The organism is Collinsella sp. CLA-ER-H4, from assembly GCF_040092395.1.
Lineage (GTDB): Bacteria > Actinomycetota > Coriobacteriia > Coriobacteriales > Coriobacteriaceae > Collinsella.
In genome coordinates, this window is record NZ_JBBNLQ010000014.1 from 1 (window position 1) to 54,177 (window position 54,177).

The 54,177-nt window shown below is 59.1% G+C and carries 44 protein-coding genes and 1 tRNA gene; 20 read left to right on the forward strand and 25 right to left on the reverse strand.

The window, feature by feature from the left end; translation table 11 throughout:
• Positions 1 to 485: 485 nt before the first annotated feature.
• From rplT to recJ, 9 genes are all read right to left on the reverse strand, one after another.
• Entirely contained in the window at positions 486 to 845 is a 360-nt protein-coding gene (gene rplT / locus AAAX34_RS08255; protein ID WP_006234421.1) for a 50S ribosomal protein L20, read from the reverse strand.
• A gap of 46 nt (positions 846 to 891) precedes the next feature.
• Positions 892 to 1,083: a 50S ribosomal protein L35 gene (rpmI, locus tag AAAX34_RS08260; protein WP_006234422.1), complete on the reverse strand. Its 192-nt coding sequence runs from the start codon at positions 1,081 to 1,083 to the stop codon at positions 892 to 894.
• 32 nt (positions 1,084 to 1,115) lie between these two features.
• Complete coding sequence (infC, locus tag AAAX34_RS08265; protein WP_006234423.1) at positions 1,116 to 1,685, reverse strand: translation initiation factor IF-3; 570 nt, start codon at positions 1,683 to 1,685, stop codon at positions 1,116 to 1,118.
• Between the two features lie 432 nt (positions 1,686 to 2,117).
• Positions 2,118 to 2,204 (reverse strand) — tRNA-Leu (locus AAAX34_RS08270).
• A 39-nt stretch (positions 2,205 to 2,243) separates the two neighbouring features.
• Positions 2,244 to 3,677, reverse strand: coding sequence for a transglutaminase-like domain-containing protein (locus tag AAAX34_RS08275; protein WP_349110821.1), 1,434 nt, complete (start codon positions 3,675 to 3,677; stop codon positions 2,244 to 2,246).
• 254 nt (positions 3,678 to 3,931) lie between these two features.
• Positions 3,932 to 4,798, reverse strand: a complete 867-nt coding sequence (gene fba, locus AAAX34_RS08280) for a class II fructose-1,6-bisphosphate aldolase (RefSeq protein ID WP_035137086.1) — start codon at positions 4,796 to 4,798, stop codon at positions 3,932 to 3,934.
• Positions 4,799 to 4,992: 194 nt separating this feature from the next.
• A complete protein-coding gene (locus AAAX34_RS08285; RefSeq protein ID WP_349110822.1) occupies positions 4,993 to 5,676 on the reverse strand; it encodes an MBL fold metallo-hydrolase in 684 nt (227 codons plus the stop codon).
• Positions 5,677 to 5,764: 88 nt separating this feature from the next.
• Positions 5,765 to 8,125, reverse strand: a complete 2,361-nt coding sequence (locus tag AAAX34_RS08290; protein ID WP_349110824.1) for a bifunctional (p)ppGpp synthetase/guanosine-3',5'-bis(diphosphate) 3'-pyrophosphohydrolase — start codon at positions 8,123 to 8,125, stop codon at positions 5,765 to 5,767.
• A 15-nt stretch (positions 8,126 to 8,140) separates the two neighbouring features.
• Positions 8,141 to 11,428 (reverse strand): single-stranded-DNA-specific exonuclease RecJ, encoded by a 3,288-nt coding sequence (gene recJ / locus AAAX34_RS08295; protein ID WP_349110825.1) that lies wholly within the window; start codon positions 11,426 to 11,428, stop codon positions 8,141 to 8,143.
• A gap of 274 nt (positions 11,429 to 11,702) precedes the next feature.
• On the opposite strand from recJ, the gene AAAX34_RS08300 reads away from it, so the two are divergent.
• On the forward strand, positions 11,703 to 12,701 hold the full coding sequence (locus AAAX34_RS08300) for a bile acid:sodium symporter family protein (protein ID WP_349110827.1): 999 nt from the start codon (positions 11,703 to 11,705) through the stop codon (positions 12,699 to 12,701).
• 30 nt (positions 12,702 to 12,731) lie between these two features.
• Here AAAX34_RS08300 and AAAX34_RS08305 read toward each other — a convergent pair whose 3' ends face one another.
• From AAAX34_RS08305 to AAAX34_RS08335, 7 genes are all read right to left on the reverse strand, one after another.
• Positions 12,732 to 13,529 (reverse strand): DUF4931 domain-containing protein, encoded by a 798-nt coding sequence (locus AAAX34_RS08305; protein ID WP_349110829.1) that lies wholly within the window; start codon positions 13,527 to 13,529, stop codon positions 12,732 to 12,734.
• Positions 13,530 to 13,532: 3 nt separating this feature from the next.
• Positions 13,533 to 14,210: a copper homeostasis protein CutC gene (locus AAAX34_RS08310; protein ID WP_349110831.1), complete on the reverse strand. Its 678-nt coding sequence runs from the start codon at positions 14,208 to 14,210 to the stop codon at positions 13,533 to 13,535.
• Between the two features lie 175 nt (positions 14,211 to 14,385).
• Complete coding sequence (locus AAAX34_RS08315; protein ID WP_035137222.1) at positions 14,386 to 15,087, reverse strand: ABC transporter ATP-binding protein; 702 nt, start codon at positions 15,085 to 15,087, stop codon at positions 14,386 to 14,388.
• Between the two features lie 12 nt (positions 15,088 to 15,099).
• On the reverse strand, positions 15,100 to 15,960 hold the full coding sequence (locus AAAX34_RS08320) for an ABC transporter ATP-binding protein (RefSeq protein ID WP_006234439.1): 861 nt from the start codon (positions 15,958 to 15,960) through the stop codon (positions 15,100 to 15,102).
• On the reverse strand, positions 15,950 to 17,029 hold the full coding sequence (locus tag AAAX34_RS08325; RefSeq protein WP_349110833.1) for a branched-chain amino acid ABC transporter permease: 1,080 nt from the start codon (positions 17,027 to 17,029) through the stop codon (positions 15,950 to 15,952). The genes AAAX34_RS08320 and AAAX34_RS08325 overlap by 11 nt, the downstream gene beginning before the upstream one ends.
• A gap of 9 nt (positions 17,030 to 17,038) precedes the next feature.
• A complete protein-coding gene (locus tag AAAX34_RS08330) occupies positions 17,039 to 17,920 on the reverse strand; it encodes a branched-chain amino acid ABC transporter permease (RefSeq protein ID WP_040358647.1) in 882 nt (293 codons plus the stop codon).
• A gap of 139 nt (positions 17,921 to 18,059) precedes the next feature.
• Positions 18,060 to 19,247, reverse strand: coding sequence for an ABC transporter substrate-binding protein (locus tag AAAX34_RS08335; protein ID WP_349110834.1), 1,188 nt, complete (start codon positions 19,245 to 19,247; stop codon positions 18,060 to 18,062).
• 540 nt (positions 19,248 to 19,787) lie between these two features.
• Between AAAX34_RS08335 and AAAX34_RS08340 the strand changes: the two genes are divergently transcribed.
• The 7 genes from AAAX34_RS08340 to AAAX34_RS08370 all read left to right on the forward strand — a co-directional run bounded on the left by AAAX34_RS08340 (position 19,788) and on the right by AAAX34_RS08370 (position 27,363).
• Positions 19,788 to 21,131, forward strand: coding sequence for a homoserine dehydrogenase (locus tag AAAX34_RS08340; RefSeq protein WP_349110836.1), 1,344 nt, complete (start codon positions 19,788 to 19,790; stop codon positions 21,129 to 21,131).
• A gap of 214 nt (positions 21,132 to 21,345) precedes the next feature.
• The gene (locus tag AAAX34_RS08345) at positions 21,346 to 22,095 is read left to right on the forward strand and encodes an SDR family NAD(P)-dependent oxidoreductase (protein WP_349110838.1); all 750 of its coding nucleotides are present in this window, start codon (positions 21,346 to 21,348) and stop codon (positions 22,093 to 22,095) included.
• Positions 22,096 to 22,493: 398 nt separating this feature from the next.
• Entirely contained in the window at positions 22,494 to 23,426 is a 933-nt protein-coding gene (locus AAAX34_RS08350) for an FHA domain-containing protein (RefSeq protein ID WP_349110840.1), read from the forward strand.
• 19 nt (positions 23,427 to 23,445) lie between these two features.
• Entirely contained in the window at positions 23,446 to 24,552 is a 1,107-nt protein-coding gene (locus AAAX34_RS08355; protein ID WP_117774286.1) for an SPFH domain-containing protein, read from the forward strand.
• A complete protein-coding gene (locus AAAX34_RS08360; RefSeq protein WP_349110842.1) occupies positions 24,552 to 25,226 on the forward strand; it encodes a hypothetical protein in 675 nt (224 codons plus the stop codon). The genes AAAX34_RS08355 and AAAX34_RS08360 overlap by 1 nt, the downstream gene beginning before the upstream one ends.
• Positions 25,226 to 25,885 carry a TIR domain-containing protein gene (locus AAAX34_RS08365; RefSeq protein WP_117774097.1) on the forward strand — a complete coding sequence of 220 codons (660 nt, stop codon included), beginning with the start codon at positions 25,226 to 25,228 and terminating at the stop codon, positions 25,883 to 25,885. The genes AAAX34_RS08360 and AAAX34_RS08365 overlap by 1 nt, the downstream gene beginning before the upstream one ends.
• Positions 25,882 to 27,363: a hypothetical protein gene (locus tag AAAX34_RS08370; protein ID WP_349110843.1), complete on the forward strand. Its 1,482-nt coding sequence runs from the start codon at positions 25,882 to 25,884 to the stop codon at positions 27,361 to 27,363. The genes AAAX34_RS08365 and AAAX34_RS08370 overlap by 4 nt, the downstream gene beginning before the upstream one ends.
• A gap of 127 nt (positions 27,364 to 27,490) precedes the next feature.
• On the opposite strand, the gene AAAX34_RS08375 is transcribed toward AAAX34_RS08370, so the two are convergent.
• The gene (locus tag AAAX34_RS08375) at positions 27,491 to 28,732 is read right to left on the reverse strand and encodes a Fic family protein (protein ID WP_349110844.1); all 1,242 of its coding nucleotides are present in this window, start codon (positions 28,730 to 28,732) and stop codon (positions 27,491 to 27,493) included.
• Between the two features lie 426 nt (positions 28,733 to 29,158).
• The gene (locus AAAX34_RS08380; RefSeq protein WP_349110846.1) at positions 29,159 to 30,721 is read right to left on the reverse strand and encodes a cation:proton antiporter; all 1,563 of its coding nucleotides are present in this window, start codon (positions 30,719 to 30,721) and stop codon (positions 29,159 to 29,161) included.
• A gap of 184 nt (positions 30,722 to 30,905) precedes the next feature.
• Here AAAX34_RS08380 and AAAX34_RS08385 point away from each other — a divergent pair, with 184 nt between their 5' ends.
• Positions 30,906 to 34,652: a phosphoribosylformylglycinamidine synthase gene (locus AAAX34_RS08385; RefSeq protein WP_349110849.1), complete on the forward strand. Its 3,747-nt coding sequence runs from the start codon at positions 30,906 to 30,908 to the stop codon at positions 34,650 to 34,652.
• Positions 34,653 to 34,751: 99 nt separating this feature from the next.
• Complete coding sequence (locus AAAX34_RS08390; protein WP_349110851.1) at positions 34,752 to 35,687, forward strand: DMT family transporter; 936 nt, start codon at positions 34,752 to 34,754, stop codon at positions 35,685 to 35,687.
• A gap of 112 nt (positions 35,688 to 35,799) precedes the next feature.
• On the opposite strand, the gene AAAX34_RS08395 is transcribed toward AAAX34_RS08390, so the two are convergent.
• The 4 genes from AAAX34_RS08395 to AAAX34_RS08410 form a co-directional block, all read right to left on the reverse strand.
• A complete protein-coding gene (locus AAAX34_RS08395) occupies positions 35,800 to 36,942 on the reverse strand; it encodes a diguanylate cyclase (RefSeq protein WP_349110853.1) in 1,143 nt (380 codons plus the stop codon).
• 188 nt (positions 36,943 to 37,130) lie between these two features.
• Positions 37,131 to 38,153, reverse strand: a complete 1,023-nt coding sequence (locus AAAX34_RS08400) for a 2-keto-3-deoxygluconate permease (RefSeq protein ID WP_349110855.1) — start codon at positions 38,151 to 38,153, stop codon at positions 37,131 to 37,133.
• A gap of 150 nt (positions 38,154 to 38,303) precedes the next feature.
• A complete protein-coding gene (locus AAAX34_RS08405) occupies positions 38,304 to 38,627 on the reverse strand; it encodes an AzlD domain-containing protein (protein ID WP_227790247.1) in 324 nt (107 codons plus the stop codon).
• Positions 38,617 to 39,309: an AzlC family ABC transporter permease gene (locus tag AAAX34_RS08410; protein ID WP_349110857.1), complete on the reverse strand. Its 693-nt coding sequence runs from the start codon at positions 39,307 to 39,309 to the stop codon at positions 38,617 to 38,619. Before AAAX34_RS08410 ends, AAAX34_RS08405 begins: the two co-directional genes overlap by 11 nt.
• Before the next feature lie 126 nt (positions 39,310 to 39,435).
• On the opposite strand from AAAX34_RS08410, the gene AAAX34_RS08415 reads away from it, so the two are divergent.
• The gene (locus tag AAAX34_RS08415) at positions 39,436 to 40,248 is read left to right on the forward strand and encodes an HD domain-containing protein (protein ID WP_349110859.1); all 813 of its coding nucleotides are present in this window, start codon (positions 39,436 to 39,438) and stop codon (positions 40,246 to 40,248) included.
• Here AAAX34_RS08415 and AAAX34_RS08420 read toward each other — a convergent pair.
• From AAAX34_RS08420 to AAAX34_RS08430, 3 genes are read right to left on the reverse strand one after another with little or no spacing between them, the layout of a single operon-like run.
• On the reverse strand, positions 40,245 to 41,450 hold the full coding sequence (locus tag AAAX34_RS08420; protein WP_349110860.1) for an electron transfer flavoprotein subunit alpha: 1,206 nt from the start codon (positions 41,448 to 41,450) through the stop codon (positions 40,245 to 40,247). The genes AAAX34_RS08415 and AAAX34_RS08420 overlap by 4 nt on opposite strands.
• Positions 41,451 to 42,266 (reverse strand): electron transfer flavoprotein subunit beta/FixA family protein, encoded by an 816-nt coding sequence (locus AAAX34_RS08425; protein WP_349110862.1) that lies wholly within the window; start codon positions 42,264 to 42,266, stop codon positions 41,451 to 41,453.
• 2 nt (positions 42,267 to 42,268) lie between these two features.
• Complete coding sequence (locus AAAX34_RS08430) at positions 42,269 to 43,870, reverse strand: FAD-binding oxidoreductase (RefSeq protein ID WP_349110863.1); 1,602 nt, start codon at positions 43,868 to 43,870, stop codon at positions 42,269 to 42,271.
• Between the two features lie 345 nt (positions 43,871 to 44,215).
• Here AAAX34_RS08430 and AAAX34_RS08435 point away from each other — a divergent pair, with 345 nt between their 5' ends.
• From AAAX34_RS08435 to AAAX34_RS08475, 9 genes are all read left to right on the forward strand, one after another.
• Entirely contained in the window at positions 44,216 to 44,512 is a 297-nt protein-coding gene (locus AAAX34_RS08435) for a hypothetical protein (RefSeq protein ID WP_346963594.1), read from the forward strand.
• Positions 44,509 to 45,018: a hypothetical protein gene (locus AAAX34_RS08440; protein WP_349110864.1), complete on the forward strand. Its 510-nt coding sequence runs from the start codon at positions 44,509 to 44,511 to the stop codon at positions 45,016 to 45,018. The genes AAAX34_RS08435 and AAAX34_RS08440 overlap by 4 nt, the downstream gene beginning before the upstream one ends.
• 89 nt (positions 45,019 to 45,107) lie before the next feature.
• A complete protein-coding gene (locus tag AAAX34_RS08445; RefSeq protein ID WP_349110866.1) occupies positions 45,108 to 45,707 on the forward strand; it encodes a hypothetical protein in 600 nt (199 codons plus the stop codon).
• On the forward strand, positions 45,691 to 45,972 hold the full coding sequence (locus AAAX34_RS08450) for a hypothetical protein (RefSeq protein ID WP_349110867.1): 282 nt from the start codon (positions 45,691 to 45,693) through the stop codon (positions 45,970 to 45,972). The genes AAAX34_RS08445 and AAAX34_RS08450 overlap by 17 nt, the downstream gene beginning before the upstream one ends.
• An 18-nt stretch (positions 45,973 to 45,990) precedes the next feature.
• On the forward strand, positions 45,991 to 47,421 hold the full coding sequence (locus tag AAAX34_RS08455) for a hypothetical protein (protein WP_349110869.1): 1,431 nt from the start codon (positions 45,991 to 45,993) through the stop codon (positions 47,419 to 47,421).
• A gap of 49 nt (positions 47,422 to 47,470) precedes the next feature.
• Positions 47,471 to 48,256: a DUF554 domain-containing protein gene (locus tag AAAX34_RS08460; protein ID WP_349110871.1), complete on the forward strand. Its 786-nt coding sequence runs from the start codon at positions 47,471 to 47,473 to the stop codon at positions 48,254 to 48,256.
• Positions 48,257 to 48,344: 88 nt separating this feature from the next.
• A complete protein-coding gene (locus tag AAAX34_RS08465) occupies positions 48,345 to 50,105 on the forward strand; it encodes a TerB N-terminal domain-containing protein (RefSeq protein WP_349110872.1) in 1,761 nt (586 codons plus the stop codon).
• A complete protein-coding gene (locus AAAX34_RS08470) occupies positions 50,098 to 51,402 on the forward strand; it encodes an ATP-binding protein (RefSeq protein ID WP_349110874.1) in 1,305 nt (434 codons plus the stop codon). Before AAAX34_RS08465 ends, AAAX34_RS08470 begins: the two co-directional genes overlap by 8 nt.
• Positions 51,403 to 51,517: 115 nt before the next feature.
• Complete coding sequence (locus AAAX34_RS08475; RefSeq protein ID WP_349110876.1) at positions 51,518 to 53,962, forward strand: DEAD/DEAH box helicase; 2,445 nt, start codon at positions 51,518 to 51,520, stop codon at positions 53,960 to 53,962.
• Positions 53,963 to 54,177 lie beyond the last annotated feature (215 nt).

The following is a 54,177-nucleotide window of genomic DNA, read 5'->3' on the forward strand; positions in this document are numbered from 1 at the left end:
TCCGTTCGATTCATATGGTTTTAGTATAGGAAAAGGAATTTCTCGGGGCCGCCTCTCGGCGGCCTTGCGAAAAACAAATCCAAGTTAGACCATTTCAAATGGTTCGATGTCTGCCCGGATGCGACACAACTGGTGTGTCCATCCTCGCAGTATCCGGTTCTCAAGGTGCACGCCTGCGCTGGTTCCCGGTTCCACCGGGCCGCGCGGCAAGGAGATATATTGCCAGACCGGAGGGGCCCCGTGGGCGGGAATCTGGCTGTACACATTTCCTACACAATACATCGCTTCCTATATAAGTCATAGAAAGGCTGGTGCAGAAATACTGCACGTATCAGATGATGACCCTTCGGTTAAGAGATATATAAAGATCGGTCACCTGTAAGTGTCTATCTACCCGCGCTTTTGCTATATAAACCAGCGCTTCAGATAAAAAGAGGGAGCGCCGCGCACAACGCGACACTCCCCTAGCGATTCAAGAGAATCTATTAGGCCTCGAGAGCCTTCTTGGCGATGGTAGCCAGCTCGTTGAAGGACTCGATGTCCTCGTAAGCCATCTGGGCCAGGACCTTGCGGTCGAGCTCGATGCCGGCAACCTTCAGGCCGTGCATGAACTGAGAGTAAGAGATGTCATTCAGGCGAGCAGCAGCGTTGATACGAGTGATCCAGAGAGAACGGATCTCGCGCTTCTTGTTGCGGCGATCACGATACTGATACTGCAGGGAGTGCTGGACCTGCTCTTTAGCATGCTTGTAAGTACGCGAAGCGGCACCGTAGTAACCCTTCGCACGGTGCATAACGGTACGGCGCTTCTTCTTGGCGGCAACAGCGCGCTTAATACGTGCCATGTTCTATCAACTCCTAGACGGTAAAACGAAAAACGGGAACGCGAACTTAGGCGAGACGCGACTTGATGACCTTGCGGTCGGCAGCGGCGATCTCGGTCTCCTGACGGAAGCCACGCTTACGCTTGGTGGACTTCTTGCTCAGGATGTGGCTCTTGAAAGCCTTGGCGCGCATAAGCTTGCCGGTACCAGTCTTGCGGAAACGCTTCTTGGTGCCGCTGTGGGACTTCATCTTAGGCATGAAATACTCCTTAATCGGTTACAGAACACTAGTTACTTGGTATCGCTTGCCGCTTTATCCTCATCGAAGGCGCCCTTAATCGGGGCGAGCAGCATAAGCATGTTACGGCCTTCCATCTTAGGCTTGGACTCGACCGTAGCGTAAGGCTTGAGATCCTCGGCGAGACGCTCGAGAACGTTAAGGCCCTGCTCCGGGTGAGCCATCTCACGGCCGCGGAACATGATGGTGATCTTAACGCGTGCGCCCTTCTTGAGGAAACGCAGAACGTGGCCCTTCTTGGTCTCGTAGTCGCCAACGTCGATCTTGGGTCGGAACTTCATTTCCTTGACCTCGACCTTGGACTGGTTCTTACGAGCAGCCTTGGCCTTCATGGCCTGCTGGTACTTGAACTTACCGTAGTCCATGACCTTGCAGACCGGCGGCTCCGCGTTGGGAGCGATCTCGACCAGGTCGAGACCCTGATCGTCGGCGACGCGCTGAGCATCGCGGATGGCGAACAGGCCGAGCTGAGAGCCATCGACGCCAATCAAACGGCACGAAGATGCAGTGATCTCGTCGTTGATGCGGGTGTCATCAGACTTAGCTATTTTCCCTACCTCCATTCATAAAAAAATAACCCGGCGCTTCTCAGCAACCAGGTCGTACACATAGACATCCTCGATTTGAGGAAGAGAATCTAATTTGTATGACCAGTCAGCTGCTCATTGGCGCCAAAAGGTGGGAACCCTCGGGTTCCTCTTTAGGGCATTGCGGGAACAACGCCTTGCGAATAATAACACGTACAGCGCGTTATCACATTACGTACACGAAAAAGGGGCTTTGACCCCCTTGAACGCTCACTTGCATGTATGGTGCCCGAGGCGAGACTCGAAGGGCCTTCGCTTCGCGAAGCCCCGGGCTTCGGGCGCGCGGCGCCCTCGCCACGCTCCGCTACAAACAGGCCACAGGCCTGTTTGCTTAACGCTTCGCGCGCTCACGCGAGTTCGGCACGAAAAAGGGGGCCGCAACCCCCCTTGAACGCTCGCTTGCATGTATGGTGCCCGAGGCGAGACTCGAACTCGCACGTTGTTGCCAACGGTGGATTTTGAGTCCACTGCGTCTGCCAATTCCGCCACTCGGGCACGCAATGCGTGAGTTAGTTTATCACAGCTTTCTACCGATTAGTCCGAAAATGGAACTTCGAGCATTTCCATGAGTTCGACCGTACGGAGCATCTCGCGCTGACGGCATCCACGACCTTCGACCGAAGCCTCACCCATCTGGTTATCGTAAGGATCCTCGCGCATGCCGTCGAAAGAGGGCTCAAACTCTGCCTGGAATCGATCGTTGGCCACCATACGCCACGGATCGAGATTGCCAAAGTAGTGACGGCGGCGCCACTCCTCCCCCATCCTGCGAGCAGAAGATCCAAATGACACGTCGGCGTTGAGCCAACCGGTCTGCGGCGTATAGAACTCTGCCCAGTCGTGCGACCCCACCGAATCGGGCGCAACATACAGGCCGCTCTGCCAACGGGCAGGCACGCCCGCGATACGGCACATGGTGATAAACGTGAGCGCCATAACGCCGCAATCGCCGCGGAGCGAATGCGCACAGTCATCGGCAATAGATCCCAAAAGCAAGTACGGCGGTTGATAGCGATAGTCGATATGCTGCGTCAGGTAATCATAGATAGCGCGGGCGCGGTCGAGCGGATCCACGAGTCCGTCAACAACACTGGCCGTCAGCTGCTGCAGATACGGCGTGAATGCAATATGCGGACGGTCCTCGGAAATATCCTCGGGCAGAGGCGCGTCCATACGCGGATGAACCGGAAGTGTGCCACCGTAGACATCACAATAAGCAGCATCGATGTGATAACGATAGGTCACCGAGAATGAGCGTTCACTCGAAGAAGACCACGAGGCGGTACGCGCCGAAGCGTTCGCGGGAGCAACAGCACCCTCCGGCGTCATGTCGAGAATCTCGACCCGAGACTGCTGACGGCAGGCAGCCGCGACGGGAAGCCAAGCGCAAACGGTCTCCCCCTCCAGAGCGCCGGGGACAGACACGGACGCTTTAAGCGTAATGACGCGAGCCAATCCGTTTTGCGACTCCATCTCCTTGAGCATCTCGTTGCGCAGTGCAATTCCGTCCGTAGGATCGGGCCGCATGCCGGGGACCTCATTGGGATATACGCGAAGCGAATCGAGGAAGTTGTCGAGAACGAACAGCTCGCCATCGATAAAGCGCCAGTCAATACGCTTACGGTCAATCAGATCGTCAAACTGCTCCTCGGTAAACCCAGGCCACTCCTCGCGGATCATCGCAATAGCTCGATCGCGCGACACCGAAAAATGAAGCGGCGTCTCAAGCATGCGATACCGCTCGGCACGAACGCAGGCAGCAAGCGAGGGATCGGGATTTTGGGCAAGTAGACGGTCGCAGGCCTCAATAGCCTGCGAAAGATACCCCGCGTCCTTTAAACGCAGAATCTCGGGTGGCAAGCCAACATCTAGAAAACGGAAGTCATCATTGCAAACATCAACAGAGCAACCAACAGGACCCTCGTCAATAACCTTCCCATCCGAAGGCAACACATTAACAACAGCCATACCAAACTCCAAGTCATTAGAACTCTTGAAGCCCATTGTAGCGAGATAAAAAGAAAGCCCCAATAAAGGAACCCTCAACACCGATAAACGGTACCTCTAAAAATGAATTCAGCCCAGTAACCCTGTAGCGAGTTAACAAAGGAGGCCCCGTTCACCCGGAGCTTTTCCCATTGCGCGACTTCTGGCAAAGCCAGGTGAGCGCAAGGGAAAAGCGTAGGGTGAACGGGGCCTCCGGCGGGAAGTTAAACCGCTACTTACGCCTTGTTGACGGAGCCAAACTCCTCCATAAGCTCTTTGGTGCGGGCAACGATGTTGTCGCGACCAGGCTTGAGGAGCTTGCGGGGGTCAAAGCCCTTGCCCTGCTGATCCTTGCCAGCCTCGATGTACTCGCGAACGCCCTTGGCGAAGACGAGCTGCAGGTCGGTGTTGACGTTGATCTTGGAGATACCCAGGGAGATGGCCTTCTTGATCTGATCCTCGGGGATGCCGGTGCCACCGTGCAGGACGAGGGGCAGGTCGCCGGTCTGAGCCTTGATCTCGCCCAGACGCTCGAAGGAAAGGCCAGCCCAGTCGGCAGGGTACACGCCGTGGATGTTGCCGATACCGCATGCGAGGAAGTCGACGCCCAGGTCAGCAATCTGCTTGCACTCAGCAGGATCAGCGAGCTCGCCGCTGGAGGTCACGCCGTCCTCGGTGCCACCGATGCCGCCGACCTCGGCCTCGATGGACATGCCCTTGGAGTGGGCAAGCTCAACGAGCTCCTTGGTGCGGTCGAGGTTAAGCTGGAAGGTCTCCTCGTGAGAGCCGTCATACATGATGGACGTAAAGCCGGCCTCGATGCACTTGAAGCAGTCCTCGTAAGAACCGTGATCGAGGTGAAGGGCGACGGGAACGGTAACGCCCGTGGCCTCGACGGCAGCCTTGACCATGTCGGCGCAGACCTTGAAACCGCCCATCCACTTAGCGGCACCAGCGGTGCACTGAAGGATCAGCGGAGACTTGGCCTCCTCGGCGGCCTGGAGAATAGCCAGGGTCCACTCGAGGTTGTTGGTGTTGAAGGCACCGAGACCGTACTTGCCGGCCTCGGCCTTCTTGAGCATGTCTGCTGCGTTGACGAGCATAAAAGAAACCTCCTGTAAGGTTGCTCCGATAACGCCTGAGATTTTACCACGACATACCCGAGCATAAACGTTCGTTTGTTCACGAATACCATCCGATTGGACAAATTTTGACCGTTTGCCCCACAGAATCGACCCACTGGGGAAAATAGCTTGACGATTGACCGGTCTTCGTGGTTCGAAAGACGGCTTCGAGCCTACATCTGCATAAACGGGTTCTGCATAAGTTCGCGCGCCATCGTGGTCGAATCGCCATGGCCCGTCAAGCAAACGGTATCGGGCGGAAGCGTCTTGGCAAGTTTGGAGAGCGAGCGCATAATCGCCGCCTCGTCACCGCCGGAAAGATCGGTACGACCGTGACTGCCCGGGAAAAGCGTGTCGCCCACAAAGGCGATGTTCCCCTGCTCGGTCGCGGCGAACAGGACGATGCCGCCCGGCGTATGCCCCGGCGTCTCGATCACCTGCAGGCAGACGTCGCCCACCTCGATTGTATCGCCCTCGGCAAGCAAACGCGTCGGCTCACCCGGATTGGGCGTCTCGATACCCCACATGGCGCGCTGCTCCTCGATATTTGCGCGAGGTACCGTCACGTCCTTAGCGCACAACTCATATAGTGCGCTGTCGCCAACGACAGCTCGAACCCCGGCAACCCCGCCAACATGGTCGGCATGACCGTGCGTGCAGACAGAGCCGAGTACGCGCACCTCGGGATGCGCGGTGCGGATATGCTCCACAAGACGCTCTCCCTCCCACGCCGGATCGACGATTAAGCACTCGTCATTCGAAATCACGGCGTAGCTGTTGGTCTGAATCGGGCCGTTGACGAGTGCCTCAATCGAAGCCGCACCTCGGGGTGTCAGGTCCAAAGTCATATCGCCCATGCGCATACCCTCCTTCTAAAATACGTTCGAGGCACCAAACGATGCCTCGAACGTAACCAATATCTATGATGCTGAGAGGCTCTCGCACCTACACACGGCGCTTGAGTTGCGCTCCGCCCTCGCCGGGCATAAGACGGCGAGCGTCGTAGACCGAATCGACACTGCTGATGGAAGCCAGCAGCGGATCCAGGCCGCTCGCATCCGATATTTCGACCATAAAGCGCAGGGTCGCAATACCCTCGCGGTTGGTCGACGTGGCGGCAGAAAGGATATTGCCGCCTGCATCGCCAATGGCAATGGTGACGTCCTTGAGCAGGCCCATGCGGTCCAGGCACTCGACCACGATCTCGACCTGGAAGAGAGTGTCGGCAGCGCCATCCCACTCTACGTCAATCATGCGCTCGGGGTGCTCCATGAGGCCCTTGACGTTAGGGCAGTTGGCGCGATGCACCGAAACGCCACGACCGCGCGTGATGAAGCCGACGATGTCGTCACCCGTCACGGGGTTGCAGCAATGAGCCAGACGGACCAGCAGGCCGCTGTTGCTCTCGCCCTTGACGATAATGCCGTTACTGGCGCTCTTGCCGCGATTTTGCGGCTTGCGGTTGGAGCCGCGAGCGGGCTGCTTGACGACCTCGGCAATGGCTTCGGTCTTGGTGAGCTGCTCCTCGGGCTTGGGGTCCAAGATTTGCTCGACCTTGTTACCCACGGCGCGCGGGGCAACCTTGCCGGCGCCGACGGCGGCAAACAGGTCCTCGAGCTGCTTGTAGTTAAACTGCTCCGCCACGGCGTTGAGCGCACGCGTGGATCGCGGCGTAGAGATGCCATACCCGCGCTTGCGCAGGTCCTTGGCCAGTATATCGCGACCGGCAGCAGCGTCATCGTCTTTGGTCGCAGCGGCGAAATAACGGCGAATTTTTGACTTGGCCGAAGGCGTCTTGACGATCTTGAGCCAATCGCGCGACGGCTTGGAACTCTTGTTGGTCAGGATCTCGACGCGGTCGCCCGTCTTGATCTCGTGCGTGAGCGGGGCCACCGCACCGTTGATCTTAGCGCCGACGCAGTGGTTGCCCACCTCGGTGTGAACGGCGTAGGCAAAGTCGAGCGGCGTGGAGCCAGCACGAAGCGCCATGACCTCGCCTTTGGGCGTGAAGACAAAGGTCTCTTGATCGAACAGATCGACCTTCAGCGAGTGCAGGTATTCCTTGGCATCGGTGATCTCGTCGGAAGCCGCCCAATCGAGCGAATGCTTGAGCCAGTTGATCTGGTCGTCCAAACGTTGAGCGTCATTGGTCTTGGAAGCAGACGATCCGCCCGATTTCTTATAAAGCCAGTGGGCGGCAATGCCGTACTCGGCCTGCTCATGCATCTCGTAGGTTCGAATCTGAATCTCGAGCGGACGAGCCGTGGGGCCGATGACCGTCGTGTGGAGCGACTGGTAGTTATTGACCTTGGGCATGGCGATATAGTCTTTAAAGCGACCGGGCATGGGGTGCCACAGCGTATGCACCGCACCGAGCGTGGAGTAGCAATCGCGCACCGAATGGGTAATTACGCGCAGCGCCACCAGGTCGTAGATCTCGGAGAACTCCTTGCCCTTGCGCTTCATCTTTTGGTAGATGGACCAATAGTGCTTGGAGCGGCCGTTGATCTGGAAGTCCTCCAGACCAATGCGGTTGAGCTCATCGGTAAGCGTCTTGATGGTCTCGGCAAGGTAGCGCTCGCGGACCTCGCGCGACTCAGCCACCATGCGCGCGATGCGCTGGTAGGCATCGGGCTCCAGGTAGAAGAAGGACAGGTCCTCGAGCTCCCACTTGATAGAGCTCATGCCCAGGCGGTCGGCCAAGGGCGCGTACACGTCCATGGTCTCGCGAGCCTTAAACAGGCGACGATCCTCGCGCAGGGCTGCCAGCGTTCGCATGTTGTGCAGACGGTCGGCAAGTTTAACGATGATGACGCGAATGTCCTTGGACATGGCGAGGAACATCTTGCGCAGCGTGAGCGCCTGCTTCTCGTCCATGCTGTCGACTTCGATGTTGGTGAGCTTGGTCACGCCATCGACGAGCTCGGCCACCGTATCGCCAAACAGGCCGGAAACATCGGCGAGCGAGGTCTCGGTGTCCTCGACGGTATCGTGCAGCAGCGCGGCGCACACCACATCGCAGTCCATCTTGAGGTCGGCCAAAATGATGGCCACCTCGACGGGATGGTTGATGTACATCTCACCCGAGCGGCGCTTTTGGTTGCAGTGCTTCTCGGCGGCAAAGCAATAGGCCTGCTCCACCTTAGAAAAGTCGTCCTCATTCATATATTTGAGGCACAGGCGCTCCAGCTTGTCGTAGCTGTCCGCCATAATCTCGGGCGGCAGCTCATCGGCATGCTTATAGTGCTCCATCTCCGAAAACGGCTGGAGGGTGGAATCATGGGCGGTACGGGCTGCGGCATCCATCGAGGTCCCCTTCCCCTAGGCCCGCGGTACGATCGGGCGGTTAACTTTGGCTAGCATATCAAAAGCGCACGAATCGAGCGCCCAGCTCCGGAAAGCCGAAAACTCCATGCGCGAGCGCAAGCCCTCCAAATAGCGAATTGACCTGCTCAATTGCACGCGGCCGGGGTTTTCGGCCATCGCGATGCGACGAGTGTCGTCAAACCCCGAAACTCGACAGAAACCAAGCTCTTCGAAGATTCCCAGGCCGCTTTCCACCGAGCGCTCGTCGACCGGCGTGCGGGCATCGATGGCAAGGCACATCTGCGCGATGTCGATATCGCTCGCGCTAAAGGAATCGTCCCCGGTTTTGCCGCGGTTGGAGCGCCACATGGTCTGCAGCGCGCGATAGAGCGTGACGAGCTCGTCGCGCTCGGGCGCATAGCAGTCGAGCAGGCGCTCGTTAATGCGGGCGTCGCGCGACGAATAGAGCAGATGGATCACGGCGGGCTGGCCATCGCGGCCGGCACGTCCGCTCATCTGGTTAAACTCAATGCCGCCAAACGGCATGTGGTAGAGCACGACATGGCGGATATCGGGCAGGTTGACACCCTCGCCAAAGGCGGAGGTCGAAACGATGCAGCTGAGGCTTCCGTCTCGGAATGCTTCCTCCACGCGGCGGCGATCGGAACGCGCAAGCCCCGCGTTATAGAACGCGATATGGGTTGCGCAATCGGGCACACGCTTGCGCAACGTCTTGGCGAGCGCCACGGACTGGTCGCGCGAATTGACGTAAATGACGGTCTTCTCCCCCGTCGCCACGATCGACACCAAACGGTTCTCGCGGCTCGCAAGGTCGCGGTCGTCCTCGAGCTGCAGGTTCTCGCGCACCGTCTCGTCGACCACCGTGCGAGTGATCGGCAACATGCGGGCAAGCTCGGCCACGACCGGAGCCGTCGCGGTGGCCGTCGCAGCCATAACGACCGGGTCGCCCAGGGCTTTGAGGATATCGGGCATGTCAAGATAGGCGCTACGGTCGCCGCCCTTGGCAAGGCCGGCGTGGTGCGCCTCATCGATAACGACAAAGCCGATGCGGCCCGAACGCGCGAAACGGTCACGGTGGATAGACAGGAACTCGGGCGTCGTGAGCACGATACCGGTGCGGCCCGAAGCTAGACCGGCGAACACGTCATCGCGTGCCGCCTCCACGGTCTCGCCGGTCAACACGCCGACGCCAATGCCGAGCGCGGCCATCGTCGACGAAAGGTGATAGGCCTGGTCGGCAACGAGCGCGCGCAGCGGATAGACAAAGATGCTCGCACGCCCGCGAAGAACCGCCTCGCGCGCGGCATGCACATGGAAGATGAGCGACTTGCCGCGCCCCGTTCCCATAACGGCCAGAACACTTTGGTGATCGGCCAGGGCATCGAGCGCCTCGACCTGCGCGCGGTGCGGCTGGTCCGAGCCTATAAAGCTATGGATAAGCGAGCGCGTCAGCTCGGTATAAGAAAGCTGGGCGAGTGTCTCGCGCTTACGCGACTCCAGGCGCAGGCCGGAATCCGCCGGCTGCACGCCACGACGAAGCTCGCATGCCGGATCGTCGACGCTGGGCAGCGTGGTATCGCGGACCAGAACATCCTTGATCATGAGCTTGGGCTTCACACGCCCCTGCCAATGCTCGGCAACGGCCTCGAACACCAAGTCGACAGCGCTATCGCAGTTGATGAGCTTATCGATTTGCGGCACGCGGAACATAATGGCCGGCACACTCGCGGCGCCATCGGTCGCCGCAAAGCGCATGTGCTCGCCGGTTTTGCCCACCACGGCGCGATCGCACATCGTCACGCCCTCGGCGGCCAGCAGCGGCACCTTGTTGCCCTGGCCAAACGGCTCAAGACGGGAAATCTGCTCTATAGTCTCGATATTCAGCTCGGAAAGGTCGACCGTGGCGGCAACCTCGTCGATGTCTTCAAAGTCCTCGGCGGGAATCTCCGATAGCACGGCGGAAAGGCGACGACGGAATTCATCGAGCTTGGATGCCTCGATGGTCACACCCACCGCACCGGCATGTCCGCCGCGACGAATCAGCAGGTCGGAACAGCGCTCGACGGCGTCAAACAGGTTAACTTTGCCCACCGAGCGACCAGAGCCGCGCGCGATACCGTCCTCGATCGAGAACAGCAGCGCCGGCACGTGATAGCGGTTGGTCAGACGGCTTGCCACGATGCCCTTGACACCCTCGTGCCAGCCCTCGCCGCCCACGACGATCGCGCGTCCGCCGTCATAGGTCTCCTCGACCTTTGCCATGGCATCGCGCGTGAGCTCCGCCTCGATCTCACGGCGCTGGCGGTTGATTTCCTCGAGCTCAGCCGCCAGCGCGCTTGCTTCGATGGGATTGCGGGCAAGCAGCAGGTCGAGCGCCAGCTTGGGATCGGCCATGCGACCGGCGGCGTTTAAGCGGGGAATGAGCGAGAATGACAGGCCATCCGCCGTAATGCTCGAAAGGTCCGCCTTGGCAAGCGCGGCAAGCGCGATATAGCCGGGGCGAGCGGTTACGCGCATCTGCTGGATGCCCTCGGCAACCAGCGCGCGGTTCTCGGGCGTGAGCGGCATCATGTCGGACACGGTGCCCAGCGCCGCGACCTCGATTAGCGAACGCCAATACGACGGCTTGCCCAGGCGCTCACCCAGGACTTGCACCAGCTTGAGCGCCACACCAGCACCGGCAAGCTCGCGCGAGGGGCCCTCGTCCTCGAGCTTGGGGTCGGTCAGGGGCACACCCTGCGGCACCTGGTCGGAGGGCTCGTGATGGTCCGTGACCACCAAATCGATCCCCAGGCTCTCCAGATAGGAAACCTCTTCCTTGGCGGCAATGCCGTTATCGACGGTCACGATCAGCTGGGGGCGAGCGAGCTCGTTAACGCGGTCGAGCGCCGCGCGCGAAAGACCGTAGCCCTCGTCAAAGCGATGCGGAATAAACGGCGTGACATCGGCGCCAAACGTGCGCAGAGCCTCGGTCAACAGGCAAGTCGACGTTATGCCGTCGACGTCAAAATCGCCAAAGACGGCGATGCGCTCGTGGCTGCGAATAGCGCGCTCAACGCGGTCGGCGACGACCGCCATGCCCGGAATAACGAGCGGGTCCGCCCAGTCGCGATCGAGCGAAGGCGTCAAAAACAGTTGGCCTTCCTCAATGGATGCAATGCCGTGCGCGACCATAATGCGCGCCACCAGCCCGGGAATGCCCAGACCAGCCGAAAGCTCCTTTTCGAGCTCGGGGTTTTGCTGAGCGACCGCCCAGCGATGCGTCGTCTTAAGCGATGACATAGGCACCCACCCCTGATAGGGGCAGGTCGCCGCGATACCTCTCACGGTTCATAGCGATGAGTCCTCTGTGTATGCCCGCTTCGGCAGGCAGATCTGTTGAACGGATTTATTATACCGTGCAGCGCGGACGCAAAACGCCGCGGTGCGCCGCGGTTTCGGCAAACGATGGCGGTAATGGCCTCGAAATAATCGAGCGTTTCAACCGCACGGACGCATACGAACGTCTAGCATATCCATACAAACGAGTTCGCGGATAAAGGGAGTCACGGGACATATGAAGCAATGGGCTGGACTGGGAAAGTTCCTCGCGGGGCATATGCAGATCATCGTTCCGATTTGCGTGGCGCTCGGCGTGCTCTTTCCCCAGCAGATCGGCGTGCTCAAGCCCATTGTTCCCGCCCTCTTCGCCTTTATGACGTTTCAGGGCGCGCTCAGCAACACCTTTCACCAGGTAGCCGAGGTGTTCCACCGTCCGCTGCACCTGATTCTGGCGCTGCTGGTCTCGGCAGTGCTTATTCCCATCGCGGCGTATGCCATAGGGTCACTCTTCTTTGGCTCCAACCCCAACCTTGTCTGCGGCATCGTGCTCGAGTACAGCGTGCCCGTGGCCGTCACCGCTTTTATGTGGATCAGCATGTTCGGCGGCAACGGCCCGCTCGCGCTCACCATCATCCTGACGTCCTCGGTTATCTCCCCTGTGACGATTCCGCTCACGCTTAAGCTCTTGCTGGGTGCCACCGTCTCGATCGATGTGCCGAGCATGATGCAGGACATGGCCTTTATGATCGCCATCCCCGCCGTGCTCGGCATCATGATCAACGAGCTCACGCGTGGATGGGGACACGAGAAGCTCTCCCCCGCGCTCTCGCCCGCCTGCAAATTCATGATGATGGGCGTTATCGCCTCCAACTCCACCGCCATGAGCGAGTACGTGCTGCACATGAACGCGGTGCGCCTGGAAGTCGCCCTCTTTATTTTGACCTTCGCCATCAGCGGCTTTGTCGTCGGTTTTCTGGTCGCCCGTGCGCTGCATCTGCCATATAGCGAGACGGCTACCATGTGCTTTACCTGCGGCATGCGCAATATCTCTTCGGGCGCCGTCATCGCCACGCAGTATTTTCCCGGCGAGGTCGTGTTCCCCGTCATGTGTGGCACGCTGTTTCAGCAGGTGCTCGCCTCGCTTATCGGGCATCTCTTTGAGCGTCTGACCGGCGAGGAGCGCGCCGCCCAGCGCAAGCGGGTCGAGGCCGGCCGCGACGCCATGGGACGCTAGACTGTCCGCATTACGCGGGTGTTAGTCTTACTATACGAGCGTTTCCAGATGCGCACGCAGGCGCTCAGCATCGACATCGAGCGTGGTCTCAGCATTGACCTGAGCCAGCCGATACCCGACAAAGTAGGGCGAAACCACCCAACGCGGCAGCGCCTTGGCAATGGTCCGGCCGCCCAGGCGATAGAAGAACAGGTTGTACGACTCTGCGCGACCACCGTGGTGCTCGTTCAGGATATAGCGCAGAGCTACCTGGATCGCATCGGCGAAGAGATCCGCCTCGGCTTGGTCTCTCGTGTCATCGCTGGCGGCGATTCCCTGCGGAGCTGAAACGTTGATCTCAAAGAACCCCATGATCGGTTCGGTTGAGATATTGACCGAGATTCTCCCCTGTTGCCAGACATTGATACCTTCGAAATTGGCGGAAGTCAGCGAAGCATAGCCGTCTTCCTGCTCCAAACCCACAATCTGCATGTGCGGATGAACGAGACTACCGCCCGAGAGCGGACCCTTGTTCTTGTACATGAGAACGCTGCGATACTGTCGGGAGTCAATCATCCGCTGCCAGCAATCCAGAGCAAACCGCATAACATGATGCAGCTCGTCCGGCGCATAGGTCACCAGGTCGGCGTCGTGGTCGGACGACTCAATCAATACGGTCTGGCGAGTGGCCCGCAAGGTCTTAAACTTATTCTCGAGCCAGATGCAGTCACCGTCGCGCCGGATGATATTGGCGAGTTCCTCGGTATCGCAAAAGGGGCACGCGGTGCCGGGACGACGGTTGTCGTCGGGCTTACCGTTCGCCTGCCGAACGTCAAATACCAGCGCCACGGGTTATACCTCCAGCGGCACAATCTTGGTGCCATGGAGCTCGGAGACGCCCAGTGCCGCCGCCACGGTATCGCGGTTGACCGTGGAAATGCCGCCGCCGGGAAGGATGGTCAAGCGGTCGCCCGCATACTCGATCAAGCGGGCCAGGTTTTCGAAGTTGTCCTCGATCGGCGTTCCAGCAGCGCCACCATGCGTCAGGATGCGCGTAATGCCGCAGTCGGCGAGTGTGTCAATGGCATCGAGCTGAGCCTCGAGCGAGAGCTGGTCAAACGCCATGTGGAAGGTGATGTCGATGGGCTCACGCTTGCATTCCTCGGTCGCGCAGCCCGCGGCCATCACGAGAGCGCCCAACGTAAGCTCGTCGAGTGCCCATCCGCCAGCGCGGGGCTTGCAGCAGCCAAAGACTAAGCCGTCAACGCCGGCGCTCACGGCAAGGCCCAGGTCCATCTCCATCATACGCAACTCGTCCTGGTTGTAGTGAAAGTCGCCGCCACGCGGGCGAATCATGCACATCACTCGCACGTCATGCTCGTGAGCATAGCTGACTGTAGCGCTGATAACGCCGGCAGAAGGCGTGGTGCCACCAACGGCAAGGTTGTCGCACAGCTCGATACGCCTTGCACCGGCATCGATAGCCGCCGGCACCCGCTCAAAGTTCTCGGCACAAAACTCGTACAGCATAGATAGACCCCCAAAGACAGCAGATGTTTTCCGACGGGCATTGTCACACATCCCCATGAAGTTGCGGTGGAATAGGGACTCTTTTGGCCTCTGGAGCCCGTATTCAGTCCCTATTTCACCGCAACTAAAAAAGGGGCGCTGACTGAGATAGTCAGCGCCCCTTTTGTTAGGTGGGTTAGCCTCCGAGGTAGGCTTTGCGGACGTTATCGTCGTGCAGGAGCTCCTGTCCGGTACCGGTCATGGTGATCTTGCCGGTCTCGAGCACGTAGCCGCGCGTAGCGATCGAAAGTGCCATCTGTGCGTTTTGCTCGACCAGAAGCACCGTGGTGCCGGCCTTGTGCAGGTCCTCGACAATCTGGAAGATCTGTTCGATCAGAATCGGTGCCAGACCCATGGAAGGTTCGTCGAGCATAAGCAGTTTGGGGTTACTCATAAGGGCGCGCCCCATAACGAGCATCTGCTGCTCGCCACCTGAAAGGGTGCCGGCGACCTGGCGACGACGTTCCTTTAGGCGCGGGAACTGCTCGTAGACGCGCTCCAGGCCCGGAGCCACCGTGGACTTGGGCTGCGTATAGGCACCCATCTCCAGGTTCTCCTCAACCGTCATCTGCAAAAAGGCGCGACGACCCTCGGGAACCTGAGCCAAGCCCTTACCAACCAGCTTATCAGCGGGCGTATGGGTAATGTCCTCGCCCATAAACTTGATGGAACCGGTCTTGGAGCGCAACAGGCCCGAGACGGTCTTAAGCGTCGTGGACTTGCCGGCACCGTTTGCGCCGATCAGGGCCACGATCTCGCCCTCGTTAACGTTAAAGGAGATGTCCTTGATGGCGTGGATGGCGCCGTACCAGACATTGATGTTGTAGACGGAAAGCATCGGCTCTGCCATTTAGTTCTCCCCCTTATCCTGCTTACCCAGATACGCCTCGATAACGGCGTCGTTGTTCTGGATTTCCTCTGCCGTGCCCTTGGCGATAACCTTGCCAAAGTTAAGCACGCAGATGCCTTCGCAGATGTTCATGACGAGCGACATATCATGCTCGATAAGCATGATGGCGATGCCGAAGGTGTCGCGAATCTTGACGATGTTCGCCATGAGCTCTGCGGTCTCGGACGGGTTCATGCCGGCGGCAGGCTCGTCGAGCAGCAGCAGCTTGGGGTTGGTGGCAAGCGCGCGGACGATTTCCAGACGACGCTGAGCGCCGTAAGGAAGCGAGCCGGCCTGTTCATTTGCCAGGTGCTCCATGTCAAAAATGGACAGCAGCTCCATGGCGCGCTCGTGGGCGGCCTTCTCGTGCTTCCAATACGTCGGCAGGCGCAGCACGCCCTCAAAACCGGAGTAGCGCTCCTGATTGTGCAGGCCGACCTTAACGTTGTCCTCCACCGTCATGGTATTGAACAGGCGGATGTTCTGGAACGTACGGGCAATACCCATGCGGTTGACCTGGTAGACCGACTTGCCCGAAGTGTCCTCACCGTCGAGCAGGATGGTGCCGTGCGTAGGCTGGTACACCTTGGTGAGCAGGTTGAAGACCGTGGTCTTGCCGGCGCCGTTGGGGCCGATGAGACCGGCGATCTCAGTCTTGCCGATGGTCAGGCTAAAGTCATCGACTGCCTTAAGGCCGCCGAATTCAATGCCCAGGTGGATGCACTCGAGCGCCGGGCGCTGGCCCAAGTCGCGGTCGGGAACGATGGCGCCAGAAGGATACGGGACCATCTTGCCCTTGTTGAACTCAAACTTACTGGGCATCGGCTGCCACCTCCTTCTTGGAAGCAAAGCGGTCCTTAATGCGTGCGAAGAACGCCTTGAGCTGTGGGTTGTTAGTAAAGACCATGACCAGAATCAACACGATGGCGTAGATGAGCATGCGGTAGTCCGAGAACTGACGGAGCAGCTCGGGGAGCACCGTGAGCAGCGCCGCGGCGATAACGGAGCCGCGCATGTTGCCCAGGCCGCCCAGGACCACGAACACCAGAATGAGGATGGACGTATTGAAGTCGAATTTAGTGGCGGAAAGCTGCGAGAAGTTACCGCCGAACAGGGCTCCGGCAGCACCGGCGAGGGCAGCGGAAACCACGAAGGCGATCATGCGGTACTGGGTGACGGAGATGCCCACAGACTCGGCAGCGATCTTGTTGTCGCGCACGGCAATAATGGCACGACCGGTACGGCTGCGAACCAGGTTGAGCACAATCACGAGCGCGACCATAACCAGGATTGCGCCGGCAAGGAAGGTCGAATAGGTCGACACGCCCGATGCGCCCTGCGCGCCCTTGATGATGGCGGTGCCGTCCTCGAGCAGGTGCAGGTCGTCGATCGTAGAGTTACCCGTGATGTTAAAGATCACATGCAGGCCGCGGGAATCGACGCCCACAATGAGGCAGGTGACGACCTCTTTGATGATCTCGCCAAAAGCCAGGGTCACAATGGCCAGATAGTCGCCGCTCAGGCGCAGGACCGGGATACCGATCAAGAAGCCCAAGATGGCAGCAGCGATAGCGCCGACCACAATGCTGATGATCAGACGCATGGGATCGGACGGAACGGTGCTCTCCAGCGCGACGGCAGTGACGATGCCCGTATAGGCACCGACGCTCATAAAGCCCGCGTGGCCCAGCGACAAGTCGCCCGCGATGCCGACGACGAGGTTAAGGGAGATGGCCATGACGATATAGGCCGTGATGGGAACCAGCTGACCGGCGATCATGCGCGGGATCATGTGGTTGGACTGCATAAAGAACACGATGGCGAACGCCATAACGCACATGGCGTACGTGACAAAGTCGTGACGCGTCTGCTTGTCTTTAAGAAACTTCATAACGCTCACCTACACCTTCTCGGGGACGTACTTGCCCAAGAGGCCGGCAGGCTTGACGAGCAGAACGATGATCAAAACACCAAAGACGATGGAGTTGGCAAGGCTCGTGGAAATGTAAGCCTGCGCCATCGCCTCGATGATGCCGATGAGAATGCCGCCGACAAAGGCACCGGGGATGGAGCCGATGCCGCCGAAAACGGCAGCGTCGAAGGCCTTGATGCCAGGCATGGCGCCCGTGGTGGGCTGCAGGACCGGCGAGTAGGAGCACAGGAGCACGCCGGCGATGGCAGCGAGGGCGGAGCCGATGGCGAACGTCATCGAGATGGTGCGGTTGACGTTGATGCCCATGAGCTGAGCGGCGGCCTTGTCCTCGGACACGGCGCGCATGGCCTTGCCCATCTTGGTCTTACCTGTAAAGAACATCAGGCCGGCCATGATAACCAGGCAGGCGACGATGGTGACGAGCGAGACGGCGCTTACGTTAAACTTGGCCAAGAACTCCGGCACCGGGAAGGTGACGAGCGAAGTAAAGTTCTTGGGCGTGGCGCCCCACAGAAGCTGCGCGGCGTTCTGCAGGAAGTAAGACACGCCGATGGCCGTGATCAGAACGGCCAGCGGGCCTGCTTGGCGCAGCGGCTTATAGGCCAGACCCTCAATGAGAACACCGAGAACCGTGCAGACCACACAAGAGAGAACTACAGATGCCCAGCCCGGGAGGCCGAGATACGACGTGGCGCAGAACGAGACATAGGCACCGACCATGATGACATCGCCGTGAGCGAAGTTGAGCATCTTGGCGATACCGTAGACCATGGTGTAGCCCAACGCGATGATGGCGTAGACGCTGCCCATGGACAGGCCGTTGACCAGGTATTGGATAAAAACCGTCATGTTCCACATCCCCCTTTCGAATAGGTTTCCAGTTAATGTATGAAACAGGGACGTTACACTGTCCCTAGATACCAAGCAAGCAGGGAAGGCCAAAACCTCCCCTGCTTGGGATCAAAACCGCTCTATGTAAGGCGGCCAATTAAGCCTGTACGTACTTGCCGTCGGTGATGACGTACGCCGTCGGGTCCTTCTGGACCTGGCCCTTGTCGTTCCAGGAGAGCTTGCCAGTCAGGCCGTCAACAGTAATGTTGCGCATAGCCTCGGGAAGCTTCTCGGCAACCTCGGTGGGGTCGGCGTCGACACCCAGGCCGGCCTCCTTGAGAGCCTCGACCACAGCATGCACGCCGTCGTAGGCGTCGGCGGCAAACTGGTCGGGAGTATCGCCGTACTTATCTTTGTAAGCGTTGACGAAGTCGGCGTTCTTCTCGTCGTCGGCGGAGAACGGGGTCATGAGCAGCAGACCCTCGGCAAGAGAGGTATCGAAGCCCTCAACGCCCAGGATACCGTCCATGCCGTCGCAGCCCATCATCTTGACGTCGTAGCCCATGTCCTTGGCGTTCTTGAGCAGGACGGACGCCGGTGTGTAGTAGATCGGCGCAAAGATCATGGTGGCGCCGGCCTGCTTGGCCTTGGTCAGCTGGTTGGTAAAGCTCGTGGCGGAGTCGTCCTTAAAGGTCTCCTCGTCAACAATCTCGAGCTTGGACTCAGCGGCCTGGGCCTTAAAGGAATCTGCGATGCCCGAAGAATAGGCGTCGCCGGAGTTATAGAACAGCACGAACTTCTCGTCCGCATACTTCTGCGCCAGGAACTTGGCAGCGTTGACACCCTGGTTGGGGTCGGTGAAGCAAACCTGGAAGACGCAATCCTTGCCCTTGGTAACGTCCTCGGAGGACGCGGACGGGGTAATCATGAACGTCTCGGGGTCGTTACCGCACTCTGCGGCAACGGCGACCGACGCACCCGTGGTGGTCGGACCGACAAGGGCCTGCATGCCCCAGTCGAGCAGGGTGTTGAAGGCGTTGACGGCCTTCTCGCCGTCAGCCTGGTCGTCCTCGGCCTTGCTGACAAGCGGCAGCTCCTTAGTCGAGAAATCCTTGCAGCCAAGCTCGACAGCCTGTGTAACGGACTTACCGTAGGACGCGTTGGCGCCGGTCAGCGGGCCGATGGTGCCGATCTTAAACGAAGCGTCGCTCGAAGCGGAACCGCTGTCGCCGCCGTTGGAGGAGCAGCCAGCTAGAATGGACATCGCCCCCAGACCTGCTGCGCTCGCGATAACGCTCCTGCGATTCATAACAGGGTTCAATGACTTACCGGTGAGGCTCGACATGCGGCTCTCCTCTCAAATCTCGTCGGGTTTCGGTTACCCGACAGGCCATCCTTCGCCGTGTTCGGCGTTCGCAAAATAGTAGACGCTTTAGTTAGGAAAAGTGGCGGTTATTTCGACTTTTCTTTTGATTTGTTCATTTATCCATATTTCTGCGTATTTCTGTCTGTTTATGCAGTTTAGCCACTTTATTATGTAAAAGCAATGTTTCCATTCTGTTACAAGCGTCCTTGCCCTGATTAAAACAGCCTCACCGGTTGCGTTTTGTGCGCACCTAGGCGGCGACGGCGGCACCAGTCGCGACGAGGCCGACGAGTGCCTGCATGCCCCAGTCGCACAGGGCAAACCTTATGGCGCAAACGTTGACAGTTTGTTACGGAGTTCCGTTTGTAGCGAGCATGTTTCCAATGTTTCCGCAGCGTTTCGGGGGTGCCGTTTTGTGCGACTCCTGTTGCCTGGCGAGCACGCGCCCTCGGTTCACGCTAGAATGCACTCAACCTTTAAGCGGTTAATCCATCCATGAGATGCACGAAGGAGCTATCTATGAGCGAACCCCTGCGCACCGTGAACGTCGGTCTGATCGGTCTGGGAACCGTCGGCGGCGGCGTGGCCCGTCTGATCAAGAGCCACCACGATGAGTACCTGGCAGCCTACGGCATCGACCTTAAGCTGACCCGCGCCTGCGCGCTTGCCTGGGAGCAGGCCGAGGCGGCAGGCATTGAGCGCGAGGCCTTTACGAGTGACTGGCATGACGTCGTCACCGACCCCGCCGTCGACATCGTCGTCGAGCTGATCGGCGGCGAGCATCCCGCAACCGAGATCTTTACCACTGCCTTTGAGCACGGCAAGCACGTCGTCTCTGCCAACAAGGCCCTGCTGGGCCGTCACGTCGAGACGCTTGCCGAGAAGGCGCGCGCGTGCGGCGTGCAGATTAAGTGCGAGGCCAGCTGCGGCGGCGGCATCCCCATCGTGAGCACGCTTGAGCACGACCTGGTGGGCAACAAGATCCTGACCATCGCCGGCATCCTCAACGGTACCACCAACTACATCCTGTCGCGCATGGACGCCGAGGGCGCCGATTACGCCGACGTGCTTGCCGACGCACAGGCTAAGGGCTATGCCGAGGCCGACCCGTCCGCCGACGTCGACGGCTTCGATGCCGCCAGCAAGACGGCCATCCTCGCCTCCATCGGCTTTGGCACCCGCGTTACCACCGACGATGTGTACCAACAGGGTATCCGTACCATCGGCGCCGAGGACATCGCCCAGGCCCGCGAGCTCGGCTACACCATTAAGCTGCTCGGCATCGCCCGCAACACCGCCGCCGGCGTCGACGTCCGCGTGCACCCCACGTTGATCCCCGCCGACCACATGCTTGCCAAAGTCAACGGCGCCATGAACGCCGTCTACGTGGTAGGCGACGCCGTGGGCGAGACCATGTTCTACGGTGCCGGCGCAGGCTCCTTCCCCACCGCGAGCGCCGTCGTGGGCGATATCCTGTCGCTCTCCGAGCAGATCAGCCGCGGCGTGGCCCCACTGCCCGAGATTGAGCCCTATGGTCACAACCTCGCCTTTAAGCCCATGGACGAGCTCCAGACCAAGTACTATGTGCGCCTGAAGGTCGCCGACCGCGTGGGCGCCCTGTCCGAGACGGTCGACATCTTTGCCAAGCACAACATCTCGATCTCGCTCATCAACCAGGTCGAGGACGGCAAGTCGGGCGTCAGCGATGCCTGCTCGGTCATCTTCCTGACGCACCGCGCGCTCGAGAAGGACGTCCAGGCTGCCGCGGCCGAGCTTGCCAGCGTCGACTGCGTAGCCGAGGTCGCCAACGTCCTGCGTATCGAGGACGTCGAGGCCTGGACCGAAGGCGTCATGGCCAATTAACTCATCAATCGCCTAGCAATACGCGCTTTGAGGGCTCCCGTCCGATGTGGGACGGGAGCCCTTTTGTCTCCTGCCCTAAGCACAACGGCAGAGCACATTTGCGCGAGCCGCTCATCGGTAACGCGGGCTACCGTTCACCGATATGCAAACGCGGCCGATTCCGGCTACCGCTACGCTGTGCTGCGTACGTCCACCCCCGAAGAATGGAGGCACCATGTTGCTCGAGGGCAAGAAAGCAATCGTCACCGGAGGCACGCGCGGTATCGGCTATGCCATCGCCTGCCGTTTTATCGAGGAGGGTGCCGCCGTCACCGTCTTTGGCTCGCGCCAGGAGACTGCCGATGCAGCCGTTGAGAAGCTGACAGCCGTCTATCCCGACGCCAAGGTCTGGGGCCGTTCCTGCGACCTCACCTCGCTCGAGGCCGTGACCGAGGCCTTTACCCAGGCTGCAGCCGACATGGGCGGTCTCGATACGGTCGTCAACAACGCCGGCATCTCCCAGCGCTCGCCCCTTTTGGACTATACAGCCGAGGAGTTCGCCAAAGTTATGGACATCAACGTCGTCGCCGTCTTTAACGGCCACCAGGCTGCTGCCAAGATCATGACCGAGGCCGGCCACGGCGGCACCATCACTACCACAAGCTCGATGGTCGCCAAGTACGGCCAGCCTTCCGGCGTCGGTTACCCCACGTCCAAGTTTGCCGTCAACGGCATGGTCCAGTCGCTCTCGCGCGAGCTCGCCCCCATGGGCATCCGCGTCAACGCCGTTGCCCCTGGCGTGACTAAGACCGACATGGTCGCTAACCTGCCCGAAGAGGTCATCAAGCCCATCATCGCCACTATTCCGCTCGGCCGCATGGGCGAGCCCGAGGACATCGCCAACGCCTTCGTTTTCCTAGCGAGCGAAATGTCATCCTATGTCACGGGCGCCGTGCTCCCCGTCGACGGAGCCGCCCGCTCCTAAAGGTCGCAAGCCACGATTTCGGACCTCAACGGAGCTCAACGCAAAAGGCGCGCCGTCTGCATCAACTGCAGGCAGCGCGCCTTGTTCTGTTTGTAAGGGAAACTGCGTCCCGTTTCGCCGATTCTGGGACACCGTTTCCGCAACGGGTCGGGACTGCGGAAACTACATCCCAATCTGGTTATCCATTCCGGGGCACAGTTTCCCGAAGGGCGGTTGAGTCATGCCATCCTAATCAAAACGAGACCGTATAGCACCCCTAAGATAACCAGCTCTCATTCTGGAGCAAGCGCATCAGGCAGCACGACCGCTCGCCGACGTGCAATTTGTTGCACAGTAAAATCGGCTAGTGGCACCCTTATCCTTTATTTAGCGAATAAGATCAAGGAAGGGAGAGTATCATGCCAAGACGGCAAACACCGCTCGAGGTCATGTTCTCCCTGTTCAAGACTTCATTTACCCTGAGCCATCGCGCACTTGCTGAACTGTTACTATCCGATCTGCCGTTAACAAATGGACAGCCTACCGCCCAAATGGCACAGGACACCAGCTGGCTTTCGCGCACGATTGTGCACTCGCAGCCGGGCTCCCTAGAAGATCGCTACTTTACCGACTGGTCCTGCGCATCGAATCAAATCCTGCACAAGCTACAGGAAAAAGGGTATTCGAACGCCGACATCTATACCATGATTGCGGCAGCAACTGACGCGATGGCTCAAGCGCTCAGTGCCTGTGGGCGCAATGGGCTCCTTTACCGGAACGCCGCCTCGCGCCTCGTCAGCTGCCAGCCAGACAAAGATGACAGGGCTCTTATCTCAATCGCGCTCGTTGTTTCGACCGCCTGCTGGTGCGATCCGGCCCGTGCTATCGCGTACATCAGGAACCGCTTTGAATTCGCAGAGAATGTCAGGTCGTTTACCCCCTCAAGTATTTCTTTCTGTCCATGCGATTTAAAACAAACGGGCACCGAACATGCGATCGGCCTTATCAGGATCGATAACGAACTCGTCATCGGCGGCCCTTATGTCATTGAGCCTTCTGCCATGGGCACCACCATCGGAGCGCTCGCACTCGAAGACGGCGCTGTCACCGATGTTGGGCTGGATGTCTCCGCCAAGCATCTCCGTATCTTCGCCGAGAACAATGCTTGGTACGCACAAGACCTCGGTTCGACCAACGGCACGCATCTGATTCGAACAGTCGATAACAGCGAACTCGACATCAGCTCCGGCGCACCTGCCCAGCTGTACCCCGGCGACATCCTGCGCCTGGGCCTCAGCACTACTTTTGCCGTCGTAGCAACGACGGCTGCCTTAGCAAATCAACATTACTAACCATAGAAACAAGGTGACTATGAGCATCACGGATGTTATTAAATATGAGGGCAATAACCAAACTTTTATCTGGAAACACCCCTCAGAAGACTTCAATACGGGCTCGCAACTCATTGTTCACGAGACCCAAGAAGCAATTTTCTTCCTTAATGGACAGGCCCTGGATTCGTTTGGACCAGGCAGGCATGAACTTGAGACTCAAAATCTACCGTTACTGAACGGCATTTCGAAGATAACGACCGGTGGTGTCAGCCCGTTTCACTCAGAAGTCTACTTTGTTAACCTCATCGAGCAGATGGGCATCCGCTGGGGAACCAATTCCAAGATTCAGTTCATGGAACCGACTTATGGATTTCCGCTCTCGCTCGGGGCGTCCGGAGAGATGGCTCTTGCTGTAAAAGAGCCCCGCAGGCTCCTTCTCAAGCTTGTTGGAACCGAAGCTTTGCTCTCCCAGGACAAGCTGATCAGTTATTTCAAAGCTTTCCTGCAAACTCGAGTAAAAACTCATCTGGCACAAGTAATTACCGAACAAAAACTCTCCATTTTCGAACTTGATGCACACCTTGAAGAGTTATCCGACTCGCTTAAGAACAAACTGCTTCCCGACTTTGCCGCATACGGCCTCTCATTAACGCAAATGCTGGTCACCGCCATCGTCAAACCCGAAGGTGATCCGGTATACGAGAAGTTTAAGGACCTCCATTTCAAGCAATATGCCGACGTACGCGAAGCACAGATAAAACAACAGGTCAGCATTATCGAACAAGAAACTGCGGCGCAGCGCACCGTAATCTCCGCAAAAGCACGCGCAGAAAAACGGCAAATCGAAGGCTATACCTATCAACAGGAACGCAGCTTCGATGTTGCCGAAAAGATGGCCCAAAACGAAGCGACTGGCGAATACGCAAACATGGGAATTGGTCTGGGCGTAATGGCCGGTGTCGGCGGAACCATGGGGTCAGTTATGACCGATGCACTCTCACAAGCCACCGGCACGTCCGCGACGCAGCCCATCCCTGCGGATACCAATTCGCAGCAAAGTGCTGCAAAGTTCTGTTCCGAATGTGGATATCGCTTCTCTGGAACCGAGAAGTTCTGTCCCGAGTGCGGAGCACGGAGGTCATAATGAAGAACACACAGGCATATATTGCAGCAATCCCCGTAGCCCTCTTCATAGCTATCGAAAGCGTGACAATACTTTTATTTGGACCCTCAACCACTTTTTGGATTGAGAGCGCATTCTCTTTGGTCATGCTCGCCCTGGTGGTTTCAACCTTGTTATTTGGACCCCAAAAGAATCTTAAGATATTTGGTATCTCAAAGATACTTGTTATTGGCGTATCGTTTGCAGTCCAATTGTTGCTAGGCATACTAGGGTCCGCGTTAAAAACAGAGGCGCTTCCAGCAATTCCAATTCTCAGTTTTCTGCTAGCAAGCGCTGCGACAGCCACGCTCTTCGCAACAGGCGCTTCCGAATCTCACGCATCTACCATTGAAAACCAAATTTCAAGCAAATCGCAATCCATGCAGAACCTTGAACTTCAGCTAAGACTGCTTCTAGATGAATCACCTTCAGAGTTGCGTGCATCAATGACCAGCCTCTTGGAAACTTCAAGCCTTGCCGACCCCGCCAGTTGTGAAACAAGCGCTCAAGTTGAAGACGAAATATCGAGCGTACTTCGTGATCTATCGCAATCAATCGAATCAAACGATATCGAAGGCGCGAACTCGAAAATATTGCGCATGACTTCGTTGATAAGGCAAAGAGCAGCACTGGTTAAAGCAAGCAAGGACAGCTAATGATCGATAAGGATAAATTAATCTCGCTTCTTATTTCAAAAGAAATTCCAGTAAAAACGACCCGGAGATACAAAACTATTGGCTATCGAATAAAGCTCGAGAGTGGAACAGCCGTATATGTCTACGACAGCGGCGGCTTCTTTTGTCAAGGAAATAACGCTGATCAGGTCCGAAAAGCCATCGAAGATGAAATCATTGATGAACCAAACAACAAAGTTTTCGTTGTTTACGGCCACGATAAAACCGCACGAAACCAACTCCAACGTCTTCTCGAAGAGTTAAATCTAGAGCCTATTTTTCTCGATAATCAGCCTATAGGGGGCCGAACAGTAATCGAACAACTAATGGAATACATCCCTTGCGCTAATTTCGGGATAGTACTTATGACCCCGGACGATATAGGCTATCCAAAGAATAAACAGGATCGACCGCAGCCAAGAGCTCGCCAGAACGTAGTTTTGGAGCTTGGGATGCTACTGATGAAATTCGGCAGGTCTAGGACCGCGATCCTTCTCAAAGAAGCCGACCCACCAATAGAAAAACCGTCCGATATAAACGGCATCTTATATCTCCCTTACAAGGAAGACGTTTTTGAGATAAAGCAGAAACTAATACGGGAAATGAACAGCAAGGGGTATGAAATGGAGCAATCGAAATGAAAGCGCTACAATGCGAGCTCTGCGGTAGCACAGAGATTATCAAGGATGGAGACTTTTTCGTCTGTCAAAGCTGTGGAATGAAATATACGCTTGAAACCGCAAAGAAAATGATGGTCGAAGGTGTTGTCCAAGTCGAAGGCACAGTGAAAACAGACCGCACTGAAGATGTCGATCGATATCTCGCCTTGGCCAGAACCGCTCAAAAAGCCGGTAACAACGCTGATGCTGAGAAATATGCCTCCATGGCCCTCGAGATTGATCTTAAGAACGCCGAGGCATGGTCAATAAAGGCAAAAGCGATAGACTGGCAGCTCACGTTTGTCAGCGATCGCTTGTCGGAATCAAATGCAGCATGCATTAATATGCTAAAGCTGCTAAATCGAGCCCCATCAGATTTTGATGAGATAAACACCGCGCTAAACATAGCGATAGGTTTCATTGAGCATTTGCGAGCTATCGCAAACTCTGAGATAGACTATTTCTGCCAGGAACTTGCAAATCTACCGAATGCGAAGAATCTAGAGTTAATTCAATCGGGGCTCATTCGTCACCTACAGTCGCGTGAACTCCAATGGAAAAATATAGAGGCCGTGTGCGAATTACAAACGGCTGCCGTAAAGAGGCTCAGCAAAGAGCAGGGGGAGAGTGCCGAGATACCCGAGAATATCGAAGATCTCCTCGGCGCCCTTACCGAAGACCTTTCCGGTCTTGCAGCGCGCAACATTTCATCAATGTATTACAATGCTGCAATCACGATCCTAAAGTCTGCGGTCAACGGCTGCTCCACATGGTCGGAACGGTGGAACAAGGTCCGTGTATTTGATTACTACGCGACAGATGATTTCGACTATGACAACGAAAAAGAAGCTTTTGATCTATGCATAGATGCGTACGATAGTTGCATAAAAGCGGCTCGCTTAGCTATCGACCTCTTTGACAATGAAGTCACTAAACAAGGTGCTGCCACAGACGAGATGCTCTTAAGATGCTGGGGCATATTGTGCAGTCTCGAGGAGCTATGTATCAAAGTTCGAACAAATCGCCGATACTACGGATACTACGGACACTCCAGCGAACAAATAACAAACGACGGCTTTTTCCTTAGCGATGAGGCAAAGCAGCTTCGGAGAGAACAGTTAGAAAAGGACATGGCAAAGCGTGACGAATACGACCCCGAGAAGAAGAAGGAACGTGAGCGCGCTGAAAAAGAAGCAGAGCTCCAAGCCAAATACTGGTTAGATAATCCTGTTAAAAAGACGCAAAAACAAGCGCTCGAAGATGAATTTGACCGGCTGGGGAACGAACTTCGAGAGCTTAAGAGCAGACGTTCCTTTTTCAGCCCGTTCGAATTCAAGGCAAAACGAGAATGTGATGCAAAAATCGAACAGGCTCGCGAGCGCAGGCGGGAAATCAAGAACTCTCTGAAGGCCTTAGACGATGAACTCCTGGCGTACGTGTCAAACGAAATTGAATCATAGCTTTCACCGCTTGCCGCAACAGTCCATTGGCGACCTCAAAGGCGCCTCAATGGGATAAGAGCGATTTCACACCATGGAGGAATGGCGGGCAAGCGCTCGGAGTGTTCATTTGTCTGATAACCGATATTCACTCTAGCCCGAGCAGATTAAGTCCCGCCACCGTCATCTTGCACACGAGCGGCCTTGCGGACACCTTTTCTAAATATCCGGCAGCGATTAGGCTCGACAATGACCTACTCGCTGTCGGTTTTTTCACATCGAGATAGCCCGACACACCATCAAGCGTAGATTCGCCAAAGGCACCGAAGATATGCATCTGTGCCGCATAAAACAGAATATCTTTTGCCCTTTCGGTAAACGTATCGTCGAGCTCATCGATCGCCCGCTTGAGATCATCGAGTTGTACGCGCTTTTCGGCCAAATCGCTCAGAACGGCATCTTGCGCTTGCTCGACCAAATCAAGAATCATTGCAACAAACGGAGTAGCCTCGCTACCGTTAAGGGGCCTCTCCACCACGTCAAACGCCTTGTAATATGCGGTTTTATTCTCAGCAATCGTCCTGGAGAGCGACAACACCGTAGGCTGCGACAACGTCTCGTTCAGGCTCAACGCGAGAAGATATCTCCCCGTTCTCCCGTTACCGTCATAGAAGGGGTGAATATACTCAAAGAGAAAATGGCAGATTGAGGCTGCATAGAGGCTTGGGACATCTTCGCGATTGCTCAACTCTATCATCTTGCCAAGGAGGTCAATGATTTCGGGCTCCGAGGAAACACCCTGATGGAGAATCTTGCCCCGACTGTTCTCAATCACAACGGGACCCAAACGGAACATCTTGCCATCCGGACGGTCCTTCGGGTCAAGCACGCCCTTAGTGACGGCATCGAAAATCTCGCGGATATCCTCGGGTTTGCCGGGACGACTTGAACCATCCACCAGCTGAAGGTAGAGGCGAGCGAATTCAATAAAAGGAGTGTGCTCCTTTTCGGCGGCACCGCAAAGTTCGGCCGCAGCATCCTCCGCAGACTCCAGCGCCGCTTCAATCTGGCGCCGCGTGCTGTGCACACCCTCCATCTCGTTGCTGAAAACAACCTCCTCAAGCACCAGCGAACGAATCGAGGCCCCCAAAGCCACATAAGGCAAGCTATTCCACAGGTTGGAAATCTTTCGCTCTTTTCTGAGGATCCGCTCGCTAGCAACGGACAAGTTCAAAGGAACACAAGCGAACAGTTCACCATGCTCAAGGTGAATTCCAGTCCGCACCGTGCCGTCGGCAGTAAGGCGCTCGTGCAGCAGCTCGTCATGGCAAGCATAACGATCGGAGCTTGAATCTGCATAAAAGAGTTTTTCGAGCGTCTTGTACGCCATCGCTTCATCGCTCCTTTGAAATCAAATAGCTTAATCGTCTTTCATTATTTCGAATTAATCCGATATTTGCAATTAAGACTCAAGAAATGCATTGTCTAATTTCAGAATTTGAAGTATTGGGAATTAAGGTTTCCTTATTTACATAGATAACGAGCTAATTTCAAACCTCAGCAGAGCTTTATGCAAGAGGCGCGCTGCCTGCATCAATAGCAGGCAGCGCGCCTTCTTCTGTTCGAAAAGGAAACTGCATCCCAGATTTTCGGCTCAGAATGGGGCGCACTTTCCGCAACGGGCTTCTCGCGGAAACTATGTCCCGCTCTGAGCGTCTATTCCGGGATGCACTTTCGCAAAGGGCCTTGTTCCGGAAACTGCGTCCCGTTTCGGGTCTTTAAAGCGGGACGCGGCTTCCCCTAGGGAAGCATCTCGTTATTTGCCGTCGTCGTCCTCGGCTTCTTCTCTTGCATAGAGCTCCAGCATGCGGCGGCGGTATTCGTGCACGGCGAGTTTGGCGCGCTCCAGGCGACGGCGCTCGCGCGGAGTCAGCTCGGACGGGTCAACCTCATCACCATAGGTCTTATCGGCAAGAAGATGCGCCGCGTCCACGATGCGGGCATCGATGTGGCCGCTCGCCGCCTCGGCGGAAAGACGCTCGGCAATCGTATCGAGCGTAGGCAGGCCCTCGAATGCGCGACCATGGCCATGCGAAGTCAGCAGCTCGTGCTCTCGTGCGAGCAGACTCGCCAAATCGTGATGGGCGCGCAGGATGTCGAGCGCATCGGATGGATGCTCGGCAACTTCTGCCACGGCGGCGACCGGCGCGGCATCGACCACGCGGTAGAAGAGCTGCGCGAGCAGCGGCATCAAGAACACCGTGATGGCGCCGGCAGCGACCATAACCGACGCGATGTCTTGCGACAGCGCGCCCGCGTTGACGGCAACGCTCGTAACGGCAACGATGATCGGCAGCGCCGTGGTGCAGTACAGGGCCACGGTAATGCGGCCATACGCCGACACATCGCGCGTCGCAGGACAAATGCTCATAGAGACAAGGATCGGCACGGCACGAATAATCAGCAACGCCACGATAAAGCCCACGAGCAGACCCGGGCGCGACGCCACGGCCGTCAGGTCGATCTTTGCGCCCGATACGGTAAAGAACACCGGAATCAAAAAGCCGTAGGCCAGGCCGTCGAGCTTGGTCTCGAGCGTATGGTTGCCCTCGGGGATGATATAGCGCAGGACAAAGCCGGCGGCAAAAGAACCCAACACGATGTCGAGATCAAAGACAGCCGAGAACGCCACGAGCGTGACCAGGATAAGCACCGTCAGGCGCACGAAGGTCTGCGACGTGGTATCGGCGCGCTCCTCGACAAACGCAAAGAAGCGGCTGCCGACGCGCTTGGAGCGGCTCGGGACCACGGCCAGCAACACGCAAACCACCGCAAACAAGCCAAGGATTACGAGCGTTTGGATGCCAGTGCGGGCAGACAGCAGCACCGACATGGCGAGCACAGGGCCGAGCTCGCCCCAGGTACCATACGCGAGAATCGAGTCGCCCACACGCGTGCCAGTGAGCGAGCGCTCGCGCATGATGGGCACGAGCGTGCCGAGCGCCGTAGAAGTGAGGGCAAGCGTCACGGCGATACCGTCGAAATGGCTGACCGAGAACCACGGGGTAAAGCGCACGGCAAGCCAGGCGATACCAAACGTGACGACCCACGTCGCCAAGCCGTAGCGCCCCTCGACGCCCGTGATGCTCTTGGGGTCGATCTCAAAGCCGGCAAGCAGGAACAAAAAGGCCAGGCCGAGCTCGGACACAAGCGAGACCTCGGCATCTACATGGATGACGCCGAGCATATGGGGTCCCAGCACCGCGCCGAGCACGAGCAAAAAGACTGTCTCGGGAACGGGTTTTCCGGGAATCGCCGAGGCGATAAAAGGACTCGCAAAGGCCACGAGTGCGATGATGGCGAGCGAAACGAATGCCATGTGATGCCTTTCTCTTGTTTGAGCCCCACTGTAGCACCCTCGCCGTCCTCAACGCGCCGCGAGCTGTCGTATCATAGTGAGGTTTACAAACATGTGGCTCAAGGCGACCGCGAGGCTTGCCCCGTAAACCGACCGCTGCCGCATACCGTACCGTACGCCCAACCGATCAGGAAGGCAGGAACCAATGGTCTCTCGTATCTACGTGGAGAAGAAACCCGGGTTCGACGTCGAGGCTCAGCAGCTCAAGGGCGAGCTGACCGAGATTCTCGGCATCAAGGGCATCGAGGCCCTGAGGATCATCAACCGCTACGACGTCGAGGGCATCGACGAGGAGCTTTTCCGCTCCTGCGTGCCGACCGTCTTTAGCGAGCCCCAGGTCGATGTGACCTACGACGAGCTCCCCGCAAGCGATGGCGCCGTCTTTGCCGTCGAATTCCTGCCTGGCCAGTTTGACCAGCGCGCCGACTCCGCCAGCGAGTGCGTGCAGCTCATCAGCCAGGGCGAGCGCCCCGCCGTGCGCTCCGCCAAGGTCTATATGATCTCGGGCGCTCTGGACGAAGCCGCCATCGAGGCCATCAAGCACTACGTGGTGAACCCCGTCGAGGCGCGCATCGCCTCGCTCGACTTGCCCGAGACGCTGTACATGGAGACCCCCGAGCCCCAGCCCGTCGAAGTGCTCGACGGCTTCCGCGAGCTCGATGAGGCCGGCCTTGCCGCCTTTATTTCCGAGCGCGGTCTTGCCATGGACGAGGCGGACATCGCCTTCTGCCAGCAGTACTTCCGCGATGAGGATCGCGACCCCACCATCACCGAGATCCGCGTGATCGACACCTACTGGTCCGATCACTGCCGCCACACCACCTTCGGCACCGTCCTGGATGACGTGACGATCGACGACGCCGTGGTGCAGCAGGCCTTCGACCGCTACATGGAGATGCGCCATGAGCTCGGTCGCGACGCCAAGCCCGTCTGCCTCATGGACATGGGCACCATCGGCGCCAAGTACCTTAAGAAGACCGGCGTCATGACCGATGTCGACGAGTCCGAGGAGATCAACGCCTGCACCGTCAAGGTGAAGGTCGATGTCGACGGCGAGGACCAGGACTGGCTGTTCCTGTTTAAGAACGAGACCCACAACCACCCGACCGAGATCGAGCCCTTCGGCGGTGCCGCCACCTGCGTGGGCGGCGCCATCCGCGACCCGCTCTCGGGCCGCAGCTACGTGTACCAGGCCATGCGTGTCACCGGCGCCGGCGACCCCACCGTCCCCGTGTCCGAAACGCTCGAGGGCAAGCTGCCGCAGCGCAAGCTCGTAACCACTGCCGCCGCCGGCTACTCCAGCTACGGCAACCAGATCGGCCTTGCCACCGGCCAGGTCAACGAGCTCTATCACCCTGGCTACGTGGCCAAGCGCATGGAGGTCGGCGCCGTCGTGGGCGCTACCCCGGCAAACCACGTGCGCCGCGAGTGTCCCGCCCCCACCGACAAGATCATCCTGCTGGGCGGCCGCACCGGCCGTGACGGCATCGGCGGTGCCACCGGCTCCTCCAAGACCCAGAACACCGAGTCCATCGAGACCTCGGGCGCCGAGGTCCAGAAGGGCAACGCCCCGGTCGAGCGCAAGCTCCAGCGTCTGTTCCGCCGCGGCGACGCCTGCCGTCTGATCAAGCGCTGCAACGACTTTGGCGCCGGCGGCGTCTCGGTCGCCGTGGGCGAGCTTGCCGACGGCCTGTATGTCGATCTTGACACAGTGACCAAAAAGTACGACGGCCTGGACGGCACCGAGCTCGCCATCTCCGAGTCCCAGGAGCGCATGGCCTGCGCCGTCGCCGACGGTGACGTCGAGGAGTTCATGGGCTACGCCGCCGAGGAGAACCTGGAGGCGACCGTTATCGCCGAGGTTACCGCCGAGCCGCGCATGCGCATGGCCTGGAACGGTGTCGCCATCGTCGACCTATCCCGCGAGTTCCTCAACTCCAACGGCGCGCCCAAGCACCAGGTCGCCCACGTGTGCGCCCGCAGCGTGTGGCAGCCCAGCTGGGCCGGCACCACGCTTGCCGAGCGCATGACCTCGCTTGTCACCGACCTCAACGTTGCCTCCAACAAGGGCCTTTCCGAGCGCTTCGACTCCACCATCGGTGCCGCAACCGTGCTTATGCCCTTTGGCGGCAAGACGCAGCTCACCCCGAGCTCGGCCATGGTCGCCAAGTTCCCCGTGGACGGCGAGACCACCACGGCAAGCGCCATGGCATGGGGCTTCAACCCCTACCTGATGGAAGCCGACCAGTTTGCTGGCGCCTACCTGTCCGTGGTCGAGTCCATCGCCAAGCTCGTGGCTGCCGGCTTTGAGCACAAGCGCGCCTATCTCTCCTTCCAGGAGTACTTCGAGCGTCTGCGCACCGAGGCCGAGCGCTGGGGCAAGCCCACGGCAGCCGTCCTGGGCGCTCTCATGGCCCAAGTCGACCTGGGTGCCGGCGCCATCGGTGGCAAGGATTCCATGAGCGGCTCGTTTGAGGACGAGGCCGGCGAGCTCAACGTCCCGCCGACCCTGATCAGCTTCGCCGTCGCCGTGGGCAAGGCCGCCCGCGCCGTCTCGCCCGAGTTCAAGGGCCTCACGCACCGCGTCGTCCGCATCGCCCCCGCCACCTATGGCGAGGACTACCGTCCCGACGCCCAGCAGCTGCTCGCCGCGTTTGACGCTGTCGAGGCGCTCACTGCTACCGGCAACGCCCTGGCCATCTCCACGCCCGGCTACGGCTGCGGCGCCGAGAGCCTCTTTAAGATGTGCGTCGGTAACCAGATCGGTATCGAGCTTGCCGAGGATGTAGACGTGGAGAGCCTCTTCACCCCGCTCTACGGCAGCTTTGTCGTCGAGCTCGCCGAGGATGCCGAGCTGCCCGAGGTCGCCGACGGCGTTGTCGTCGAGCCCCTGGGCACCACCGTCGAGGGCTATGTCATCGACACCGGCTCCGAAGTCATCGAGCTCGCCGAGCTCCAGGAGGCCTGGGAGAGCGGCATCGAGGGCGTCTTCGCCTACCGCAGCGCCGGCGAGACCCCCGAGGTCGAGACCATCGACTTCCGCGCCAAGAATATCCACGTGTACGGCGGCGCCAAGATCGCCCGCCCGCGCGTGATCATCCCCGTGTTCCCCGGCAACAACTGCGAGTACGATAGCGCCCGTGCCTTCCGTGCCGCCGGTGCCGAGGCCGACACCTTCGTGATCAACAACCTCACGCCCGAGGCCGTCGCCGAGAGCACCCATGAGCTTGCCCGCCGCATTCGTGCAAGCCAGATCGTCATGATCCCCGGCGGCTTCTCGGGCGGCGACGAGCCCGACGGCTCCGCCAAGTTCATCACGGCGTTCTTCCGCGCTCCCGAGGTCACCGAGGCAGTCCGCGACCTGCTCAAGGCCCGCGATGGCCTGATGCTGGGCATCTGCAACGGCTTCCAGGCCCTGATCAAGCTCGGCCTGGTGCCCTACGGCGACATCGTCGACGCCACGCCCGATGCGCCCACGTTGACGTTCAACACCATCGGTCGCCACCAGAGCCGTCTGGTGCGCACCCGCATCTCGTCCAACTTGTCCCCGTGGCTGTCGCAGTGCAGCCTGGACGACCCCTACACCGTCGCCATCAGCCACGGCGAGGGCCGCTTTGTCGCCAATGACGAAGTGCTCGCCCAGCTGATCGCCAACGGCCAGGTCGCCACGCAGTACGAGGGCGAGGACGGCAAGCCCAGCATGGATCTTTCCGTCAACCCCAACGGCTCCGCACTCGCCATCGAGGGCATCACGAGCCCCGACGGCCGCGTCCTGGGCAAGATGGGCCATGCCGAGCGTCGCGGCGACAACCTGTACCGCAACGTGCCCGAGCATGTCCCCGGCGATAAGTTCATGCCGATCTTTGAGAGCGGCGTAGCCTACTTCGCCTAAAGCTTTCCCATCGGGTACAATCCCCTCGGGTAACAACACCCGCCACCGGCACCCCCGGTGGCGGGTTCTTTTTTGCTTCGCGCATACAGGAAGGACATCATGGAAAGCCGCAAGCCGTATCTCGCCACCCTGCCCGGACTCATCCTGGGCTGTCTTGTTTGCTGTGCACTCTGGGGATCGGCCTTTCCCTGCATCAAGATCGGCTACGCACTCTTTGGTATCCCAGCGCACGATAGCGCTTCGCAGCTGCTCTTTGCAGGTTTACGCTTTACGCTTGCCGGCGCCCTGGTTATCGTTGGGATGAGCGCGGCCCAACGCCGCCCCCTCATACCGCAAGCGCGCGACATCAAACCCATCTTTGTCTTGTCGCTCTTCCAGACTATCGGGCAGTACTTCTTTTTCTACCTGGGACTCTCGCGCGCCAGCGCCATGTCGAGCTCCATCATCGAGGCCAGCGCCAACTTCCTAGCCATCCTCTTTGCCGCCCTGGCGTTTCACACCGAGAAGCTCAATACGGCCAAGGTGCTCGGCTGCGTGTTGGGCTTTGCCGGCGTCGCGCTCGTCAACCTTTCGGGTGCGGACGGCACCTTTGGCTTTACGCTCGACGGCGAGGGATTTATCTTGGCTTCCACTGTTGCGGGCGCCCTGTCGACCTGCCTCATTGGCATCTTCTCGCGCGAGCATGACGGCGTCTTGCTTGCCGGGTGGCAGTTCTTGGTCGGCGGCCTGGTCCTCACCGCCATCGGCTTTTTGATGGGTGGCGCGCTCTCCCCCACGGCGATTGCCCCCGCCATCGCGCTCATCATCTACATGGCGCTCATCTCCGCGGTCGCCTACTCGCTGTGGTCGCGCCTGCTTGCCGTCAACCCCGTCAGCCGCGTCTCGGTCTTTGGGTTTATGAACCCGGTCTTTGGCGTTTTGCTGAGCGCGCTGCTGCTCGGCGAGGGCGCCGGCACGAGCCCCGCTACTGTCATCGTTGCCCTGCTGTTGGTTTGCGGCGGCATCATCATCGTAAATAAGCCCAAAAAGGCCTAGCGAACTGCCTCGTTCCGAGAAAAAGACGAGGCACATCTTCGACAGCCGCTACTAATCCCGCCAACGCAAAAGGGGCGCACGACCATCAATACGGTCGTGCGCCCCTATTTTTCTAGCGTACCTGAACGCCGGCTTTCTTTTTCTCGGCCTTGACGCGGTAGAGCTCCGCATCGGCAGCGCGAAGTAAGTCTTGCCAAGTATCGACACTATCGCCGACCCGCGCGTAACCGATGGACATCCGCAATGCATACGGCACCTCGGCACGAGCGAGCTCGTCGTCAATCGCCGAACACAGGTCTATGATGTCCTGTTCCGCCGCTGCCTTTTGGAGCACCACGAACTCATCGCCACCATAGCGTGCGATAAAGCCACCAGACGCCGAGCAGACTTCTTTGAGCGCAGCAGATATGACCTGAAGAGCGTGGTCGCCCTCCACATGCCCATAGCGATCGTTAATCTGCTTAAAGCCGTCGGCGTCCATCATGAGCAGATACACATCTTCGGCCTGATCCACATTTGAGAAGAGCGACAGCATATAGGTCTCAAAACGGTTGCGATTGTTGAGGCCAGTCAACGGGTCGGTCGAGATGAGCTGCTCCTGGCAGATGATATAGAGCAGCAACATGCTAATCATTATGCCGACACAAAGGCCAGGCACCGAGTATACGATCTGAAAGGTACCGCCCACCAGGGCCGGAATGGCGAAAAATGCTAAGGTTCGATAGATAGCCTTCGTCTGCAGGCTCTCGACCCTGCGAGATTGCACAAACGCATGCAGGGACGTATGTATAACGTAACAGTAGCTGACAATGGGCTGGATCATATAGGCAAAGCCGCGACGATACACGCCCTGCGAATCGATATAGAACAGGGCGTGCGTCCAGTAACTGGTAAAAGCCAGCACGACCACCAGAGCCGTAGGCAACGTTACAAGCACCACCCTATAGCGCGAGGTCACAAGGTGAGAGCCCTGCATCGTCTCGGAATAGATAAACCAAATGAGGCACGCGATGGCGAAGAGCGAAAACGAAACCGCGTTGGAAATCCAGTTGGCTGCAATGCCCAACGTGCCGTCCACACCATCCGAAAGCGTCCAGATCATATCGAAGAAAATGTAGGCAGCAGACGTGTAGCCCAGCATGCTAAACAAATGCTGCTGGGTGCTCGAGAACAGGGAGCGACGGCTTCGTACGGCAAGCCCGATAAGAACAATCATGCATAGCAGGAATATCTCAATCTTGAGTGCCTTAACCACTAGACGCCCTCCCTTCAATATCCAAGTGGTCAGAATCGCCCGATTCGTGTCTGGGCAATAAACGCCCCTTTCTCCGCAGGGGTAAGGGGAATAATAGCAGAGCGCCCGAACGTCACTGCAAGACAGCTCTCGTTCGGGCGCTCAAACGGCGCGAGTTGCACGCCGGAATCATTGATGGGTATCGATTGCTACTCGCCATCGATGTCGGCCGCGACAGCCTCCTCGATGGCCTCGACACCGGCAGGCGACAGGTCTTCCTTGCCCTGGCAGAACTTCTTATCGACCCAGCCGGTCAGAATCGGGGCCATGATTGCCGTGATGATGACGGCAGTGGCGATCTGCGCATACGCGGTGGGCGCAAGCTCGGCATAGCGCGGAGCGACCTCGGCGAGGGCGACCGGCATGGTCATGGCCGTGCCGGCAATGGTGGAGCAGGCAACGGCCGCCTTGCCGTTGCCGCCACACAGGCGCTCGAAGGCAAAGGTAATGGGACCGACGATAAAGAGCGTGATGAGGCCCAGCAGGATGCCCGAAATGCCGCCGGTGATGAAGCTCGAAAGGCTCATGGACGCACCGAGCTGAAAACCGATGACAGCGATCGCGGGATTGGCGCCGGGGACCAGCAGGTTCTTGATAAACGGGAACAAGTTGCCCAGGACCATGCCGATAACAAGCGGCAGGATGGATCCGATGATAGTGCCGACGGGGATGTTGGCGAGACCCGAAACACCAAGGATGATCATCGTGACGGCGGGGCCGGCCGTAAAGAACAGGATACCGACAGCGCCCTGCTCGGACTCATCGCCGAACTCGCCCATGATGCCCGTATAGAGCGCCATGTTGCAAAACGTAATGCCGCCGATGATGGAAACCGAACTCAGGCCTAAAAAGTTATCGTTAAAGAAGTACGCGACGCCCAGACCCAGCGCGGCTGCCACTACAAGCTTAGGAATCAGCACGACGATGCCGGTCTTGATGGCGCCCGGCGTGGACTTAAAGCTGATGCCGGCGCCCACGAACAGCAAGATCGCGGCAACGATGGTGTTGGAGCCGCCGCGGCAGGCAGCCGTAAAGAAGCCGCCGACTTCAAAGACCTGTGGGCAGAAGGTATTGAGCAAAAGGCCGACGATCATCGGATAGATCATGATGTCGCCCGGGATGCGCAGTACCTTGAATTTCTTTTGCTCGTTGGCGGTCGCTTCCTGTGCCATGAAACCCCCATTTCCGCTGACGCAGAACAAAAGCCCACGTCACGCTTTGCTACAGTAAAGTTTGACCATGGTACCAGAAGAAATAGACCAGCTCGGTGAAAAATTCTACAAGTTGGGATGGAACGAGATTCGGCGCCCGAGACGCCAGCCCTATATAAGGCTCAAGACAATATAGAGTACGATGCCCGAGACGCAGCACCACAGCATCGATTTTGTCTTGCCCGCCACGACCACGACGCCGGCGGCCGCAATCCAGGGAACCAAGGCAGGCCAGAGTCCCGCGTCGAACGCGCCGGGGCTCACCAAGTCGTTGGCGACCAGCGCGGCAAAGGCAGCGGGCGGGATATAGCCCAGGGCCTCGGTAATGCGGGGCGACAGGGTCCGCCCGCGCAAGGCGAACGCCGGCGCGATGCGAAAGAACGCGATAGCAGCCCACGACGACAGCCACAGAACCAAGAACTCGTTAACGGGCATCGCGGGCACCTCTTCCGTCAAATACAGCATCGCACGCCAACGCAATGGCAATGCCGGCCACGACGCTTGCCGGCACGGCAATATTCGCGAGGCCCAAGAACTTGCATACGGCGACGGACACCGCGCCCGAAACCGCCGCGACAACGTTGCCGCGTGACAGCCGCTGCGAAAAGAGCAGGCAGATAAAGAGCGAGGTGCAGACAAAGGCTGCAATGGCGGTGGGAACATCGACAACGGCGCCGACGATGGCGCCCATCGTACACGAAACGCCCCATGTTGCGATGAGGATCACGTTGAGCACAAAGGACTCGCGCGGGCCCCAATCCTCCCCTTCAACCAACTTGGCAAGCGAGATGCCATATGCCTCCTCGGTAAGTGTCGCGGCAACAGCCAGCGTCTGACGCTTCGAGGCACCCCTCAGATGCGGCGCGATCGATGCCGAGTAAAGCGCAAAGCGCGAGGAGATGGCGGCAACGCTCGCGATAATCGAAGGTGCCGGTACGCCCGCCAGCCAAAGATTGCAGATCATAAACTGGCCGCTGCCCGTCACAAACGTGCTGCTCAGGGCAAAGACCATCCAGGGCTCCATTCCCGTCTGCCCCATGATCATTCCGCACGGCGCGCCTATTGCAACATAGGTAAGCATCACTGGCCAGACGGTTCTAACGATTTTGAGCACCATACGCTTCTCATCCTGACAAGGTCTCCGAGCCGCATGTAGCGACACGGCAGAATCATCATCCGACAGCAACCGAGTTCACCTACAATTGCCACCGGATCGAAAGACACAACTTTTTAGGAAGTCATTATGACAGCTATCGATCGAGACCGGGCGCGCGCGGCCTTCAAAAGCTACACCGATGCCTACGACGCCACCAACCCACGCATCGCGCTCAAAATCGAGCATACGTACCACGTGGCCGAGGCATGCGATGCCGTAGCGCGCGAGCAGGGCTGGTCGTCAGAAGATATTGACCTGGCATGGCTTTGCGGCCTGCTACACGATATGGGCCGCTTTGAGCAGCTGCGGCGCTGGGACACCTTTAAGGACGCCGAGAGCATGAGCCATGCGGCGCTGGGGATCGAGGTCCTCTTTGGCGAGAATCCCGCCGATGCACCCGCCGTAACGAGCATCCGCGACTTTATCGATGACCCGGCAGAAGATGAGCTCATCCGAGCGAGCATTGCCTATCACAGCGATTTCCGTCTACCCGCGCAGCTCGACGTGCGCACGCGGAGCTTCTGCGATATCGTGCGCGATGGTGACAAGATCGACATTATGCGCACCATCGCCGACAGCACCGTCGACACCATCCTCAAGGTGGACAAGAAGACGTTTCTCGGCAGCCGTTTCTCGTCGCCGACACTTGCCGCCTTTGACGAGCACCGCTGCGTCGCACGCGATGAACGCAACGAGCCCGCAGACTACCTGGTGGGACTCATCTGCTTTATGTTTGAGCTCGTCTATCCAGCAAGCCGCGCGCTGGCGCGCGAACAGGGCGATATCCACCGCCTGCTCGACGCGCCCTTTGGCATTACGCGCCCCTTTACCGATCCCGCCACGCAGGCAACCTGGAGCCGCCTAAAGGACGAGATGCGCGACTGGCTGGCGCGCGCCTAGCGCTCAAGCTGGGCCAGCAGCTCCTCGACGACCTCGACGGCGTTCCCAACAACCTTGTACTGGGCAGCACCAAAAATGGGGGCATCCGGGTCCTCGTTGATGGCGATAATGCACTCCGCCCCACCGATGCCGGCAAGATGCTGGATGGCGCCCGAAACACCGATACTCACGAGAAGCTTGGGCGAAACCGATACGCCGGTCTGGCCAATCTGATGGCGATACTCCAACCAGCCGGCCTCCACGACAGGTCGCGTGCAACCAAGCTCGGCTCCCAGAGCCTCGGCGAGCCTTCGCATCAGGGGCAGATTCTTCTTGGAGCCAATGCCACGGCCCACCACGACCAAGCGCTCGGCATTGGCGATCGAGGGCTGCTGTCCCCACTCCTCGGCGGGAATCGAGATCTCGACACGAGCCTTAACGTCTTCCGCAAGCATCACCTGGGTGATCGTGCCGGAACGGCCGTAGTCAAAGTCGGGCACCTTAAAGATGCCGGGACGCACCGTTGCCATCTGGGGACGATGATTGGGGCAGACGATGGTGGCCATCAGGTTGCCGCCAAACGCCGGACGCGTCTGTTGCAGCAGTCCCGTCTCCGTATCCATCGAAAGTACGGTGCAGTCAGCCGTAAGGCCCGTCTGCAAGCGCACGGCAACGCCGGGTGCCAGTTCGCGGCCAAAAGCGGTCGCACCGTATAGGATGGCCTCGGGTTTGCGTTCGGCTACCAAATCGCAGATCAAGCGGGCATAGACCTCCGCATCGTTTTGGCGCAGGCGCTCGTCGCGACAGGCCAGGACTTCGTCGGCGCCCGCGCAAACCAGATGCTCCAGGTCACCGAGAGAACCCTCGGGGCCCATACCGACCAGCGCCACCAGACGGCAGCCGCGAGCATCGGCAAGCTCGCGGCCCTTGCCCATAAGCTCATAGGCAACGGGAGTCACCGTATCGTGCTCGTCGGTCTGCGCGAATACCCAAATGTCTCGATATGCATCAAGGTCCACCGTACCAGCGGCCTCATCACGCTCGATCGAGATAGCGTTGACAGGGCAGGCGTCGACGCACCCACCGCATAGGATGCAGCCGTCGGTTACGTGGGCGCATCGGTTGGGTCGCTCGCCTTCCACTACGATGCCGCCCGAAGCACAGGCGCGAACGCAGCGACCGCAGCCGATACAGGCTTCGCTATCGATAATCAGTCCGCTCATCTACGCCATCCCCTCGATAATCTTGGCAAGCTTTGCCGCCTGCTCGGACGCCGTCCCCTCAACGGCCTCGCACGTTTGGTCACGGTCGGGCACAAACGAGCGCACGACCTGTGTCGGCGACCCGGCAAGGCCGCAACGCGAGGGGTCGGCGTTCACGTCGGCGGCACTGACCACGCGCACGTCCGCCTCCTCCGCCGCGCGAATACCGGCAATACTCGGCATACGCAACTGGCCAATCTCCTTGGCAGTCGTCATCGCGCACGGCATCTCAAGACACACCGTCTCCTCGCCGGCATCGCAGCCGTGAACAAGCGCCAGTGAACCACAGGTCGTAAAGCCCGCGCTCTGCACGCAGCTCACGTCGGTCACACAGGGAATCTCAAAAGCACCGGCAAGCTCGGGACCAATCTGGGCCGTATCGCCATCCACCGCCATCTTGCCGCAGATGAGCAGGTCGAAGTCCTCGTCGAGCGCCTCGATACCGCACTTGAGGGCATAGGTGGTTGCCAGGGTATCGGCACCTGCAAAGGCGCGATCGGTCAGCAGCAGCGCGTCGTCGGCGCCTCGAGCGATGCAGTCGCGCAGCAGCGACTCGGTCGCGGGGATGCCCATCGACACCACCGTCACGCGCACATCCATGCCAAAGCCGATGAAGTCGTCTTTCAGCGCCAGCGCGCATTCCAAAGCGCTCGCATCAAAGGGATTAATGACCGCCTGCTTGCCATCGCGCACGATGGTATTGGTCTTGGGGTCCATCTTGACCTCGGTGCTGCCCGGCACGGCCTTGACGCACACCACCATATGGAAATCGCTCATCTTCACGCGCCCCCTTTCTGGACGAGCTCATCCAAGAGCTTCTCCGAAAACAGGTTGCCGCGACCCAGCTGCCCGTCGGGATCGAGCTGGAGCTTGAGCCGCGCCGACTCGACCATGGCCTCGTGACCGTACATCGTCTCTAAGAAGCCCGCCTTGATCTTGCCGACGCCGTGCTCGGCAGAAACGGCACCGCCCATAGCCGTTACCTCGGAAGCCCACTGGGCAAACAGCTCGCCACCGCGACGGTAGTCCTGCGCATCGCGCGGCAGGATGTTCACATGCAGATGGTTGTTACCGATGTGCCCCCAGGCAGCAGATTCAAGCCCGCTTTCGGCCAGTGTGCGGCGATAGAGGGCCACGACATCGGCAAGGCGTGCATTGGGCACCGACATGTCCGAACCCAGTTTGGTGATGGTGGGATCCGTGCGGCGACGCTCGTCGATAAGCATATTGACGCTCTCGGGGACCGCATGGCGGAAGAACCGCTGGCACTCGCGATCGACCTCGGTGCGCGCGACCCATGTCGCATCGTCGCTGCCGCCCGCAAGCTCCAGTACCCACCCCAAGTGATACAGCTCCTCAGTCGCCTGAACTTCGTCGTCGCAGTCGAGCTCCACGTAGACACAGACCTTGGCCTCTTTGTCGAGCGCCGGCAGCGAAGCAAACGCCGTCGACTGCTCGCGCTGGCGACGCAGGATATCCAGAGCACCAGCATCGAAGTACTCGATGGCGGCCGCATGGGACAGGACGGGGCGCACGGAATCGGTAAAGGACACGGCCTTGTCTTCGCTATCGAAAAAGCAGCTCACACCCCAAACGACCGCAGGTGCCGCTTGCAGGGCAATCTCGAGCTCGGTGATAACACCGAGCGTGCCACAAGCGCCGATAAAGAGGTCGATGGCGTCCATTTCGTCCGCAACGAAATAGCCTGAGGCATTTTTTGTCTTGGGCATGGTATAGCTGGGAAGATCGAGCTCGAGTGCACGGCCCGCTGCCGTCACGAGCGACAGGTGGCGGCCCTGGGCAAAAGCCTCGCCGCGCTGAAGCTCAAGCAAATCGCCATCAGCCAGCGCGACGTGGAGTCCCGTGATATGTGGGCGCATGGGACCGTAGGCGTAGCTGCGGGCACCGGAGGCGTTACATGCCGCCATGCCGCCCAGACAGGCAGACGCCTCGGTGGGATCGGTGGGAAAGAACTGCTCGGGGGCCTCTTGGAACTCCTCGTAGGCCTCAAGCGATGCCTGGTCCCAACCAGCAGTCGGCAGCACCTTCTTGCTCAGCTGCTTGCGCAGCTCCGAGAGCACAACGCCCGGCTCCACGCGCAGCAGAAATTGGCCTTGTTCATCGCGGCGAAGGCCCAAGTAGCGATTCATACGGGAAGTATTGAGGATATGCCCGCCGTGGGGCACGGCACCGGCGGCAAGGCCGGTTCGGGCGCCCTGAACCGTTACCGGGACACGCTCGGCATGGAGCTTTTCCAAAATGGCACGGACCTCGTTTTCCGTTGCCGGAAACGAGATGCTCGATGCTTCGCCCGATGCGCGAGACTCATCGCGACCATACTCTTCGAACTCGTCGGTGAAGGGTTTGATGCTTGCAGACACGCGAACTCCCCCTTTAGCTAACTACAGTGTTTGCAGGGAGATGTTACCGCATCGTTTCGTCGACGTGTTCGAGACCGTCTCCATAATTGGCGATTTTTACGTTCGTGCAATTCGGCGAGTGGCTAGATTTCCTCGGCAGACGATGCTTTTGACACATATGGCCCCGCCGTCGCCGATCGCGTAAATGTCGCTCGAAAAAAGTTGGAGTATTTTTTGCCGCCTTTTACCTGCGGAGACGCCAATCCGTCAAGCATTTGGTCAGAAATTGGTCAAGTAGCGGCTGATACGGTCGGCGTCGACAGCCAAAACCGATAGAAGTTTTGGCCCAGAAGCAGGGAGGTTCCCATGGCATATTACTGGCCCCAGTACGGCATCGCCATCGAAGTCGACGACGATCCCCATCTCCTGCCTTTCGACGAAGAGGCATTCCCCGATACGGCGGTCTACCACGTTACTACCGATGTGATCTGCGACCCCGAGTCGTTCTCGGCGCTCGCCCACCACATCGCGCATACCCACGACATCGAGCTCCCTCCCGACTTCGAAGAGCTCGTCTACTCGCGCCGCCTGATGCTTCACATGCTCTTTGGAGCGGACCCGTCCACCTTTGCGCGCGTCTATACCGCCAAGGATGCCGCATGAGCGCGAAGAGGCCACCCCACTTTGCAGGCCTGGGGCATCGCAAGAAGCTCATCGTTGCCTGCTTGGCCATCATCTGCGCCCTTGTCGCCGTAGGACTATACGCTTGGCAGTCGCAGCCCGTACCCGAGGCGGGCGCCTCAGTCACGACGGCCGAGGGCAAAACGCGTCAGGAAATCCAAGATGAGCTCGACGCCATCGTCCGCGACAACATGATGACGATTTCGGTCGCGCCGGTCGCTCAGCTGCAGGAGGACGGCAAGCTGCGCGTCAACGTGCAAAACGTCCAAGACAATATATTTCCCCAGCGATTCCGCGTCATCCAAAACGACGAGACCATGTACGAATCCGGCGTGGTCGAGACCGGCAAGACAATCGAGACGTGCCCCGCCGGCGACATCAAAGAAGGCGAGGCGTACATCGAGATCCAGGCACTCGATGCCAAGACCCTCGACAGCCACGGCAATCCGACACGTGTCAAGGTACGGGTTGAGCAAGCCGAGAACTAGCCTTCCGACCGACGCGGCACCGCATGCAATTCACCAGCATTCGTCCAATCATCGCGGGGACGGCCCGCGGCGAATAGAAAGGAACGACCATGGACATCACCAGGAACATGAACGGAGTCAGAGCGCTCGTCGTGGGCACAGGGCTCGCGCTCGCGCTCGCAATGAGCGCCGCCCCGACGCCAGCTATGGCAGCCGGGCGCGTTGGAACCACGAAGGTAATGGTCAGGACCGAGATCGACAACGTTGAGTTCAAAGTTCCGACGGTTATTCCCTTCGTCGCCAAGGCCGACGGCACGCTTCAGGGCCCCTCAGAAGACGCGACCACCATCGACAATCATTCGGCCTACGGCATCCATGTCACCAACATGAAGATCGACGCCATGAACACCTGGACCATTGCCGCCGACGCCAAGGCCGGAACCGCGCAGAACTCCATCGACTTTAAGGTCGGCCCCGACGGCGCGCTCCAGAACGCCAGCGCCGCAATGCAGGGGACGGGCCTCGATCTTTCCAAGAATGCAGCCTTCGACATGGGCTACCAGGGCATTGCCGGCGGCACGGACAAAATCAAGCTCAAGACAAGCGGAAACGTTGCCCGCGTCACGCGCGACATCTTCCGCGTAACCGGCGAAGGCGATCAGGTTGCGACGATCACCTGGACGGTCGAGCCCGGTGCGCACACGGCATAAGGCCGTCGCCCTGGCCGCCGCCGTCAGCATCCTAGCGTTTGGGCCAGCCATGGCCTTTGCCCAGCAAGAACAGGCGCAGGCCGCCACGCAAGTGACGGTCGACCTCTCGGAGCTCGACCGCGACGACCGCGAGGAACCGTTGGCGCAGACAGGCGACAGACGATGGCTCTTGGCAGCAGGCGCCACAGCAGCAGGCGCAGGAACCGCCGGCCTCGGTCTGCACATCAAACGCAGCCAGAAACAAAACATGGACAGGCCGCACTAAATTAGCTAAGGAGACCCCATGGCATCGAAGAACCTTTTGCCCGTCGTCGCACTCTGCGGCGCGCTCGCAACCGGAACGCCTGTCGCCGCTTGGGCGACTCCCGTCATGGCAGACTCCTTACCAGCAGTCCTAAGTTCCGCACCAAATCCGTCGAGCGCCATTGCGTGCAAGCGTTTTTCGATCGCACAGGCCGCGATCTCAACCTCGGGATGCCTTCGTCGTAATACGGACGGCTCGATAGTCGTGGATATCAATCGTTCGAACAAGGCAAACGGCTCCCAGGCGGGGTGCGCCGTCTGCACGTGGCGCTCGGTTATGCTCGATGCAGATGGCGATCCATGCAATTTAGAGCTGCGCATCGACATCGCTTCGGTCGATGACTCGGCGAACGGAGCGAAGGTCGCCTTCGACGGTACGTTTTTTGAGAAAGGAGGCGGTATATGTCTGGGCTGCGCCGCCGCGAATGCAGACGAAACGCAGCCCACCCTCTCATTCACGGCATCGTTGCGGCTGACCAAAGCCGGCACCGATGCCATCGCGGCGGGAGAAGCGTCCCTGCTGTTCTACGCCGTCAGCGCCAAAGACACAGACGCTCATTTCGAGAAGCCAGCCGGATCACTCAGCCTTACACGAGGGATAGAGACAGGCCCTATTGAAATCGATGCCCACGCGCAAAGCAGGCAACGCATTCTTGCCGACCCGGCGCTTCTCGAAATGGAGTGGAACGGATCCGGAGCCATCGGAATTCTTCCCTCCGCGCTTGACGCCAAGACGCTCCCCTCAAACGACGAACCCATCAACGCAACCATACAAGAAGAGAGCGCGGACAAAGAAGCAGGTGCGGGCGACACGCCGTCGCCGACAAACAGCATCCCAGCTTCTCTCGAAGCACCGAATGAGCCCGCTAACGATCCAAACGATCCCGAGCTCGCGGACAGTCTGGGGCTTGCTGATCCTCAAGAGATCGATGAAGGTAACTGCTGCGTGCTTGCCGCGCTCGACCACACAGAGGTCATCGACGCTGCGAACATCGAAGTTGCCGCCGCCAATCAGCCCGTCCGCAAGTCGGCCATCATCGCATTTCCTGAATCCATCGAAGTCGTCTTTTTGCCATCGGGCGAGGTCGTGGCCCCAACACTGCTCACCTTGTTGGGCGCCAAGAATACTCGAAACGAAATTAAAAAGGTCACGGTTGTCGACCCTGCAACCACCGCCAAGCTGCGTCTATACGCCGTTGCTCCAGACGGAGGCAAGACCTTGGAATTCGATGGCGACACACTCCTAGCCTGGCGACGTCTGGACATTATGCAAGACGTCTCATATCAGATCGAACTCGAAGGGTTTGATCGTGCCCGCGATGCCAATATCATCGCCGCGGCTATTGAATTCCCGCAGCGGCTTATGACACTGCGCTTTGAATACTATCCCTATGTCCCGACAACCACCTGAGGCTTAAATGCTGCGCGTCGTTGCTAATACCACTTATATAACGTATTAGATGAGTCGCGATGTACCTCGCATTCCACTCTGCTACGATTGCCATGTTGGCATCAATACGGGAGGGCTCATGCCGGGCTTGGGAACAATCATCAACGTTGTGCTTTTAGTTGCGGGCGGTCTTTTGGGATTAGCGGGCGGCCGCTTCATTACACCGCGCATCCAAGACACGCTCATGAAAGCATCGGGGCTGTGCGTCCTGTTTATCGGCCTTGGCGGCACCATGCAAAAGATGCTCCTTATCGATGGAAAGGCGCTGGCGACCACTGGTACCACCATGCTCATTGTCTCGTTCGCCCTCGGCTCGCTCATCGGCGAGGCCGTCAACTTGGAAGCCGCCATCGAGAACCTTGGCGAATGGCTCAAGCGCAAGACTGGCAGTGAGGGCGATAACGAGTTCACCAACGCTTTTGTCTCGACTTCACTCACCGTGTGTATCGGCGCCATGGCAATTGTGGGATCGATCCAGGACGGCCTGCTCGGCGACTGGTCCACGCTCGCCCTCAAGGGAGCGCTGGACTGCATCATCGTCTGCACCATGACGGCGTCGCTCGGACGCGGCTGCATTTTCTCCGCCCTGCCCGTCGCCGTGTTCCAGGGGACGATCACGTTGTTTGCCGGCGCGCTCTCCCCCATCATGACCACAACAGCCCTCAACAGCCTTTCGCTCGTGGGCTCTATGCTCATCTTCTGCGTCGGCGTCAATCTCATCCGTCCCCAGACCTTCCGCACGGCCAATATGCTCCCCTCCGTTGTCATAGCCGTCATCTACGCCCTCCTGTTCTAAATCTATCTACATAGCGGTATCTCGAACACCTGTTTGATGCTGTGCTATGATATGAGGTCACCGAAGCTGCGTTAGGAGAGGAGAAGCGGTGGCCGACCAGGACATCAAGATGCTCATCGAGCGCATTATGGCCGAGGCCCGGACCCATCAGTCCGCCCGTTTCTCGCATGAAGTCTACGCAGACGAGCCGATTCTCAAAACCGGTCGTCAGATGCAGAACTTCCTTCCCGACCAGTACCGCAAGATGCGCGAGATATCGCGCTGGCAGGATGACCCCAAAGGCGGTGCGGGACGCTGGCTTTCGGAAGCCGAACTTTTCTACCGCCAAGGCCAGCTGATGGCTGACTTTGAGGACGATTGCCCCTATAACGGTACGTTCAAGTCGTACTTCCCAACCTACAACGCCATGAGCGATCGCCAGCTGCGCGGGTACTTTACCTGGCGCGCACGGGTACGCCGCGGAACCGTCGAGGAAACGTCTACGTCCTTTGCCTTTCTGTATCTCTATGAGCTGATTTGCGGCATTGGCGTAGATAATCCGCTCGATGGTTTTAACAAGATCAAGGCTTTTTGGGATGTCTATCGCGCCTTCGAGCCCGGCATCGACCGGTTTGCGCGCGTGTGGCTGCAGGATTACGCCGTGTTCCACGGGCTCGACCCCAAGTTGCTTCGTGACTCTAAAACCGTCATGTTCGATAACGCCCTTATCGAGCTGCGGCGCGCGGCACGAGACCTTGTACCGGCACCGGCACCGTCCGGCCAGACCCCTAAGCGTCGCAAAACCTCCGAGCCCACGCTCCCCCTTCCGCCCGATGAGGTGCGCGAGGAGCGACTCATGGCCGCCATCAACGCCCTCTCCACGTACAACCTAAGTAACTCGCGGCTCGACCGCAGCCACCACCGCGATCTGCGCCACGTGGCATGCGCCGTGTATGTCCGCATGGCGCGCTACTATGACACGCACCGAAAGACCGGCATCGTGGCGAGTTTATTTGGGGAGGAGACGGCCATGCCCTACACCATGTTTGCCTCGGCCGTATTCTTTGCGCCCGAGCGCCACGAGGACTGCGAATATCGCCTGGATCCTATCCATATCTACCGTTGCCAAAACGGCTTTTGGGAATGCATGCGTATCCACGGTAGTAGGCAAAAGAGCAGCAAGCTCGGTGAAATGATGCGCGCCTGCGACCAACGCCTGCGCCTGGCGCTGGACCCCGCCCATCCCCTTAAGGAAGAAAAGGTCCCCAAATATCTGGCCAAGATTATCGATGACGAGATTGTGGCATGGCTTTCGTGGGACGCCGCACACCAGCCCGTCAAGATCGATATCGATCTGAGTCAGCTGGGGCACATTCGGAGCGCCGCTGCGCAAACGCGCGAAGCGCTTTTGATCGATGAAGAGCGCGAGGACGGCGCACCTGTGGAAGCCGAGGCAGCGGACTCAGGGCAACCGGAAGCCGAGCCCGTAGCCGACGCGACGGTCGAGGCGGTCGCGGCACCCATTCGGCAGGACGAGGCCGACGAGCCGACCATATCCACCGAACAGTTTGGTGTCGTGGCACCGCTTCTCGCGCCAACGCCCGCGTTCGCAGCTGCTGCGCCCGCTGACGCCACGAACGAACTCGCACCCGCCGCAAACGCCTATCTCCGCGCACTGCTCGAGCACAACGCAGTACAGGCGGAATCGGCGGTAGTGCAATCGGGGCAGAGCGAGGACATGCTCGTCGATACCATCAACGAGGCGCTCTTTGACCTGGTAGGTGACACCGTAATTGAATTTGGCGCGGCAGGACCGCAAATTATCCAGGACTACGAAGCAGACGTGAGAGGATACCTAGACCATGAGTGATACCGCACCCGCAGCACCCCGCGTGCCCAAGCGCGTCGCTGCCGTCATTCTCAACTCGCTCAAGGGCGGCGTGGTCCCGCGCATCGGCCTTCCCTATATCACCGTGGGACGCGAGGTCGAGATTCGCGCCCTGCTCACCGATCTGAGTCTCATCTCCGACGGTGGCGCGAGCTTCCGCTTTCTGGTCGGTCGTTACGGCGCCGGCAAGAGCTTTTTGCTCCAGACCATCCGCACGCACGCCATGGGCGAGGGATTCGTCGTCGCTGATGCCGACCTGTCGCCCGAGCGCCGCCTGCAAGGCGGTCAGGGGCAGGGCCTTGCCACCTACCGCGAGCTCATCCGCAACATATCGACCAAGACGCGCCCCGAGGGCGGTGCGCTCAACCTTATTCTGGATCGCTGGGTCGCCTCGTGTGCCGACGTCGACGAGTCAGTCGTCAATACCCAACTGGCCCCGCTCGAGGAGATGGTCCACGGCTTTGACTTCACCCGCATGCTCCGCCGCTATCGCACGGCCGTATCCGAGGGCGACGAAGAGGCCATGAGCCGCGTGACCAAATGGATCCGCGGCGAATACCGCACCAAGAGCGAGGCTCGCGCCGAACTGGGCTCCTCGACCATCATCAGCGATGACGACTGGTACGACTACGTCAAACTCATCGCACGCTTTTTGGTCTGCAGCGGCTACAAGGGCATGCTGGTGCTCATCGACGAACTCGTAAATCTGTACAAGATTCCCAACGCCATCACGCGCCAGTACAACTACGAGAAAATCCTCACCATGTACAACGACACGCTCCAGGGCAAGGCGCAGTACTTGGGCATGATCATGGGCGGCACGCCGACCTCCATCGAGGACCGCCGTCGCGGCGTATTCTCCTACGAGGCTCTGCGCAGCCGGCTCGCTCAGGGTCGCTTTGCACGCGAGGACCTTAAGGACATGCTCGCGCCCATCATCCGCTTGCAGCCGCTCACCTACGAGGAGCTACTGGTGCTGATCGAAAAACTCATGCAAATTCACGCCGGCTACTTTGGCTGGACGCCCACGCTTACCGAGAACGACTTGGTGGACTTCCTCAAGATTGAGTTTGGCCGCGTGGGAGCCGATACGCACCTGACGCCTCGCGAGGTCATTCGCGACTTTATCGAGCTGCTCGATATCCTGTGTCAAAACCCCGATGCTAACGTGGCCGAGTTGCTGCAAAGCGTCGGTGGCGACGCGCTGGCGCCGACAGCCGCAACAGACGACACCGGCACCGCAGGCGACGACCGCAACTTCGCCGAGTTCACCATCTAACCTGCCAAAAAGGTCAGGTTTATTTTGGCGGGTTTTATCTGAGCAAACGTTGAAGCAGCAATGCAGCAAGCCACTGCCCACCGCGTTGAGAGATTCGCTTTTGAAGGGAGGCCCCGTGAACGCCTTTGACCGCTACGCCCCGTTTATCCAAGACTTCATTTACTCCCACGACTGGGAGAGCCTGCGCTCCATCCAGGTTGCAGCAGCTGATGCCATCTTTAACACGCAAGATAATGTGCTCCTGACGGCATCCACGGCTTCCGGCAAAACCGAAGCGGCCTTCTTTCCCATCCTGACCGAGTTTTGGGAGAACCCGCCCGCAAGCGTTGGTGCCCTCTACATTGGCCCCCTCAAAGCGCTCATCAATGATCAGTTCGTCCGTCTCAATGACCTATGCGAAGAAGCCGACATCCCCGTCTGGCACTGGCACGGCGATGTCTCGCAGTCGCACAAGGCTAAGCTCATCAAAAAGCCGAGCGGCATCTTGCAGATTACGCCCGAGTCACTCGAGGCGCTCTTAATCCATAAGCACATGGCGATCCCGCGCATGTTTTGCGACCTACGCTACGTCGTCATCGATGAGGTCCACTCGCTCATGCGCGGCGACCGTGGCGGGCAGACACTCTGCCTTATCGAGCGTCTTTCGCGCATGGCGGGCGTACGGCCCCGGCGCATCGGTCTTTCGGCCACCATCGGGGACCCGGAACGCACGGGTGCCTTTCTCTCACAGGGAACGGGGCGCAACTGTGTTATCCCCCGCTTTGAAGAACCGCGCCGCGTATGGCGCATCTCCATGGAGCACTTCTACAACTCGGGCCCCCAGGCACAGCAGCGGGGATTCATGGGCACAGGTCCTCAAGAGGCCGAAGTGCTCGCGTGCGAGCGCATCGAGGCAGCGGCATCCGCGGCGCTGCCGGCCGGTGCCCAAGACATGCGTCACAGCGGACAACTCACGCAAGAGGAGCGCCGCCAACGTCGCGAGCAGGCACGGGGCAAGGCTGCCCCCAAGGACCGTCGCACTTCCTCAGCCCCCGAGGGCGAAGTCGACATCCCGCAGGCAACCGAACAGGCGCTGCTCAACCCCACCGACACCGCACCCGACAACGCCGACCCCGGCATGGGCTACATCTTTGAGCATACCCGCGGCCGCAAGTGCCTGGTCTTTGCCAACTCGCGCGAGGAGGCAGAGGCCGCGTGCTCCATGTTGCGCAGCTACTGCGAGAGCCGGCACGAGCCAGACCGCTTTCTAATCCATCACGGCAACCTTTCGGCATCGCTGCGCGAGACGGCCGAGGAGCTCATGCGCGACGAAGAGCAGGCGCAGACGACCGTCACCACCTCCACGCTGGAGCTCGGCATTGATATCGGTCGCCTGGAGCGCGCGTTCCAGATTGACGCGCCGTTTACCGTCAGCTCCTTTTTGCAGCGCATGGGGCGCACAGGCCGTCGCGACCTTCCGCCCGAGATGTGGTTTGTCATGCGCGAGGAAGAACCCGAGCCGCGCACGATGATGCCCGAAACGATACCCTGGAAGCTCCTGCAGGGCATCGCACTCGTACAACTCTATCGCGAGGAAAAGTGGGTCGAGCCGCCCGAGCTCGATCGACTCCCCTACAGCCTGCTCTACCACCAGACCATGTCGACGCTCGCCAGCACCGGCGAGCTCACGCCGGCCGAGCTTGCTCAGCGCGTGCTCACGCTCAGCTATTTCCACCGCGTCTCGGCCGATGACTATCGCGTACTGCTGCGCCACCTCATCAAGATCGACCATATCCAGGTCACCGAGGGCGGCGGACTCATCGTGGGTCTCGCGGGCGAGCGCATCATTAACAACTTTAAGTTCTACGCCGTATTCCAGGAAAACGAGGAGTTCACCGTTCGTAGCGAGTCGGCCGAATTGGGCACGATCGTCAACCCGCCGCCGCCCGGTGAGCGCATCGCCATCGCCGGACACTGCTGGATTGTCGAGGAAGTGGACTGGAAGCGCCACACCGTCTTTGCCACGCAGGTCAAGGGTCGTGTGCCGGCCTACTTTGGCGACTGCCCCGGTGACATCAATACACACGTACTCGAGCGCATGCGCAAGACGCTCAACGAGCACGCGACATATCCGTACCTCATGGGTAACGCGCGGGCCCGCTTGGCGCAGGCTCGCCATACGGCCGAGATTTCGGGTGCGGGAACCAAGCCACTCATCAACCTGGGTGGCGACACCTGGGTGCTCTTCCCCTGGCTGGGCAGCTACGCCTTTTTGGCACTCGAGCGCATGCTCAAGATTAAGTGCGCCGCGGAGCTGGGCCTTCGCGGACTCGACCCATCACGCCCGTACTTTATGCAGTTTAAGATGAAGGCCGACGAGGAGACGTTCTTTGAGGTGCTCGCCGCCGAGGCCGAAAAGGACTTCGATCCCATCGAGCTCGTCTATCCCGGCGAGGTGCCTTATTTTGATCGCTACGACGAGTACGTTCCCGAGGAGCTCGTGCGCAAGGGCTTTGCCGAAGGCGTGCTCGACATAGAGGGCATGAAGCAGCGCGTCCTCAGTTGGCGCGACCACGCATAAAACTAGTCTTTTCGGCACGGGACTTGTTAACCAGTCTATTCCGCCAGCATCGATAAAACGCTGATATTCCTCGGCATTAAGGCCCACCGATTCAAAGCTAACGCGTACACCCGTAGCCATCAAGAAGGCTCGAAACTTCTGGCAGCTCGTCAATCGATACATCAATTCTTGAAGGCATGTATTCCACCAATTTTTAAAGAAACAACGGCGGTAAT

What these genes read in the sequence shown, in the direction of transcription:
- AAAX34_RS08455 (WP_349110869.1), top strand. Translation starts at nt 45,991, where the DNA reads ATGGCATCGAAGAACCTTTTGCCCGTCGTCGCACTCTGCGGCGCGCTC.
- AAAX34_RS08310 (WP_349110831.1), bottom strand. Translation starts at nt 14,210, where the DNA reads ATGCTGTACGAGTTTTGTGCCGAGAACTTTGAGCGGGTGCCGGCGGCT.
- AAAX34_RS08330 (WP_040358647.1), bottom strand. Translation starts at nt 17,920, where the DNA reads ATGACGGTTTTTATCCAATACCTGGTCAACGGCCTGTCCATGGGCAGC.
- AAAX34_RS08440 (WP_349110864.1), top strand. Translation starts at nt 44,509, where the DNA reads ATGAGCGCGAAGAGGCCACCCCACTTTGCAGGCCTGGGGCATCGCAAG.
- AAAX34_RS08390 (WP_349110851.1), top strand. Translation starts at nt 34,752, where the DNA reads ATGGAAAGCCGCAAGCCGTATCTCGCCACCCTGCCCGGACTCATCCTG.
- AAAX34_RS08325 (WP_349110833.1), bottom strand. Translation starts at nt 17,029, where the DNA reads ATGAAGTTTCTTAAAGACAAGCAGACGCGTCACGACTTTGTCACGTAC.
- AAAX34_RS08460 (WP_349110871.1), top strand. Translation starts at nt 47,471, where the DNA reads ATGAGTCGCGATGTACCTCGCATTCCACTCTGCTACGATTGCCATGTT.
- rpmI (WP_006234422.1), bottom strand. Translation starts at nt 1,083, where the DNA reads ATGCCTAAGATGAAGTCCCACAGCGGCACCAAGAAGCGTTTCCGCAAG.
- fba (WP_035137086.1), bottom strand. Translation starts at nt 4,798, where the DNA reads ATGCTCGTCAACGCAGCAGACATGCTCAAGAAGGCCGAGGCCGGCAAG.
- recJ (WP_349110825.1), bottom strand. Translation starts at nt 11,428, where the DNA reads ATGTCATCGCTTAAGACGACGCATCGCTGGGCGGTCGCTCAGCAAAAC.
- AAAX34_RS08315 (WP_035137222.1), bottom strand. Translation starts at nt 15,087, where the DNA reads ATGCTTTCCGTCTACAACATCAATGTCTGGTACGGCGCCATCCACGCC.
- AAAX34_RS08290 (WP_349110824.1), bottom strand. Translation starts at nt 8,125, where the DNA reads ATGGATGCCGCAGCCCGTACCGCCCATGATTCCACCCTCCAGCCGTTT.
- AAAX34_RS08300 (WP_349110827.1), top strand. Translation starts at nt 11,703, where the DNA reads ATGAAGCAATGGGCTGGACTGGGAAAGTTCCTCGCGGGGCATATGCAG.
- AAAX34_RS08375 (WP_349110844.1), bottom strand. Translation starts at nt 28,732, where the DNA reads ATGGCGTACAAGACGCTCGAAAAACTCTTTTATGCAGATTCAAGCTCC.
- AAAX34_RS08385 (WP_349110849.1), top strand. Translation starts at nt 30,906, where the DNA reads ATGGTCTCTCGTATCTACGTGGAGAAGAAACCCGGGTTCGACGTCGAG.
- infC (WP_006234423.1), bottom strand. Translation starts at nt 1,685, where the DNA reads ATGGAGGTAGGGAAAATAGCTAAGTCTGATGACACCCGCATCAACGAC.
- AAAX34_RS08370 (WP_349110843.1), top strand. Translation starts at nt 25,882, where the DNA reads ATGAAAGCGCTACAATGCGAGCTCTGCGGTAGCACAGAGATTATCAAG.
- AAAX34_RS08435 (WP_346963594.1), top strand. Translation starts at nt 44,216, where the DNA reads ATGGCATATTACTGGCCCCAGTACGGCATCGCCATCGAAGTCGACGAC.
- AAAX34_RS08345 (WP_349110838.1), top strand. Translation starts at nt 21,346, where the DNA reads ATGTTGCTCGAGGGCAAGAAAGCAATCGTCACCGGAGGCACGCGCGGT.
- AAAX34_RS08340 (WP_349110836.1), top strand. Translation starts at nt 19,788, where the DNA reads ATGAGCGAACCCCTGCGCACCGTGAACGTCGGTCTGATCGGTCTGGGA.
- AAAX34_RS08275 (WP_349110821.1), bottom strand. Translation starts at nt 3,677, where the DNA reads ATGGCTGTTGTTAATGTGTTGCCTTCGGATGGGAAGGTTATTGACGAG.
- AAAX34_RS08400 (WP_349110855.1), bottom strand. Translation starts at nt 38,153, where the DNA reads ATGGCACAGGAAGCGACCGCCAACGAGCAAAAGAAATTCAAGGTACTG.
- AAAX34_RS08425 (WP_349110862.1), bottom strand. Translation starts at nt 42,266, where the DNA reads ATGAGCGATTTCCATATGGTGGTGTGCGTCAAGGCCGTGCCGGGCAGC.
- AAAX34_RS08285 (WP_349110822.1), bottom strand. Translation starts at nt 5,676, where the DNA reads ATGGGCGATATGACTTTGGACCTGACACCCCGAGGTGCGGCTTCGATT.
- AAAX34_RS08470 (WP_349110874.1), top strand. Translation starts at nt 50,098, where the DNA reads ATGAGTGATACCGCACCCGCAGCACCCCGCGTGCCCAAGCGCGTCGCT.
- rplT (WP_006234421.1), bottom strand. Translation starts at nt 845, where the DNA reads ATGGCACGTATTAAGCGCGCTGTTGCCGCCAAGAAGAAGCGCCGTACC.
- AAAX34_RS08410 (WP_349110857.1), bottom strand. Translation starts at nt 39,309, where the DNA reads ATGGTGCTCAAAATCGTTAGAACCGTCTGGCCAGTGATGCTTACCTAT.
- AAAX34_RS08380 (WP_349110846.1), bottom strand. Translation starts at nt 30,721, where the DNA reads ATGGCATTCGTTTCGCTCGCCATCATCGCACTCGTGGCCTTTGCGAGT.
- AAAX34_RS08355 (WP_117774286.1), top strand. Translation starts at nt 23,446, where the DNA reads ATGAGCATCACGGATGTTATTAAATATGAGGGCAATAACCAAACTTTT.
- AAAX34_RS08445 (WP_349110866.1), top strand. Translation starts at nt 45,108, where the DNA reads ATGGACATCACCAGGAACATGAACGGAGTCAGAGCGCTCGTCGTGGGC.
- AAAX34_RS08335 (WP_349110834.1), bottom strand. Translation starts at nt 19,247, where the DNA reads ATGTCGAGCCTCACCGGTAAGTCATTGAACCCTGTTATGAATCGCAGG.
- AAAX34_RS08405 (WP_227790247.1), bottom strand. Translation starts at nt 38,627, where the DNA reads ATGCCCGTTAACGAGTTCTTGGTTCTGTGGCTGTCGTCGTGGGCTGCT.
- AAAX34_RS08350 (WP_349110840.1), top strand. Translation starts at nt 22,494, where the DNA reads ATGCCAAGACGGCAAACACCGCTCGAGGTCATGTTCTCCCTGTTCAAG.
- AAAX34_RS08420 (WP_349110860.1), bottom strand. Translation starts at nt 41,450, where the DNA reads ATGAGCGGACTGATTATCGATAGCGAAGCCTGTATCGGCTGCGGTCGC.
- AAAX34_RS08365 (WP_117774097.1), top strand. Translation starts at nt 25,226, where the DNA reads ATGATCGATAAGGATAAATTAATCTCGCTTCTTATTTCAAAAGAAATT.
- AAAX34_RS08415 (WP_349110859.1), top strand. Translation starts at nt 39,436, where the DNA reads ATGACAGCTATCGATCGAGACCGGGCGCGCGCGGCCTTCAAAAGCTAC.
- AAAX34_RS08320 (WP_006234439.1), bottom strand. Translation starts at nt 15,960, where the DNA reads ATGCCCAGTAAGTTTGAGTTCAACAAGGGCAAGATGGTCCCGTATCCT.
- AAAX34_RS08360 (WP_349110842.1), top strand. Translation starts at nt 24,552, where the DNA reads ATGAAGAACACACAGGCATATATTGCAGCAATCCCCGTAGCCCTCTTC.